The organism is Candidatus Trichorickettsia mobilis (assembly GCF_034366785.1).
GTDB classification, from domain to species: domain Bacteria; phylum Pseudomonadota; class Alphaproteobacteria; order Rickettsiales; family Rickettsiaceae; genus Trichorickettsia; species Trichorickettsia mobilis_A.
Genome location: NZ_CP112932.1, coordinates 1,339,771 through 1,397,441 on the forward strand (window position 1 = coordinate 1,339,771; position 57,671 = coordinate 1,397,441).

Here is a 57,671-nt window from a genome sequence, read left to right on the forward strand (position 1 = left end):
GCGGTACAGCAGTAGCTCATGATGTGACTAATGATGTTATCATAACCAATGGAGCGATTACGGCATTAAATAACGTAGCCCGTGACGTAACCATTACAGGAGCAGGTACAGTAGTTCAAGCTGGAACGATAGGTGGAAATCTATCTGTAGGTGCTGGTGGAACTGCTGCTTTATATACAGGAGGAGCAGGAGCTGATGTTACTGGTACGGTAACAATCAATACCACAAATGGTGGTATCAACACACTTCATAATGCAGCTAACGCAGTTACGCTTACAGCTGGTAACTTAACCATGAATAATACAACAGGAGCTGGAGTATTGGGTGATGTTACAGTTACAGCTGGTAACTTGATAATGAATGACATTACAGATGCTGGTGCTGATTTACTTGCAAATGGTGGTACAACGACGATAAGAAGAGTGGGTCGGGATGTAGTTGTTAGCAATGGTGCGGCAATAGTTAATGTTGCAACTGTTGGAAGAAGTGTAAATTTTGCAGCTGATGGCGTATTGAATACTACTGGATTAATTCATGGAACAGTGGATTCTACCGCTGGTGTTCCTGCTGGAACGTTGAATTTCGGAGCAGCTGGTGGAGTGACAGGAACAATAGGAGCAACGAGTCTATTAACTGCGATTAATGTGAAGAGTGGAGCTATAACAACTTTACCTAACGCTACAGTTAGAGCCACCACCATTACTATTGGTGAGCTAGCTGGCTCTGGTACATTAATACGTGGTGGAAATGTAAATTTTGAACTTAATCCCGCCGGTGTTAATACAGTATTTGATCATGCTGATTCTATACTGAGATTACAAAGTACAGCTGGTGCCATACAAACAGTTACTGTACAAAATCATGTGAATCCAGGAGCAAATAAAGGAATAATAGAATTGCATACGCACGGTGCTGGTAGTCAGTTAGTAATTACTGGTGGTGTTGCTGGTAAAACTTTAGGTACTGCTATCAATAAGTTAAAAGAATTGAGAGTGACCAGTAGTGGTGCTGCTGATGAATTAGTAACTATTGTTGGTGGAGCTAATGCAGTTAATCTTGCTAACATTGATGTATTAAATATAAAAGCAGGAGCAACACTCTGGGATAAAAGTACTACTGCTGCTGGAGTAACTAATATTGGTGAAGCTGGTGGAGCTAGTAAGTTAATTCTGGATGTCACTGAAGGTAATTCTGCTTTACTTAATGGTACAGCAATTAATTTTGGTCATGCTGACTCGCAGTTAATTCTTGGTCACGATAATGCTGGGGCAAATAGAACTATTACGTTACATGGTAACTTAGTAGGCGGAGCAGACAATAAGGGAATAGTGCTGCTTATGTCCAAGCAAGCAGGTAAACAGTTAATTATTGACTCGGTAGGTGGCACGACAATTGGCCAAGCTGCTGGCAATAGATTTAAAGAATTAGTTGTTAAAGGTCTTGGAGATACTATAATTAATACAAAGGTTTATGCTAAAGCATTAACTTTAGATGGCGGAAATGTTGATTTTACAGCCGGAATTGATCAAGGAACTAATAGTATTATTACAGTGAATAAGAGCACTATAGTGCGTGGTAATATTGGCAATACTGGTGGTGACGTCACTATTACCTTAGGTAAGAACGCCTTAACATATCAGAATGGTATAGCAACTTTCTCTGGTAACATAGTAATTAATACTGACATAGATCAGGGTGTAGGAGTTGGTCATATAGTAATTGATGGCGGTGGTGGAGCGGCTAATCTAAATCTTGCTGGGACAAAAGCAATTACAATTAATGTGGGTGGTACTTCAAATATAGCTGATATCGGTCAATCCTACTCACTTCTAAAAATTGTCAATGCCGGTACAATTACACCACCAGCAGGAGTAGTGCCTGCGTTAAACAACAATGACTTAGCTATACCAAAACCAGCTTGGGCTTATAATGCTGCTACTCGTATGTTATCAAACCATGCTGGTGGTGGTGGTGAAGACGAAAGAGACAATGATGATAATAATGAACCTAAGCCAGATCTGAATCCTAAATCAGAAGATCTTAATCAGGAAGCAATAGCTAATGCCATGAAAATAGCTGAGTTCAATAATAAAACAAATGCTTATGTTGGCTATACAGTTGATGCTAGTGGTAATCTAACAGCAGTGAACAAGATAAAAGAAGGATTAGAGAAAGATTTTGGAGCAAGTAATCCTGGAATAGTAACGGCTTTTGCTGGTATTAACGTCCATGACAATAGTGATGCTAGTGATGTAGTTAATGAGTTAGGCAAGTTAGCTAGAACTGATCCAGAGCGTCAACAAGATGCAGGAAATAGATTAAGTGTAGTAGCGCCTACTGCAGCTGTAGCAACAGTAACTACTGGAGTAGTGCAAGCTGCGCAAAGTGCAATCGGCGTTAGAATGGATAATGTGTCGGTAGGAGCAGGGAATAACTTGAAAGTTTCTGAAGGTTTAGGTGTCGCTGCTGGTGATGAGTTGCAAGCTGATCGTTATGGTATCTGGGGTACTCCATTTTATGCTCAATCTACTCAAAAGAAAAAAGGTAGCACTCCTGGGTATAAAAGTAAGGCTGGTGGTGGCACTATTGGCTTCGATTGTTTAGCTAATGATAATTTAACTTTGGGATTGGCTTTCACTGCTATTAGTACCAAGCTTGATCATAAAAATCAAAAATTAGGTGATACTACAAAAGTTGAAAGCACATTGTTTTCTATATATGGGGCACAGCAATTGCCAAGTAACTTCTTTGTTCAAGGTATTGTTTCATTTGGTTCAAGCAGAGTACGTAATTATGAAAAGCGTATAATAAACCTGACTTTAGACCAGACTGCAATCGGAAAATATAACTCAACTTCATATAGCGGAGAAGTATTAGGTGGTTATAGATACATGCTGCCAGATACATATACTGTGCTTACCCCGATGTTGGGTTTGAGGTATGCTAAATTTAATGATAGTGGTTATACTGAAACTGGAACAACTCGTAGAAATATGAATGTTAGTAAAAAATCAATTGATAAAATTGAAGGAATTATTGGTGGAAGGGTTTCATTTCAGTCTCAGGTAAAAGAGGTGTTATTAATGCCGGAGGTGCATGGTTTTGTCAATTATGATTTTAAAGGTAAAGCACCAAAGGTTGAAGCAAGACTAAATGGTGCATTGGCACCAATGCCGACAAAAGCTTCTAAAACTGAAAAAACCTTTATCAACCTTGGTACAAGCTTAACTATAAAATATCGAATGATGGAATATGGTTTTGGTTATGATGCTAATTTGGCAAAGAAATATGTAGGGCATCAAGGTTCTTTAAAAGTTAGAGTTAATTTTTAAGTTTTGTTACTTTTATTAGACTTCTTTCAAAAACTTCGTTTGGGCTGGTGATTTTGTTGTTGAAACTTATCTTCAGTCCGAAACAAACTCTATGTACGCTGTGGTTCTCGACTGTTTTTCGCCTAAAACCTCTCAACTATTTCTGAGAGAAGTCTATTGCGCATAAAATTTTAACTTACAACACTCACAATTTTAATTGGCTTATTTATATGTTTTTTGTCTGCAAAATAGCAAAATTTCTGACAAACTCTAGAGCATTCAATAAATATTATTATGATATATCCATTTGTATTTGATTATCTCCTAATATACTAAGCATATTCTCTTCATTAATAGCTAAATCAAATGGTGTTTGATTTTGATTGTTTCTTAGGTTTGGATTAGCTCCATTTATCATCAAGCATTCAGCAATTTCTAGTTCGTGGTTTTGAGAAGCATAATGTAAGGCTGTATTACCATCAGCATCTTGTAAATCCAGATTAATCTCTATTCCTTCATTTCGTAGTTCCATTAATAATTCAACTGTTTCTAGTTTACCATCTATTATAGCTTCTATTAATACAGTGCTACCTTCATCATTTTGTATATTTAATAAATCTTTATTTGCTTTTATAAGTACTCGAATTATGTTTATATCTAACTTATCTTCTCTAGCAAATATTAGTGCAGCAGTATCTCCACTAACGTTGTTTTGTAAGCCTATAATGATTGAATTTATTTGGGTGTTGACTATAGATGTACTAGGTATTGCATTATTTTTTGGTATTGCTGCTAATGCTAATTGTTCATCAACTAAATTAGATAAAAAAGCTGGAATTATTAGATCACTATCATCATTAATTAGAGGTTTAGCAAGATAGTTTTTAGAGGTAATTTTTGCAGCTTGCTTATGTGATTCATCTATTAATATTTTTTGTATTACTGAGCCTTCTTTAGCGTAAGTTAAAGCTACATTACCATCATTATTACGAACATATATGTCAGTCTGAGAATAACCCAGCAATAACTGCACCTTTGATTGTAGATTGTTTTGAACAGCAAGTATTAAAGCTGTATTATTGTCATGATTACGGTCATTTATACGAGCGCCTGCACTAATTAAAGCCTTAATTATTTCTGGATTACGAGCTAGCATTAATGGTGTATTACCAAGGCTATTTGGTTCATTTACATCACATGTTGGTATAAGTTTTTCTACTTTTTTAAGACTACCTGCAATTGTAGCATTTATTAGTTCAGTAGAATCAATTTTATTTTTTACTTTCATATTTTCTCTTAAAATAATTGCGTTGTATTTTTGTTAATTCTTCTTAAAAACCTTAAACATAAATACTAAATCATCAGCGGTTTCTTTTAAATAATCAAAACGTCCTGAGGCTCCGACATGTCCTGCTTCCATATTAGTCTTTAACACTATCAGATTATCATCAGTTTTGGTTGCTCTGAGTCTTGCCACCCATTTTGCTGCTTCCCAATAACCAACTCTTGGGTCAGATAAGCCAGCAGTTACCATAATAGTCGGATAATTTTGAGCCTTAATATTATCATATGGAGAATATGATTTTATATAATTGAAATACTCTAACTCTTTTGGGTTACCCCATTCTTTGAATTCGCCAGGAGTTAGTGGTAGACTCTCATCAAGCATAGTATTTAGGACGTCGACAAATGGTACGTGAGCGATTGCTGCTTTGAATAATTCCGGAGCCTGATTTAATACTGCGCCAATTAATAATCCGCCAGCACTGCCACCACAAATTGCAATATTACCCATGCTAGTATATTTTTCTGCAATTAATTTCTTAGTGGAAGCAATAAAGTCATTAAAAGTTCTAGTTTTATTAAGGAATTTTGCTGCTTCATACCAGTCATGTCCAAGTTCATCTCCACCTCGAATATGAGCAATAGCAAATACAAAACCACGATTAACCATTGATACGGCAGCATTACGAAATACTAACGGTACACTATATCCATATGAACCGTAACCATATAGATATAGTGGATTAGAGCCATCTTTCTTGAATAAAGATTTTTTATAGAATAAGGTAATTGGGACTTTAACATTGTCGGTATCAGCAAAAATTCTCTCTACTGTATATTCATCAGGGTTAAAGCCACTAGGAATTTCCTGTACTTTTAATATTGATAACGAATCTTGAAGAAAATCATATTTATAAGTAGTATTTGGTCTTGCTAAAGAAGAATAGGTAACTCTGAGATCATCTTCATCAAAATTAGTAGAACCAGCAGTTGCTGTATATGCTTGGTCAGGAAAATGAATGGTTTTCAGCTGTAATGTATTAAGGTCTTGGATCTTAATTAATGGCAGTCCTAGTATGCTATAATTTAAAATTAGATAATTTTGAGTAATATCAAAATCTGTTAGATATTGCTCTTGCTCTTCAGTGATATAATCTTCCCAGTTGTTATTTGTAAAATCATCAATGGCTATTCGGGCAATCCGAAATTTTTTTGCTTGCTCATTGGTTTTAATATAAAAATAATTACCATGATGCTCTAGATCATAGAATATGCCATCCTGACGTGCTTTAACTAGCATAGGTGTGAAATTTTGATCTGACATTAGTAGTACATAAGCCTCATTACTATCATGTCCTCCAACATCGATTACAATATATTGTCGACTAGCTGATTTTCCTACATTAACATTGTATAGGCTATTTGGTTCATGCAATATTATCTTATCAGTTTGCTTATCACCTAGCATATGAAACATTACAGTATCACAGCGCCAGTTTTCATTTGTTGGAGTATAGAAAAATCCTGGTATATGCTCATGCCAAACAATGTCACCAAGAGTATTATTGATTTCATCAGCTAAATATTTTTTATTGATAAGATCATATACATAGATAGTGTAACGTTCATCACCACTAAAATCTGCAGCATAGGCCATTAATTTGTGGTCAGGAGAAATAGAAAGAGCAGAAATTTTGGTAAATTTCTTATTTGCTGCAAGTTTGTTAACATCCAGCAGCACTTCTTCTGTTGCTTCCATGTTGCCTATTTTGCGACAATAAATAGGATATTCCTTATCAGCTTCAGTTCTGGTATAATAGTAATAATTATCACGCTTTATATAAGGAGATTGATCATCAAGTTTGATTCTGGCTTTTAATTCTTCAAAAATTTGTTCTTTTTGCGACTTAGTATCTGCAAAGAACTGCTCAAAATAGTTATTCTCATTAGTAAGATGCTGTAATATCTTGGGATCTTCAACCATCGGCCAATTTTTATCACGCAACCATTCATATTCATCATTGATTGTTTGATTATGAATAGTGAAGCTATGAACTATTTTTTCTGTTTGCGGTGGGATCATAGTGTTTTCCTTTTGTTGACAGCTTTGTAGCATGATCATACAAATAAAAATTATTAAGTAGGGCATTTTTTAGGTAATATTAAATATTATAATCATACTAATAAGTAAACAGAAAACTATAGCAATTGCTAGTTGTTGGTTATGGATAGTATATGATTTCCTGCAATAGCCAGTGATAAACCATAAAAGGCTGAGATCATTAAGTGTATCATTTTGGTTCTGGTATTTGCTATAGCGTTTTTTTATGTGGCTCAACATTTTTTTTAATAGATTTAACTTTGTGAACTTAATTGGATTACGTGAAGTTTTTAGGAGCAGAGTTGAGATTATCCCTGCTAAAACTATCATAGTTTGTTTGATAATGTCGCTTGTGATTGATGAGGCAGTTGAAAAATAAGTTTTAATAAGCTGAAAGTTAATAAAGAGCATTGTTAGTGTAGGGATGATGATACTAAGAACCTGTAAATTACTAATCTTGATCGACAAAATCTCTTTACTATAAAAATATTCTCTTATTGGTATAGCGATAAATAATATTAGATTAAACATTATTAACGTATAAGCAGTTAAATTTTCTGTGATTGTTGTTGATAAGGTCAATTTCAAGATAAAGCTGGAACTCAAAGGAAAATTGAATACCATTAACATGACGATATTTGTAGTAATAATCCATAGATAGTTCTTGATCCGTTTTAACTCAGAACAATAAACAATATTGGTATTATCAGCAAGAATTGCAATCAATATCGCAAATACAGCATTATAAATGATGTGATTTGCAATATAATATGTTAGCGCTAGTGGTTGGGTATTGCTAGTGGCAATCATGATCACGATAACTCCAAGTTGAGCTATTGCTAAATAACATAATAAACGTTTTAAATTATTTTCTTTACACGCATAAAATGCTCCATAAATGATCATTAATATGCCAAAATATTTTAGTGGAATAAATCCACAAAATAATTTTGTTAAAATTATTATTGAAATTTTAGTAGTGAAAGTGGACAAATAAATAAAGCTTGCATTATCAGCGGCCGGATAGCAATTAACCACCCAACTGGAAAAAGGTACAGCAGCAACATTAATTAAACAACCGATAAGTATAATAACTCCAATGATCATTTCGTAATTATTGCCAGAAAACAGCCCAGTCAAAGGAATTATTTTAGTATCATTGGTAGTGATAATCAAATAGCTGATGGCAATTAGCAATAAGCTGCTACTAGTTAAATGAGTAATGAAATATTGTTTGGTGGCAAGTAATCTATTTTTGTTATTGCTGGCATAAATTAAAATACAAGCAGTGAGCATCATGTATTCAAGAGCGATAAAGAGGCTAATAAAATCATCGGCGTATAAGCAGTAGCAGGCCGCAGCAAAATAAAGACCACCCCAAATGACAGTCCATTGGTGCCGTTGGCTTAAACTATAATAATTAGCTGCTATGGTTACAGTAGCAAATGCGACAGTGATAGTTCTATTTTCAAAGTTAAAGTTCACTCCTAAATTAATATCAAATATTTTAAATAGCTCGGTACCATTATTTTCAGGTAATAATAACAAAATAACTATTGGATAGAGAATCGTTACAAAAGCAAAAATTTTCTTTAATTTAAAACAGGATAATAAAATAATCATTGAAATAATGATTAGTAGAGTAGGATGTTGGTGCATACTTTTTTACCTCTAAGTTTCTCAAGGTTTGATTGATTAAATATACACTAAAAATCTGCCGATTAATTTTTGAATTAAGAAGAAACCAACAACTCCCACAATACAAATAATGATGCTAACCAGCATTGATGATGGTAATTTATTCTCTGAATCATGATTTGTTGTCGCATTAGCTCTATAAATAAATATCAAAATTTTAGTCATATATAAAGCTGATAAAATTGTACTAATTGCTATTATAACCATAATCAGCAATTGTTGTTGTTGTGCTGCGGCCAGCATAATATAAAATTTACTGATAAACCCAGCAAACGGTGGTAGTCCAATTAATGATAAACTGGCAATGAGCATGATCAAGCTGGTTTTTGGCATCACAACCTTAATTCCCAATAAATCCTTGATTTGACTAGTATGGTTTATACTATAGTAATTACCGGCAGCAAAAAATAAACAAATTTTAGTCATGGAATGTGAGACCATATGTAGAATTGCAGCGGCGATAGATTTTTGCGTAAACATAAATGCACTCAAAAGTGCCAGCGCTAGTTGATTGATTGTCGAATAAGCTAAAATCATTTTTATATTATTAGCTTGGAGCCCTTTAATGGCACTATAAAAAATTGTAATTGTCGGTAGTAAAATTATCCAGTTAAATGGAGTAAATAATGAGTGTAAATATTTAAGCCCAAAAACATATATGATTATTTTAAAGATACAAAATAATCCAGCTTTTACTACCACTACGGCATGTAATAATGCACTTACCGGATATGAAGCAATCATTGCTGCTGGCAGCCATCCATGTAGGGGATATTTAGCTGCTTTACTGATACCAAAAATAAACATTAAAAATAAAAAAATTGCTTGAGTATCAGAAAAATTATCTTGAATAAAACCGTCATAAATAAAATTTCCATGATCTACTTTTGCATAAATAATTAAAATAGCTGGAAAGAACAGCAACATAGAGCTGCCCATTAGTATTTTTAAATATTGATAGAGTTTGTCATATATTGCTCCAACTTTAACATGAATAATTAAAGGTATAGTTGTTAGAGTAAGGAGCTCGTAACAGCAAAACATAGTAAATAAATTGGCCGATAATGATAATAATGCTCCCATCAAGATGATGATGTTGAAAAAAAACAGAAATCTTGATGAATTTGCAATATTATTAATTGCCAGGTATTTGGTAGTATATAGTAAGGCGCAAATCCATAAGCTTCCTAATAAATTAAGAAAGATAATACCGACAGCTTCTAGATGTAATCCAAAAGCATAATGATCAAAGGCGAAAAGCATGATATTTGCGCGGATACCATGAAAGAATAGCCAATCAATAATTATAATATTGATTAGAAATATAGTGCTGATTAACAGCAATAATATATTGCGGATATTACTATCTTCTTTAGTAATAAAAGGAGTCAGTAAATTGACGCTACCAATTATTAAGGTAGAAATAATCGAAAAGTTAGCGGTGATAAAATTTTCCAGGATCATAATAATGGTAATATAATAAGCTGTAATATTATGATTAAATAAAAGGCATATAGGTTTGCTTTATGTTCTTCTATATTATTGTGAGATCTAACATTACTAAAAAATAGTAAACTAGCGATTCTATAATGATATAGTAGAGATAATGTGGAACCAATTATAACTATAAAAAACTCAAGCCATTTACCATAATTGATTAATAAATCAAGCATTTTGAGTTTTATAATAAACATTGGACTTATAGGAAGGCCACTACTACAAAATATTATGCCAATGATTGCGGTATATAAAAGTGGTGTTTTTTTTATATTACTGTTTATTTCGGTATAAGCTATAATCAAGAATAAGCCGGCTTTATTCAGACCATCGATAAATAATAATTGGTATAGAATAGGAGATATCTGGTCAGAAGCAATGGTTAATAGTAACATAGCATAGCCTACTCCGGCAGCAGCACCATAGATAACAATCTTTTTTATATTGACTGATATAGTAGCAAACCATGAGACTAGTATTATTGTAACTAATGCTAACGGAGTGATGAAGTTAGCGATAGTCTGTAATTGCTGTTGATCCTCAATAACAAAGTAAATGAATCTAATGCAAATATAACTGCCGACAATAGTTGATATACTGCCAAGGTAAGCTAAGATGCTTGCTGGGGTTGATGAGTATGCGCGCACCATCCAGAAATGCATGGGAAAGAACGCTATTTTTAGCAATACTCCAATTAAAACAAAGCTTATCGCAGCAATTACTATCTTTGAATCATACAAACCAGTTAAACGTTGATGAATATCTAAGATGTTCAGACTACCAGTTTGACTTAAGATAAAACCAATACCAATTAAAATAAGGGTAGCGCCAATAGTACCAAGCATTAAATAATTGAAAGCACCAATAACTGCACGTGGATTACCACCAGTTGCCATCAATACGTAAGTACTTAGTGAAGAAATCTCGATAAATACATAGAGGTTGAATAAATCATTAGTGCTAATAATTCCTATATAGCCTGCATGTGCAAATAATAATATTGCATAAAATAGATGTTGTCTATTATTGGGAATAAATTTAATTATCGATTCTTGGATAAAATAATGACCTGCAGTTAAACAAAATAATAAAATGCAATTAATATAAATAATTATCGGTTGATTGAGATGATCCAGCCGATATTCAATGCCAAACGGCGGTTGCCAATTACCAAAATTGTAAGATATGTTATTTTGTAATATCAATATTCCATAGATACTTATTGCTGAGTTTAATATAAGTGCAAGCACGCTAAGTGCTCTAGCAATGTTAGGTTTACTACTTAGGGCTGCGAGTAGAGCGCTAGAGAATGGAATCAATACTTGTAGAGCAGGGAGGTGTTTTGCTATTAACATTCAGACTCGTCTCTATCAGTTTCTTTTAATAAAATTTCATTTTCAGAAATAGTATTATATTGTTGGTATATTCGATAAATCAAAGCTAACCCAACCGCAAAAGTTGCAAAACCGACTACAATAGCCGTAAGCATTAGTATGTGCGCCAGTGGGTTGGAATATGTATATAGGCATGAATTAGAATCCGCAACACACCGGTCAATTGGTGGTATACCATTTTTAATTTTTGCAAGCGCAATATAAAAAATTAATACAGCGCTTTGAAAAATGCCTAATCCAATAATTTTACGTAGATAATTATCACTAGCTAGCATAATGAATAACCCACTAGTCATTATTATTACTGCGCAACAATAAATCCAATAATGCATATAAAATATACCTATTTTGGTAGTCAAGTCACCGAGTAACTCTAAATAAATCTCAAAACATAAAACTACACTTAAAAAATTTATAGAGCAAGAAGTCTGATACATTCATGGTTTTTTTGTATACATCTTAATTTAGTAGGCTTTTGTTCAAAAAAACTCTAGACCATTGTCTAAAGATTTGCTATATAAGTTACTACTTCAAGCGGAATTAATATTATTAATTTATTCTGTTTTTGTTAAAAACTAAGTTTACGTCAAAGTATCTAAGCAATTTTTGTTCTTTTTATTTCTTAATCCTCGGTAGCTCAGTGGTAGAGCAAACGGCTGTTAACCGTTCGGTCGCTGGTTCGAATCCGGCCCGGGGAGCCAACAATTAAGTTGTCTCATAAACTTCTATAAAATTTGAAAGAGATGACAGCATGTTTATGGAGAGTGTTCAATTTTAAATCTGTTCACTAGACCGTCTTCGTAAGCTCAATTTCTGATGGTAATTTTGCTCACTCAAAACGCAGGCGAAGTTCTTCATATATGTCCACATACGCTCCGGTACTCACCTTCGTTTTTGTCTTAGAAATTCCTAATCATAAATAGGTTTACGAAGAGGTCTACTGAAGCAATTCAGTTACTGGTTTTACTAAATTGTCAAATGTGCAACCTTAATTACAGCAACCACCACCACCGCCTGATTCAGCGCTGCTTCCATTGTTTGTGTCTGCTGGATATGTTTTATTAATTTTGTTAGCATTGCATGCTGAGAACATTATGCAGAGTATAAAATAGAACAAAAGAGACTTTTTCATTTTTTACCAAACCTTGACTTATTGTATTAAGTTATATCTATTTGAATTTCATCATTGAAATTCAAATAGACATCATAAATTGATTTGGTAAGAAATCTATAATAATATAGTTTCTCTAGTTGAGTTCTTACAATATTATTATAGTTGTAAAATAATTAAGATTTATATACAATGTTTTGCCTTTAGCTAAGTGAGCCTTTAGCTAAGTAAGATAGTTACTTAAAAAAATTATGCTATATGCTATGATAAACTTTAATTTAATTAAAGTGAAGTTATTTCTAAATCTATCATTTAGTCATTGAGAATCTTTAGAAATTTTTACCTGCATTTCCTATAAGATAATCGCCTCCTTGTATTTTTAATTACTATTTAATTAAGCAATAAAGTTATATAAATGATTACTATTATTAATCTTGCCATGCAATATGGGCCTAAATTATTATTTTTGGATGTGAATCTTAACCTCAATACTGGTAACCGATACGGATTAGTTGGAGCAAATGGTGCTGGTAAGTCTACATTCTTTAAGATTATTACTAAAGAGGAAGAACCAAGTGGTGGTACTATCAATATTGTTAAAAATTCTCGTATTGGTTGTCTAAAACAAGATCAATTTCTATTTGAAAATACTTCAGTAATTAATAGCGTGATAGCTGGAAGAAAAGAACTATGGCAAGCATTGCAAGAAAAAGAAAAGTTGCTTGCACTAGATATTTGCGATGAGGAAACTGGTTATAGACTCGGAGAATTAGAACAAATTATTTATGATAATGATGGCTATACTGCAGAAATTTTTGCAGCCGATTTACTAGTTGGGCTTGGTATAAAAGAAGAATACCACTATCAGCCACTTGGTTGTTTATCTGGAGGTTATAAACTTCGAGTGTTGCTGGCACAAAGCTTATTTAATAATCCTGATATTTTATTACTTGATGAACCAACTAATCACCTTGATATAATTTCAATTTATTGGTTAGAAAATTATCTTAAACAAAAATTTAAGGGAGTATTAGTATTTATCTCGCATGATATGATGTTTCTTAATAATGTAGCCACCAGTATTTTAGATATAGATTATGGTGAAATAAGACAATATACTGGTAATTATAATAAATTTATTATTGAGAAACAGTTAATTAGCGAACAAAAGCTTAATGAAGCCAATTATCTTGAGAAAAAGATAGCTGGTATGCAAATGTTTGTTGATAAGTTTCGTGCTGGAACTAGGTCAAGACAAGCACAGTCGCGTGAGAAGCAAATTGAGAAGATAGAGTTACCAGATATACAAAAAAGTTCACGTATTAGTCCATATTTTCATTTTAAGCAAAAGAGACCTTCTGGAAAATTAGTATTAAAAGTCGAGCAAATAGCCAAGAATTATGCTGAACAAAAAGTACTTAGTAAGGTAAATTTTACTATTCAGCGTGAAGACAAAGTAATTATTATTGGACCGAATGGAATTGGTAAATCTACTTTACTTAAAATTATTTTAGGAAAAATAGCAGTGGATATTGGTAGTTATGAATGGGGATATGAAGCACAAATCTCCTACTTCGCTCAAGATCATCATGAATTATTGAATGAGAATATTAGTGTTATTGATTGGTTATCAAAACAAGTGGAAGATAAGTTAATTAACAGTTTGCGTAATGTTCTTGGACAAGTACTGTTTCGTCAAGATGAAGCTAATAAAAATATTTTAAATTTAAGTGGCGGTGAAGGTGCTCGTTTATTGCTAGCAAAAATTATTCTTGAAGAAGGTAATATACTAGTATTAGATGAACCTACTAACCATTTAGATATTGAGGCTAAAGAAACATTAAAAAAAGCCTTGGTAAATTATCCGGGCACATTAATATTAGTCACGCATGATAGAGATTTTGCAAGCCATATAGCCAGTAGAGTTATAGCTTTAACTAATAAAGGGATTGTTGATTTTAAAGGTACATATCAAGAATACTTAATTAGATATGGTAATGATTATTTGGATAGTAACTGGGTGTTAGCGAATAAGTAAGCTTTGTAAGTTTAAAATCTGAAAAGAGAAAATTTTAACAAAACTCTATTTTGATAAGTAACGAAGTCGATAAGCATCGTTAGTGATATTCTCCATTAACCATTGATAAACCTTATCTGATAAACCAAAAGGACAATGGTTCCAATTTGTAAATAAATTAGCTCTGATATCTGTGGCATTAATTGAATTTTCTATTGTTGTTAAATCTAAAGACCAGTCAGGAAATAAGTCTAAGTAATATGAAGATTGATCTTTTGCGCAGCCTAGTAAAGTAATCGATGAATTACCGAAATGTTTTCTTGCGGCAGCTTTCACTGCTTCAAGCCATTCTTGATCTTTTTTAAAGTCATTGACAGGCGTAATAAAAACTCGTTTATTTTCTTTTTCAGTCAAACTTATACGAATCATTCGTTCTCTTTCTTGAACAGTAAATGGATTTTTAGAACTAAGAGGAGAGTTGGCTGAACCTAAAATAACAAGAGTTCTTTGACAGTTCTTTAAACCATTTTGTAATATTCTAAGATGTTCTTGATGAAATGGTTGGAAACGGCCAATAAAAATACAGCCAGTTCTAGAATTATGACTACATCCGGTAAGAAATGCAAAAATTCCAACATAGCACAAACATTTAAGATTATTAACGACAGGTAGTTTCATATATTTTTCTTGTATCTCAAGAATATTTAATAACTTTGTTCTTGTCGGTTAAACCAATTTTTTAGATAAGTTTCAGCAATCTGTTCATCTTCAATCAACACTAGATTTTCAGCATTACGCTGATCAGCTGCTTTGCTAAAATTGAAACTTCCAGTAAGTACTTTATGCCTATCAATGACTATTACCTTGTTATGTGCAATGCCAGGCACTTTATCTATTTTGACTTTAATTCCGGCATTTTGTAATTCGGTCATTTTAGAATGACGATCGTCTAAATTGCTACGATCAAGTAATATTTGCACTTTGACCCCACGATTTTTAGCTGCAATTAATTGGTATATTATTGGCTGAGAAGTAAAGCTATAAGCTTGTATGTAAATAGTATCTTTGGCTTTAGCTATTTCCTGAGCAATTAATGAGCCACAACCTGAAGGAGGAGTAAAACAGACATTAAATTTATCTGTTTTAGGATGAAAATTGTGCCAGGTACCTATACCTACCATTTCTTCGTATCCTACTCCTGCAGTAACTCCTAACATAAATATTCCGATTACAGACCCACGTATTCCAGATAATTTTTTAATGGCTAGTTTAGTTTTTCTGTTATTCATGACTCTTATTTTCTCATTTACTAGCGGTATACTACTACTTAGTCCTGCATGCAACTAATGTTATAGTAATGGTTTGTTAATATAACATAAATGGTAAATAATGTTTGGAAAAATCTTTTCAATATTGGGTGGGGCTATAGGTAGTAGTTTTGGTGGGGGAATATTATCGACGATTGGTCGTTTTGCCGGGCAGATGCTTGGAACATATTTTGAGCAATCTCAGCATGAGGTAGAAGAGCATTATCGCTTTAAAAATGTTAAGGATAGTTTTGCTTTATCTAGAGCGATGTATGGGGAGGTGATACCGCTAGTATTTGGTACTGCAAAGGTTGTTGGTAAAATTATTTGGGCCGAGCAGATTAAAGAAGTTCGAAATAATTCTACTGAAAAAAAATATTTCAAGCAATTTCATCAAGTTAAGGAATTATATCATACTACCGAATGTGAGTATTATTTATCATTTGCTGTCAGTATTTGTGAAGGTGAAATTGCTGATGTTATTAGAGTATGGGCTAATGACAGCTTAATTAACCTTAGCGATTATAAATGTCGACTCTATCTTGGTACTGAGGAACAATTACCGGATAGCTTGATTGTTGCTAGTGTTGGCGGTCAAGCCCCAGCATTTCGTGATCTCAGTTATATTATCTTTGAAGAATTACCATTAGCAGATTTTGGTAGTATTGTTCCTAATTTTTCATTTGAGGTCATAAGAAAGGCTAATATCCAAGCACAGCCAACAGTTGAGGATATTGTAAAATCCATAGTGATGATTCCAGGATCCGGAGAATTTGTTTATGACACGGTAATACAACATAAGCGCGTTAATACTGCCAAAAAAATTATTAATTCTCATAATTATAAAAATATTGCTAATAGTGTCTATAGCTTGAATCAACTACAGATAATATGTGAGAATGTAGAATGGGTAGCGCCGGTTGCATGCTGGTTTGGCGATAGTACAGATGCCGGAGATTGTATAATCAGGCCGGCGATTGAATTTAATGATCAATATGTAAAATATTCCGAAGAATGGCAAGTGGGCAGATATTCGCGCTTATCGGCTAAGGAAATATCTAAGGATGAAGCTGGTAATCCTAGATATGGCGGTAGTGTCAATGACGCTAGTATAGTGCGTTATTTGCAGGAGTTAAAAAGACGTAACTTGAAAATAATGTTTTATCCTATGGTGTTTCTCGATATACCGGATAAGCCGTGGCGTGGTCACTTAACCGGCGCTCCTGAAGCAATAGTGGAATTCTTTAATAAAGCTGAAGGCTATAATAATTTTGTCTTACATTATGCAGAATTAGTAAAAGATTATGTTAATGCTTTTGTTATCGGTTCAGAACTTATTGGTCTAACCAAAGTGCAGAATATAGTGAGGCAATATCCGGCGGTAATTGAGCTCATTAAATTAGCAGAGCGAGTTAAAACCATTGTTGGTGGTAACGTGCTAGTAACTTATGCTGCTGATTGGTCAGAATATCATCATACCGCAGGAGGATGGTATAATCTCGATCCTTTATGGGCTTCACCCTATATCGATTTCATTGGCATCGATGCTTACTTTCCGGTAACCAGAACTACTAATTCTAATATTAGTTTTGAAGATATGGTAGTGGGATGGCAAACGGGCGAAGGGTTTAATTATTATACGGATAATGAAATTCGATATGATTTAGCGCCAGAATACGCTTGGAAAAATCTGCGTTACTGGTGGGAAAATCGTCACCAGAATCCTGATGGCATGTTTACCGAGTGGCAGCCTAAGATGAAACAAATCTGGTTTACTGAATTTGGCTTTCCGTCAATAGATAAGGCAACTAATCAACCGAATGTATTTTTTGACCCTAATTGTGTTGATGGTGGTGTACCGAGATATTCTTCAGGAGAGATTGATTTCTCAATTCAACGTAAAGCAATTAAAGCATTTATTGAATATTGGCAGGCACAGGAATATATCGGGCAAATGTTTTTATGGACCTGGGATGCTAGGCCCTATCCGGCGTGGCCACATATGAATATATGGCGCGACGGGTATTTGTGGGAGAAGGGACATTGGGTTAATAATAAATTTGGTGCCACAAGCATTGCAGCAATTATCCTTGAATTATCAGATGCCGGTGGTCTTAATCTTGATAAAATCGATGTGGCGACTTTGGATGATATTGTTGAAGGTGTGGTATTTAACCGACCAATGACGATTATTGATGCTATTAATATTTTAAGAGTTGGTTATTTTTTTGATATTACGGCAAGTACGCAAGATAAAATTAGATTTATTAAACGTGGACAAAATAACTTATGTCCTATGGTTAATCAAATGTTGGTTAAATTATCCGATAATAGTTATGTTGAACAACAGCAGGTAGCAAAAAATGATATAATCAGCAAATTAGAATTATATTTTATCGATCGCATCAAAGAATATAATCATGGTTATTGTCACGTAAATAGTGAACATTTAAGCAATAAGCGTAACGCAGTAGTAAAATTACCGATAGCCTTATCCATTTTTGAAGCTGAAAGATTAGGGCAGTTAATTTTAAAGAATGCTCAGGTCGAGGATAAGATCATAAAATTTATTCTGCCGATGACTAATGGTCTGATATTTGAGCCTGCTGATTTTATTACTTTCTCTCATTTAAATCAACAATATCAGATTAGAATAGTTACGGTTAGCATTAACAGGTTCTCACTAACAATAACCGGTATTGTTGATGATCTTGCTAGCTATTATTTGCCAGTAACGACTAGGTCGTTAGATTTAGCGTATCAGGAGCCGATAGATCATAAATTTTTAGTAGTTGATTTGCCGGTCGGAATAGAATTTCAGCTGAGTGAAGCTTATGTGGCGGTATATTTATATAGTAATACTAAACAATCATTATATGTTTCATTAGCTCTAGCTGACAGTCGACAGCTTGATTATATAAATATTGCTAACAACTTAATGCCTCGTGGCGGTATTGGTGAGTTAGCATCAGTACAAACAACGGCTTCTGCTAATATCTTCTTAATTGACGAGCTATCCAGCTTCACTATATTTTACCGTGCTTTTGAAAAAGATGTTGTTGCTGGTTGGAATTTGGCTTTATGCGGAACAGAGATAATTAAATTTAATCAGTGGTCACAAGTTGCTGAGAATTTATACCAAGTCAGTAAGCTTATTAGAGGGTGTTTTGCCACCGAGAACTATATTCACACTCATCTTGCCGGAGAAAATTTTGTTTTACTGAATAATTATGCATCATTGATTGCCGTATCAAAAACATTGGAACAGAAGACGCTTTCATTTAAATTAGCTAGATTGGAGCTAACACAACAATTAGTTTTTAGCAATAAATCACAAAAATTATTACCTCCTTTTATTGATCATTGCCAATTAACTGTAAGAAATCTTGAAATTGGTTGGCGTCAGCGATCTTGCCATCAGGATGATTGGGTCTCAGCTGATATTAATGAGAAATGTGAATTTACTATTAATGTCACTAATGAAAATCAATCTTATTACTTTACCACTCAGGAAAAAAAATTAATCATAAATTGTGATGAATTGGCTCTTAGTGGTGAGGTCAATATTAGTATAATCGCTCAAGATCATATTGGTCACCGCAAGTCCTCTGCTGCTATTAGGCGAATCTTAGATATTCGGGGATAGAAGAGAATTTGATAAATATTATGATATGGATTCCTGCCTTCGCAGGAATGACATTGATCGCAGGAATGACATTGATCGAAGAAATGACGTCTGGTGTATGAAAACATATTGGGTTTACATTTTGTGTTCTAAACGTAACGGTACTTTGTATGTCGGTGTTACCAGTGATATAGCGCGTCGTATCTATGAACATAAACAAAAATTGCTAGAAGGTTTTACGCATAAATACTCTGTAGATAAGCTAGTATATGTTGAGCTGTTTCAAAATGTTAATGCGGCCATTCATCGCGAGAAATGTATTAAGCGTTGGAAGCGCGTTTGGAAGTTGAAATTAATAAATAACCAGAATCCTGAATGGAAAGATTTGTATGAAACGATATTATAAAATATGGATACTGTTCCGATGTCTTACACAACGGATGTCTCATTCCTACACAACCGATGTCATCGCTACACAACCGATGTCATCTCTGCGTAGGCACAGGGTCTTTCTATTAGCTGGGGAACAAAATCCAGTAAATCTAAAATCAATTTCTCACATATTAAAATAACAAAGGTATCAATGAAAACACATCATTATAATATTGATCTAATGACACCAATGCAAACTGATAAGGAAATATTATTTAATGAGGCGCTATTAAAAATCGATAGTTTTTGTAACAGTACTGTTCGTAATTTTATACAGCAACTTCCTGAAGCTATGATAGTCGGCGATAAATATATATTAGCCTTTGGTGAAAATGAAGGAGACATATGTTATTGTGCTGATTTGGCAAAGGGTTGGCAATTATTAAAAGCTAAAGCTGGAATGATCGTTTTTGTTTGTGAAGAAAATAGTTTTTTTATTTTTGGCTATGATCACAGATGGTCTAAGGTAACTACTGCAGCACAAGCAGCGCGTGAGCATGAAGTTATTGCTGATAATAATTTTATAGGAATAGCTGATCAATTTACACTACCAGCTGCAACAAAATATATATCTTTATATTTAAATGGCAATTGTACGATCCTTTTGGATCAGGTGCAAATTCATAAATTTACTATAATATTGAAACAGAATTATACAACTTCCTATCGCATTACCTGGTCGCAAAATATTCTGTGGCCACAACATCATCCGCATCAGATTACGGTACAAACTAATGCAATGGATATTATTTCTTTTTATCGCATTGTAGAGACACAGAGCTTCGCTGCTGTAGTGGTGGGTCAAGGTTATAGTTGGTAAGGGGGATTTTTATGATTACATTACTTGCTTCAATGGTTGGGTTTATTGGCTCAATAGTACCGGAAATATTAAAGTTTTTTAAAGATCATAATGATAAGAAACATGAATTGCAGATTATGGATCGCCAAATTGCACAGAACAAACACGGTCAGTCACAAATATTAGAAGAAATTCAGATATCTAAAGATATATTAGAACAAGCTTCATTATACTCAACTTATAAATCTGGCATTTGTTGGGTTGATGCCTTAAATGCTACAGTCAGACCAGTGCTTGCTTACAGTTTCTTTCTCATGTACGCTAGTGTGAAATTTATTCAATATTAAGCTATTCTATCAATAGCACCGTTGATAGAATATATTAATATTATTTGGACGTTAGAAGATCAGGCAATTTTCGCCGGCATTATAAGTTTTTATTTTGGCCAGAGAACCTTTAGTAAATTATGGAGAAACAAATAATGCATAGATTTACTAGTAGTGCTGGCATTGCGTTGATTAAGCAATTTGAGGGTTTTAGTAAAGTGCCGTATATTTGCGCAGGAGGATACTATACTATAGGATATGGTCATAAATTGGCGCCAAATGAACAATATGATTCTTTGTCTGAGGAAACTGCAGAACAAATTTTAGTCAGTGATTTATTTAGTGCAGAAAGAGCAGTAGTACGCTATATTGATGTTGAATTATTAGATTATCAGTTTGATGCATTAGTATCTTTTACCTTTAATTGCGGTAGTGGAGCATTGCAACGTTCAACTTTAAGACAAAAGATTAATTATCAACTTTATGATGAAGCTGGTGCAGAGTTTTTGAAATGGATATATGTAGGATCCAGAAGAATTACTGGTTTGGTGTATAGGCGTATTGCTGAAAAGCGTCTTTTTACCGGTATACTAGGTGAAAATTGAGAATTGTGTTGTCGTATTCAAAGATCTGCGTTCCTCACGTAGTACGGAGTATAAATAATATGGGAATTCCTGATCGTATCCAGTTAACTGGAAACGTATATATAAAATATATCGATGAGATTATTAAACCTAAAATAGGAGATATAATGCTCTTATTAAATGATGATGCTATTAGCGGTGTTGTCGGTGATTATGAAAATATGAGTGTAAGTGGTTATATCAAAGCAAAAGTATATGATGGCCGAGTATGGCAAAATGTAAATATAGCTGAATTTTGTACTGCTAGAGAACATAAATTTGCTAAAAAGCAACGTGCTATTGAATCAGCAGAATTATGCCGAGAAATTATTGCTAAACATCGCAATACACTTCTAGAAAAAACATATCGTGGGCATTTTACCATCACGTGGTGAGCAAGTTAATAACTTAAGGTCAGTAAATCTTTATCAATTTTAATAGTTTTAAAGCGTGAGATTATAGACATTCCAAGTAGTGAAATATCTAGATCACCCTTCCCAACACTAGCTTCAACATTTTCAAATAATTTGGGACCAACTTGTAGAGTTCGTAATCTTACTGGAGCAGCTGCACTAGTACCATTAGCAGTAGCATAAGTTTTAGTATAGCGTAACTTAGATAAGTCAAACCTTAAGGCTTGAGCATCTTTTTTAGTTAAAGCAATATCACTTGCACCGGTATCAACCATAAACTTAATTTCAGTTCCATTAATTATGGTGGTAGTATAAAATTGACCATCACTGCTGCGAGCTATAATAATTTCTCCATTACTATTCCAGCTATATGATGGTATTATTACAGCCAACACTCGATCTTTTGCTTCGCCTAGTTCAAATCTGAAAGCATAACCAACAATTCCTAAAAGAAAAATTATATACCAACTTATCAGCATTTTGGCAAAAGTTGCGATTCCATGAGTATTTAGATAACGATAAAAACCACTAAGTACTATAACTATACTAATAACTACCGGAACAATTTGACCTTCAGTCAAGGAAAGAGCTGGAAGGCGGTCAGGCATTATTTTAAATAAAAATAATATTAACAATGCGCCTAAAGCTAATATAACGAAAAGTTTAATTATTTGTTTTTCAATCATGGGATGCGTATATTTACACTTGCAAATTTAAGAAAAATATTACGTTCGAGTAAGAACAAACTATTCTCGTCAGCGACTTTTAAATCTACTATATGCTGTAGTTCTGATAATACTTGTTTCTGAAAACTATTATATGAAGATATGTCTAATTCTTCACTTAAGTTTATTTGAGGAATAATTATAGATTCTATGTTTGCGGTTTTTGGCGGCAGTTTAACTGTAAGAGCATGATCCAATAGCATATGTTTATTCATAATTATTTGATAATTACTGATGCAATAATCCTCCATAAAATGCTCAGCTGAGGTAGATTTATTATAAGTCAGAATATTTTTAATGTTGTTGATAAGTTTATTTTTATTACCAAGGCTTCGCAAGAACATTTCTTTGATTCCTCCCCAGCCAGGGACAAGACCGACACTAACTTCCACCAGGCCGGCATTTAGTTCAGTATGAGCAATTATCATATCAGAATGTAGTAATAATTCACAGCCACCACCAAGCGCAGCACCTTGTGCACAACTTATAATGTTAATGGTTGAATGTTTAAGTCTAGTCATTGTTTGTTGACCAAGTAATAAAAACTCACTTAAAGCATTCTGATTATTGTTTTTAACACAATCAGTAATGAATTTTAAATCAGCCCCAGCTGAGAAATGAGCGGTAGGTGAAAAAAGATAAAGATTCTGTTGGTTCTTTTCAGCGTAATCAATCGCCGCTAATAGTAAATTAAAAACATTATTATTTAAGCAATTCATTTTAGTATTAATTGAAAAAACCAAATTATGCTTATATTCTATCAGCTGCGCTGATTCATTCACCATGATAGTGTTTGTATTATGAAATATAGAAGTGTGAGCAGAAATTTTATGCTTATAGTCAGCTGCTAATTGATTTATTTGAGTCTCTGAGATCGCAAGATTCATTGATTTTGCTTGTCTAAGCAACCAATCTACACCATTATTTATTTGCGTAAATAATAACTCGAACGGACCATACTTCCAACTATAACCTAAACGCATTGCTAGATCAATGTCATGGATACTATTAGCTACTGTCGGTACTAAGTTAATAATATATGTATAAAATTCTGCCAATACTTGATTAAAAAATGTACCATAAACATCATTACTGCCAAGCAGTTCATCAATCTTTGAAAATTCGATATTAGCTTCTGCTATTTGTGCATAGGATAAATCGCTAAAATTTATAACTTCTTTAATCTTTTTATCATTTACAACTGCAAGACGATAAAATCCACCACCTGTTTTACGTCCGATTAATCCGGCTGCTGCCATTTTATCAATAATTATCGTCGGCAAATAAATATTTTGATATTGATCATTCTCAGGTAGATTAGCTAGTAAAGATGTTGATATCAGCTTCATTACATCATGACCGATTAAATCATATAAGCCAAAAATGCCGGTACTTGGTAGTTTGAATAAACTAGAAAATAGTTTATCGATAATAATTGGATTTAAATTATTGATGATTGCTTTACGCACCACTAATTCTAATAAGAAACAGCCAACCCGGTTAGCGATAAAACCAGGTGTATCATTACATTTGATAATCGTTTTACCCAGAAAATTATGGATAAAGTTAGTAGTTCTGTTAATATGATCAATGTTGGTTTCAGAATCTGTAACTAATTCCAGCAATTCCATATATCGTGGCGGGTTAAAGAAATGAAGGATTAGGAACCGTGTTCTGATATTGTGCGGTAACTTGGTTTTTAACTGTGATAGCAATAAAGTAGAAGTGTTTGAAGCTAAGACTGCATTTGTATTGAGATAAGGAATAATTTTATGATATAGTTCCTGCTTACTGGCTATATTTTCAATAATTGCTTCAATTACTAAATCACACTCCTTGATTAAATCCAAATTATCTTCCAGATTGCCGATGGTAATAAATTGAGCTTTGTTAGAGTGAGTTAGAGCAGGGGGTTTTTGATTTTTGATACGTGTTAATGCTTGCTCTAATATGGCGTTACGATTTACTGGATCTGGTGCAGCCATATCTAGTAAAACTACCTGCCGTCCTGAATTGGCTATTAGAGCTGCGATACCTGAACCCATTGCGCCGGCGCCGATTACGCATATTTTGGTTATTTCGTTTTTCATGATATTATTTTATAATGTTTTAATTTACATTTAGTCATCCTGAATGATCTGCCGTCATCCTGAACTTAACCGTCATCCTGAACTTGTTTCAGGATGACTGTTAAGTAATGACAGTCAGCATTCAGGGTAAACTAGTTATGAATTGACATAAACAATAATTCTTCTGCTAATAGCAATTTTTAAAACAATGCTAGCACATACTTAAAGAATGTAAAAGTTTTAAGGTCTAATTAAATGCATAATTATAGTCTTATATTGCCACAATATTTAAATAATACCAGATTAGATAAAGCTTTGCATTTACTGATGGTCGATATCTCAAGGAATCAGATTCAAAAAGCAATTAGAGATAATCGAGTAACAGTAAATAACCAACCGGTTGTTGATATGTCTTGGAAAATTAAAGAGCATGATGTAATCACAATTAATCTCCGGGAAACTATTGACAAATCGCCCCAACCAACTGCTATAGAGCTGGATCTAATATATGAAGATGAAGATCTAATGGTAATTAATAAACCAAGCGGATTGACAGTACACCCAGGTGCAGGCAATCATCAAGATACTTTAGTAAATGCTTTATTGCACTATACTACTTCATTATCGAATGTTGGTGAACCTACCAGGCCAGGTATAGTTCATCGTCTGGATAAGGATACCTCCGGATTAATGGTAGTGGCCAAAAACAATTTTACTCATAATCAGTTGGCAGCTCAAATTGTTGAGCGTTCATTAGTGCGTAAATACAAAGCACTAGTATGGGGCAGATTAAATCCAACAACAGGGGTAATTCATGGCAATATTGCTAGAAGTAGAATGGATAGAATCAAAATGACAATTGTGAAAGCTGGTGGTAAACATGCTACTACTTACTATCATACCGAAAATATATTACTTGATGGTCTGATAAGTATGGTAGAATGTAAATTAGATACTGGTAGAACTCATCAAATCAGAGTGCATCTTAGCCATATTGGACATTCATTGGTTGGCGATCAGCTATATGGTCATAATCAACGCAAAATTGCCGGTTGTCCCCAAGCATTACATGATGAGTTATTGAATTTCAAGCGCCAAGCTTTGCATTCATGGTATATTGAATTTATCCATCCGCGTACTGATCAGTGTCTATCTTTTCAAATTGCTCTTGCAGCTGATATACAACAGCTTATTAATCATCTTAATGTATCTATTCAGGTGTCTGGCAAACCGTAGATGTATGGATATATATACTAGTCTTATTAACGCACTCGATGTCATTCCCAGCAACGGCGGGAATCTAGGAATAAAAGCCTCAAATGCTTAGAGACTGTCAGATCAGTAGATATAAGAGGTAATTTTGCTCACTCAAAACTGAGAGTGTTCAATGAACTGTGTCAATAGTTCATTGAACACTCGCTCAAAACGCAGGCGAAGTTCCGAAACAAACCAAAAGACTGCTTGCGGTACTCGACTTCGTTTTTCCTAAAACTTCCTCTCTTATATCTACTGATCTGACAGGCTCTTTGATGTGTACGCTGGATTCCCGCCGTTGCTGGGAATGACATCGTGGAAGCAGTTTGTTGTCAAACTCACCATCTATATACCTGATACAGTAAAGGTTTGCCGAGGACGTAAATAGTAACATCTTAATTAACTCGAGTTCGCGTTAATTCGTACAGTTTTTCTAAGAGTGTTAAACTGTGTCAAATAGTCATTGCGAGGGCTTAGCCCTTGCAATGACGTGCTTTATTGTTAATTAACACAGTTCATTTAACACTATCATTTTTCTTGTCATTACTTGTCTATATTTTAATTCTAGCTGTCTGTGTTATTTATCCCTGATCATTGAGTTAAAGTAATTTTAATAATAATTAGACTTAATGAATATTAATTAATTTTTTAGTATAATATTATTGAAACAAAAGAATTTATATAGTGTTATATAAAATATAAATTAATAAAGAGAATTATTATGAATTTAAAGACATTACTTAAGCAATTAATCGATATGAATATAAATAGAGATCATCCCTCATATGAGGAGTTAAATCGTATATTAAGCGATATGGAGGCAAATGGTTGTAATTCCTCAAATCAATTGAAATTACGCAAGGAATTAAAAAATATAGAGGTGAATAGAGATAATATCTCAAATATCCTTGAATTAACCAGTGTATTGGTAAAATCATTAATACCTGGAGAAAGTGGAGTAATTAGGGTGGGTGTCCTGGAAAGTGATGAAAGGACAAGACATACTACGCTTAAGCATGAATATACTGGGCATATATTAAAATCGGAAGAATTTTATAAAAACACAGAGAGCTATATAGGCATAAAGAATAAAGAGTTCTATATAAATATGGCAATAAGGGGAACAAAACAAGACAAACTATGTATGAGCGAAATTAAGCATCTCGTAAATGGACTCAACTCTGAAATTGAAATTATTAAAAAATTATTACTCTCAGTACCACTGAATAATGACGATATTAAACAACTGATACAGATATTATTATCAAATTATTTCAATGATGCCAAAGAACTTTTTCTTTCTACTCAATTACCTATAGACATTATAAATCCAAGTGTAGAATGCATGATAGGCATTGGTAATTCAGATTCTTTGGATTTAGTGTACCAAATTATTTCTAATAATCATGAAAGGCTAGATCCAAGGAAAATAGAACACTTAATCTGTCACCCTAGTATTCTCCGTGATCCTAATATTTTTAGTAAATTTCTCAATAAGGTGGCTAAAAGTGATATTCCTTTATCTACAGATATAGGAGATACTATAATAAATTATATTAAAGGTAGAGTACTTATTATTGAAGATAACAGACAACAGGTTTTTGGTATTATTAAAACACTAGTAGAAACCAAAGGGCCAAGTGGTCTTCCTATCTTTAATATAAATTCAGAAAGTTTTAGAACAATGCTTGCTGCTAAAAAATACATAATTGGTCAAGAGTGGCTAACATATTTATATGAGCATGGATTAAATCCTCTTGAAAACACAAAAGTCCCAGTAATAACCACTGATAGGCAATCTGCACATATAGATGAGGTTAGCAACAAAGCTCGAGAGCAACTAGTTAATCTCAGAAAGGAATTTTTAACAAGGGAAGGTACAGATCAAATTTGTTTTCATCAAAATGTTATAAATTGGGCTAATCAAAATTCTGAAAATCTTGAAAGTCTGGCAAATATGCCTATGGACCTATTGGTTACGTATACATTGTATATACATCAGAAGTTAAATGAGATTAGTTCGTATATTAGTGATCTAATAGAGGATAAAGCCGGTCTTCGTAAACAAAGTATTACTTTTGCTGGTGATAAAGTAGCAATAGGAGTAAGAATTGGAGAAGGTGCTAATACAGTAACTAAAAGCTTAGATACTGGGAAAGCTTTGGAACTAGTGCAGCAAGCATTTAATTACTTCAATGCTAATTCAACAAAAGATTTGCCCTTTAATGAAGTGTTTTACTTGATGTGGGTGCAAGCTTGTAAACAAGAGATAGACAACCACATGCCGCCATATTATTACCGTAGTGATATACTTAAAGTACTAGCGCAGATAGCCTGTGAATATTATAAAAACGAATCAGGTATAGAATCGGTATGGATGCCAAGTTGTATTGGAGGAAGTTTTAATATATTACTGCTTGATTTCTCAAAGCCACTAACATTAAGTTCAGAAGAACATTATAATGAACTAGTTAAAAAAGAAAAGGAACGAGTTATAAAAGAAGACTTTACTCAATATGTTGTAGAGGAGTTTTTACCTAATTTAAGTCAAGAATTTTTAAAAGTGCTTTTTGAAGGCATAGAACGGCCGTCAATCGATAATTGGCGATATAAGCAGGCGCTAACAGAAATATTAAATCAAGCTCTTCATAATTTTCCACAAATTGAGGATGCTGATATATTAGCTACAAAAAAACTTACTATGATAGAAGAATTATTATTTGATCTGCCTAAAATTTATGTACCTTCATCTGAAGGAATTAGAATTTGTGATTATTTTAAAAACGTATTTAAGCAAGAAATGCATGATGAAAGTACTATTGAGAAGATAAAAGAACAGTTAAATCTTTTAATAAGTAAGTTCTATAATGGCTTTATTAATCCTGGCAAACTTACGAGAGAAGTAGCAGAATATATAACCAAGCAAGGAGTGAATCTTGGTGATTTTGAAAAGCTAGATATCTATGTAGCTAACCAAGTTAAAGAGTTTACGGCAGAACACAATCTTTCAGATGCGCCATCCGGTGTATCACTCTTAATGAATGATGAGGGAGTTCAACTTCTTGCTGAATTGTCTGAAAATAATGAGGTTGTAGGTTAATAATCTGGGAGGTAATAAGTGCAGCGCACGTAAAATCACGATCTTGATATATTTGCACTAAGGGTGAAAGTTGAGCTGCTGACATTAGTTGTTGTTTGACAGTAAGCTGCTTTTATACTAAAATAGTTAATTCTATAAAAGTTATTGAAAATGTTATGAGATTATTTCAATTATCTATCATTAGTCTACTAGCACTTATATTATTTGGTTGTGGCAATCCTAAAGATGATGAAAATACCTTAATAGTGGGGACTTCAGCCGATAATCCTCCTTATGAGTATATGAAGAGTAATCAAATAGTAGGTCTTGATATTGAGGTAATTGAAGAAATTGCAAAACATTTGGGTAAAAAAGTTAAGATTGAAAATCTAGATTTTAATGGTTTGCTAGCGGCGCTATCAAGTGATAGAGTTGATTTAGTGATTGCCGGTTTGTCAGTAACCCCAGAACGTCAGGCAATGGTAGATTTTTCAGATCCCTATACTTCAGGTAGTATAGCTGTGCTGTATAGAGCAAATGATAATTTTAAAGATGTTACTAATCTAGGTAATAAAGTTGTCGGTGCGCAATTGGGTACAATCTGGTCGCAATTTGCTCAATCTGTATCTATAAAACATAATGCTAAAGTTATAACTTTAGCTACTAATATAGCTTTGGTAGAAGAATTAAAATCAAAAGCAGTTGATGCGGTAATTCTAGAGCAACAACAAGCAATAAATTTTATGGAAAATAATTCTGAGTTAGCGAGTTTTGTCATTAAAAGTTTAACTTCTGATTTTGCCATTGCTTTACCAAAACATTCGCCATTAAAAGTTAATATCGATGGTGCCATCAAAGCGCTTAAAGAAGATGGTACTATCGATAAAATTATGGTTAAGTGGTTAAAAGGTGAATTCTAAACAATTTAAAGCATCTATGGGATGTTTGCCTACTGGAATTACTGTAGTTAGCACCAACTATGAAAGGCAATTATTAGGGTTTACTGCCAATTCGTTCACTTCAGTTTCTTTATCTCCGCCACTTATTCTATTCTGTTTAAATAAAAACGCAGGAAGCATTGCTGCTTTCCAAAGTAGCAGTGTTTTTGCTATCAGTATTTTAGCTGCAAATCAGGTGGAGATTTCAAAGCATTTTTCTACAAGTCAGCCAAATAAATTTAGTAGCATTAACTATCAGATAGGAAAAATTACTAGTTGTCCATTAATTATTGACGCAGTTTGTTGGGTTGAATGCAAAAAATACCAGGAATATGAAGGTGGGGATCATTTAATTTTTGTAGGAGAGGTATTGAATACTACGATCAATAATGATCGGCAGCCATTAGTGTATTTTTCAAGAAACTATCGAGAGCTAAAATAAATTATAGATTAAAATGATTAAGATAGGTTTGTGTGGTGCTACTGGTCGTATGGGATTAGCCATAAACCAGATTATAGATAAGTTTGCTGATAAATGTGTAATTGTAGCAGAATTTTCCCGTACTCAGAGAAATATAGAATTAACTGATTTTTGTAATATATCTGATGTCATTATTGATTTCTCAAGTCCAAATTTATTGGAAGAATTATTGGAATGTTCTAAAACATATAATACTAAATTAGTGATTGGTACCACTGGTCTTGAGGAAAATCATTTGCAGCGATTACAACAAGCTGCATTAAATAAAGCGATAATCTATTCAGCAAATATGAGTATAGGAGCGAATGTTATAGCTAAGCTGGCGATGGATGCAGCTAGAATGCTAGATAATGAATATGATATTGAAATTCTGGATATTCATCATCGCCTAAAGAGAGATGCGCCATCGGGTACTGCTTTAATGTATGGTAAGTTATTATCGGCAGTGCGAGGTATAAATTTTGATCAAGATAATTTATATACTGTAAATCGAAATGGAGTGCGAGATTCCGGTACTATTGGTTTTGCTAGTTTAAGAGGTGGAGGATATACTGGAGAGCATGAAATCATTTTTGCCGGTAATGATGAAGTCATAACAATTAAGCATCAAACATTAAATAGAAAAGTATTTGCCGAAGGTGCGATTGCCGCTGCGTGCTGGATAATAGATAAGCAACCTGGTTTGTATTCCATGTTGGATATGTTATGAAGAATAGTCAAATATTATCTATCACACTTATTTTGCTTATATCTTTACTATTGGCTATTTCTCTCCTTTATGCTCGACCATATCTTCGTAGCTGGATATATAAGGCAGCAGATTTTTTGTATAATGACGCCAAATCCATAGAGCTTATTGAACTTATGAGTAGCCCATATGATCAATTAATTCGGCCAGAAAATACTAGATCTGAATATATCCTGACCCTTTATCAAATAATCAAAGATATTCATGATATATTTGATATTGTTGGTATTGAATATTGGGCTGATTTTGGCACGTTACTTGGCGCAGTTAGGCATAAGGGCATTATTCCTTGGGATGATGATGGAGATTTAAGCATCTCTATAAAAGATCAAGCTAAATTAATGAACTGTGTGGTTCCTGTTCTAAAAAAACTTAATTACGGTATATTACTAAAGAATGGGTATATCACAGTGGTAGCCCATGCAGGTTTAATCACCTTGCTTCCTGATGAAAAATATCCAGGTTGTGATATTTTTCTAGCTCAAGAAATAGATGGTAAGTTAGTATTAACAGGATGGCCACATACTATCGAGGTAATAGATTGGAAACCACTAAAAAAATATCATTTTGGCAGCTTTTACATATGGGGTCAGGCAAATCCTATTCCTTATTTAAATAGTTTGTTTGGCAAAAATTGGAAAACTTTGGCAATTCGTGGTGGAGACCATAAAACTGTGGATAGCAGAGAATCTTCTGGTATGCCATTCTTGATAAATGATGCTGACTATCTTCCGGCTAAGCCTCTTGGTCCATTAATTGATCATAGAGACGAGATGAAGAAATTGTTGCAGGAGATAGATAGTGGTTGTTTATAGAAGAGGAGCTAATGAATAATATATTTAAAGGGTTAATCACAGCTATTATTACGCCATTTAAAAATAATCAATTGGATTTGGTAGCGTTGGGTAAAATTCTGGAATATCAAATTGAACATAATGTTGATGGGGTGGTAATAGCGGGAACTACAGGTGAGGGAAGTAGCTTAAGTCATAATGAGTATAAAATATTATTACAATCAGCAATAGCAATAGTACAAAAACGTATGCCAATAATTGCTGGTTGTTGTTCTAGTAATACTATGGTTGCTTTGGATATAGCTTTGATCTGTCAAGAAGTGGGAGTGGATGGCTTAATGTGTACGATTCCACCATATGTAAAACCTACTACAGAAGGTATTTACCAGCATATTAAAACTATTCATGATGCGACAAGCTTACCGATAATGATCTATAACACTCAAAGCAGAACTGGAGTCAATATTTCTGATGAAAACATCTTGCGACTTGCTGACCTACCAAGAGTGATGGCTTTAAAGGATACTGGGACAGATATCGAGCGACCATTAAGGTTGAATCCGTTGCTTAAGCAAATTAAGCAGAACTTTAATTTACTGACTGGTGATGATCCTATAGCTTTAGCTTATAGAGCGCATGGTGGAGTAGGGTGTGTATCTGTGGCTGGTAATATAGTGCCTAAACTGTGTAAAAACTTACAAATTTGCTGTGAACGTAACGATTTTGCTACAGCGTTAACTATTCATCAACAACTATTTCCTCTTTATCAAGCATTATTTGCCGAAACCAACCCAATGCCGGTGAAATATGCAGCATCATATTTAGGACTATGTACCGAAGAATTAAGGCTACCATTGGTAGCAGCGAGTACCGAAACTAGAAAATCAATTGTACAAGCCATGAATACTCTTATCTAACTCCAGCATGGGTGAGGTATCTATTCACTAAATTGTTCAAGCAATAATACACAACTAGCACGTAAATCAAGATCATAGTTTATGGTATTATTAATAAGCTTATGAATGGTTTCAAATTTCTGCAGTAAGTATGTTGGTGTTGACATGCGTAGCCTATTTATAACTTCAATTTCAGCATTGCTTAATTCCAGCTGGACTCCAGCTGATTTTTTAGTAATTCTTACCATAAATTGTAAGATATAATCAGCAATTACTACCCAGTGCTCTCGGTTCTTATCAGAAACTTTTTTAAGTAATTCCAGTTTTTGTACGGAATTATTATTAGCTAATATATTGATGAGCTGGTAATAAGCTTCATCAGTCTCATTTTGTATGGTTGATAGATGATGAATTTTAGCACAACGTGATCTGATAGTAGGTAATATACTTACAGCAGTAGTCGTAATTAAAAAAATATAGCTATTACCCGGGGCTTCTTCTAGTATCTTAAGCGTACAATTAGCTGCATGATGATTCATTAGCTCAGCTCTAGCTATAATCGCTATTTTGTGGGGAAACATAATTGAGGTACGATTAAAGAATTCTTGTAACTCTCTAATTTGTTCTACTGAGATATCTTTATTTTGAGGGTTAGGTTTTTTTTCTACTAGTTTGAAGTCTGGATTATTTTGCAATGAGATTTTATTATCAAATAAGGTTTGGTCAATAAATTTTTGTAGTTCAGTCAGGGTTTGATCAGGATCATTAGTGTTAATTAACCAGCTATTATGCAGTTTATTTAGTTTATAACTAGTTTTTAAAAGCTCTATCATTGGTATACTCGGTTTACTTGAAGAATTGGCGTTGTCGCTGCCTACGATCTGCGGTGCTCACGTAGTGATCTACGCTGCGCTCCTCGACTTGGCGCTCCTAGCTCTTCTCCAAGTAAAACTTCGTCTACCAACTCTTCATTTATAAGGGATGTATATATTTTTTTTAAACGTTCAATACTATGCTCAATCCCAATAATTTCAATAATTTCAAAGATACTAGGAGAATTAGCCAATCCAGTGATTAGAGCTCTGATCGGTTTCATAAGCTCTCCAAGCTTGATTTGATTATCTACAGCTAAATGTTTAAACGAGTCTTGAATCGTTTCTTTATCAGTGGCTTTTATAGTTTTTAGCATGGCTATCACCTGTTCCACATAATTCTTATCACTTTGTTGCAATATCAGTACTGCCTCATCACTATATTCGATAGGGTTTGAGATCAGAAAAATTTTAGCAAGCTCCACCAAGTCTGTAATTAGTTCTGCTCTAATTTTAATGGCATCCATACCTTGTAAGATATATTTACTTTCTTCATCACTAATTTTATAATGTTTTGCCAATTCTGCAACAACTATAGAAGTTAATTCCTGATTATCTTTATTACGTAGATAATGAGCATTTAAATGACGCATTTTAGCAAAATCAAGTCTAGCTGGTGACGCCCCAAGACCTTCGAGATTAAACCAATTTATGGCAGTAGTTTTTGCAATAATTTCATCATCACCATGACTCCAACCAAGTCTAAGTAAATAATTGCACAAAGCTTCAGGCAAATATCCCATTTCTTTATAAGCTTCAACTCCGAGTGCGCCATGGCGCTTTGATAATTTAGCGCCATCAGGACCATGGATTAACGGTATATGTACCATTTCTGGAATTTTCCAGCAAAAAGCTTGATAAAGCTGTATTTGTCTTGCTGCATTAGTTAGATGATCATCGCCTCTGATGATATGAGTAATTTCCATATCATGATCGTCAACTACTACTGCTAGCATATAGGTAGCAGTACCATCGCTGCGAACTAACACCATATCGTCCATGTGAGTATTTTCAATGACTACATCTCCCTGGAGTCGGTCATGAATAATGGTTTGACCTTCTTTGTTAGCTTTTAGTCTGATTACCGGTTTGATATCTTTAGGGTAAGTTTTAGGATCAGCCTCACGCCATGGACTATTAAAGAGAAAATGCTGTTTATTTGCAGCTGCACTATTACGTAACTGTTCAATATCTGTTTGTGGCGTAAAACAATAATAGGCTTTTCCTTGATTTAATAATTGCATAGCAGCTTGATAATGCAGCTCATTGCGTTTTGCTTGATATATTATTTCACCATCCCAATCTAAGCCTAACCATTTAAGGCTGGTTAAAATAGCTGTGGTTGCTTCTGCAGTAGATCTTACCTTATCAGTATCTTCAATTCTGAGTAAGAATTTACCATGATTATGACGAGCAAATAAATAATTAAATAAAGCAGTTCTAGCACTACCAATATGTAAAAATCCGGTTGGTGATGGGGCAAATCTGGTGATTACGGTCATTAATTTACTCTTGATTGTTGGTATTATTTTGCTATGCTATAACTTCATGGTGCTTTGTACCCACCATAATCACACTAGCTTGTTCCGAGCTATTAATGCGGACTCCTTTAGTCGGGAGTCCTGTTACTATACAATAGTGCCTTTGGCATAAAGGTAGCAGGGCATGAGTGTGATCATGGGTATAAGCTCCCGGCATCAAATCTATTGATTTTAAAAAGGAGTCTTAAGTCATGGAACATAATTTTATTACTATCTTTGCCAGTTGTGCTGACTGGATTAAAGCAACTATTATCATCAGCAGTGGACTAACATTAGTTAGCATTTTTTATTTAATCAAACAAACCATTATTGAATCAATAAAATTAACTAAAACTAGTAAATATTGATAATAAATATTATTTATAGCGTTTGAAATATCTTGTGTAACTATAAATAATATTCTATCTAGCTAAAAAATAATCATAAACAAGAAGTTATCTGACTCTCCCGAAGTCATCCTGAACTTGTTTCAGGATCTTATGCAGTTCTGACGAGATCCCGAAACAACCCTGAAACAAGTTCAGGGCATGGTTCGGGATGACGTCGTATATCGGGATGACGTTGTGTGTGTTCGTTCGGGATGACCTCTGTGTTCATGATAACTATTAATGTGTCATTTCCAGCTCATGCCAATCTGGATTAATAGACTCAATTAAATTTATTTTCCAATCACGATGCCAATTTTTTAATTGTTTTTCACGGATGATTGCTTCTCGTGGTATTTGAAACTCTTCAACATATACTAATCGATCAAGATTATATTTTTGGCTAAAACCTTTTATTATTTTTTGTTTATGCTCAAAAATTCTTCTTGCAATGTCATTAGTTACACCAACATATAAAATACCTCGTGGTTTATTAGTAATTATATAGACATAGTTATAGTCTATGGTTCATAATATTTTTAAAATTTCTACTATCTTTTCCTTCAGTACCGGTAATTTACTAGTGTCAATTCCTCCTGCCTGAGCTATGCCAGCTTGGCCACCACCACCATTACCACCAAGGAAAATTGAAATTTCTTTTGCAATATTACCAGCATGCAGCTTAGTGCTAAGCTCTTTGCTAATCGCTACTGTAATTGCAATTTTATCGTCTGTATTACTACTAATATATACTACAACTAAATTTTCTCCCTTGACTATAATTCTCTCTAGAGCTAACCTAATTAATTTGGCATCAACATTCTGTACTAATCTATAAATTAGTCTAATGTCTTTTACTAAAGTAGTTTGTGCCGTTATTTCTTCTTGAGTTAAATCAAGTGCAGAAATTTTGAATTCTAATAACTCTTGTTCTAATTGTTTATGCACAAGATTTAGTGCATTAATTTTAGCGATTAGTTCGGTTTTTGGGGTTTTTAGCTGAGAAGAAATCAGGTTAATTGTATGTTCATTTTGTCTAGCAAGCTCTAAAGCAAACTTACCGCAGACTGCTTCAATTCTTCTGACTCCAGCGGCAATAGCGCTCTCGGCAACAATTTTAAATGCTCCAATGTCACCGGTACGTGCTACATGCAAACCGCCACAGAGCTCAAGAGAATATGCTCTACCTTCATGATTAATATTACCACCCATCGACACTACTCTTACTTCATCGTCGTATTTTTCTCCAAATAATGCCATGGCGCCAGCATTAATCGCCTGGTCAGTGGACATTAATACAGTGTTAACTGTTGAATTTTCGATGATTATTTCATTCACTCGATCTTCTATTTGTTCTATTTGTTCTTGGGTTAGTGCTTTTGGATGACTAATATCAAATCTTAAACGATTGTGAGCTACTAAAGATCCTTTCTGAGTTACATGTTTACCGATTAATTCATGTAATACTGCATGCAGAATATGAGTAGCAGAATGATGAGCACGTAAATTCTTACGATAAATTTTATCTATACTAAGTTTTACTATATCACCAATATTAATTTTACCTTCTTCAAGCACACAAATATGAGCATGAATACTGCCAAGATATTTTACAGTATTTAAGACTTTTACCTTAGCTGTAGCTGATTCTATAAGTCCGATGTCGCCAAGTTGACCTCCGGATTCAGCATAAAATGGTGTTTGATTGGTTAGTAGAATAAATTTTTGATTAGACTCATTAATTGAATCCAGCAATATATTCTCCTGTAATAGCGCAATAATTTTTGCCGAAGCATTGTCAAAAGCATATCCCAGGAATTCAGTACTACCAAATTCAGACTTAAGATCAAACCATATATTATCAATCTTATCTTCACCACTGCCAGACCATGCTGCTCTTGCTCGCTGCTTTTGTTCCTGCATTTTATTATTAAAGCCGGCAAGATCAACAGCAATAGCCTTTTTCTTTAGGATGTCTTCAGTTAAATCTAGTGGAAAGCCATAAGTATCATATAGCTTGAACGCTACCTCACCTGAAAGTGTTCCGCCAGTATTAATTGATAAGGTTTCATCGTCAAGCAGCTTTAAGCCGCGCTCTAGAGTGGCTTTAAAACGTATTTCCTCTTCATATAAAATATCACTGATAAAATTCTCGGCTCGTTTAAGTTCAGGATAAGCTTCACCCATTAAACTTATTAATTTTGGTAATAATTTATATATTAATGGATCAATCGCGCCTAATAAATGTGCATGTCTCATACTTCGACGCATGATCCGCCTGAGTACATATCCTCGACCTTCATTTGACGGCATTACACCGTCAGCAATTAAAAAAGCACAAGAACGTAGATGATCGGCAATAACTCTAAAAGAGAATCGGTCATCACCATGAGCCTTAACTGATACTAGCTGTTCTATTGATTCTATAATTTCTTGAAATAAATCTATATCATAATTATCGTGTACATTTTGCAAGACAGCGGCAATTCGCTCTAACCCCATGCCAGTATCAATTGATTTTTTTGGTAGTTCAATGCGAGTATTCTGATCAATTTGCTCAAATTGCATAAATACCATATTCCAGATCTCAATATAACGATCTCCATCTGCTTCAGCAGTTCCCGGTAATCCACCTTTTATATGTTCACCATGATCATAAAAAATCTCTGAACATGGACCGCATGGACCAGTGTCGCCCATCGACCAGAAATTGTCCGTAGTGTTAATTCTGATAATACGATCATCATTAAATCCGGATATTTTTTGCCAATAATGTGCAGCTTCATCGTCAGTATGGTAGATAGTGACATATAATTTATCTTTTTTGAGACCAAACTCTTTAGTAAGTAATTGCCAAGCGTAATAGATTGCTTCTTCTTTAAAATAGTCGCCAAAAGAAAAATTGCCGAGCATTTCAAAGAAAGTATGATGTCTGGCAGTATAGCCGACATTATCTAAGTCATTATGTTTTCCTCCAGCTCTAACTGATTTCTGACTGCTGGTTGCGCGTGTATAGCTTCTATTTTCTTGGCCAGTGAAAACATTTTTAAATTGAACCATTCCAGAGTTAACAAACATTAAACTGGGATCGTTATGAGGAATTAATGGACTTGCCGCAACATGGGTGTGATTATTTTTTATAAAATAATCAAGAAATAATTTTCTGATCTCAGCAGTGGTGGGCTTAAACATTGTGTTACAAGTTGTTTATTGGAAATAGATATTTATAGCGTAATTTTGAATTGCGTGCAATTATGAACTCACTGAGAGTTTCTATTACATATAAACTATAGAAATAAATAATCATAAATTAGCAAGTAATGATAAGATAATCTAGTTAATCGACTTAAGTTAGTTATGACTAAATTCAAACAACCAAAAACTCGAGTATTTGCTAATTTATTGCATAATACTTTTTATCGAAAAACGGTAATTATTTTGATTGGCAACAAAGGAATGTTTTTGGGGGCAATTAATAATAATAAAATAATTGATCACCTGTTTATTTCGACGGGAGACCAGGAAGAACTAGAGAAGTATACAAATTTTTTACAAAAATTTAAAGGATATTATATATTTTTTTTGTTAGATAATAATGAATGTGCTTTGCATCATGAATTGGTTCCAGTTTTTCAATCAATAGTTAAAGCTAATCCAGTCGAGGAATTTATCAAGGAACATTTTTCCGAAGAAGATATTGTCGCATATAATGTTTATAGTATTACTACCAAAACTAGTGAAAATTGGGCGGTAGTTCTTGCTTCTCAAACTTACCAACCACCATTAAGTAAAATACTTAGCTATATTCTGGAGAATTCATTAAAATTTGGTGGTATTTATTTTCTGAACTTAGAATTAAAAACTATTATAGATAGGGTTTTAAAAATTACCGGTAATACTGATTGTAATAATAATTTGCAGATTTTTGTTTCAATACTGAATGCTAGTAGTATTAAATGTGTGGTTAAACATCATGGTAATATAATCTCTGTTAAGAGTGTAGATTATCCTGTTGACAAGTCGTGGGAATATGTGCAAGGGATTATCGAGCATGAAGTAAGCGATTGTTTAATTTTACATAAAAATTATATCAATAGTAATGAGCTTAATGCTTGTGTTATTTTTTTAGTGAATAAAGAGCTGCAATTATTATTGCAACAGTCAGCTTTTAATGCTCATCGAATAGTTTGCTTGACTGAGCAGGATATCTTTAAAAACGCAGCAGATAGCACGCTGCTTTTGGATTCGGTTATTGTAAAATTATTTGCCGAACGAAAAAGCTTTTTAGGGTTGAATAGTAAAATCAGAGCAGTAATCCAGCTTGATTTGGTTAATAAATGGATGTTTAAGCCTTTTATTGGTGGAGTAATAACTTTAATATTGTTGTTAATTGGTATAAAAATGGAAACCCAGTTAAATCAGAAGCAGATGACAGTTTTAAATGATAAATATCACAAAATAGCGTGGGAATATAGAACAATCAAACAAAAATATCCTGATATCAAAGATGTTACCAATCTAGCTGATTTGTATAGTTTTGATAAATTATTAAAGATACCTGTATTGACTCCATTTGATTTATTAAAACAATTATTAAATAATTTATCAGATGCAAAAGTACATTTAAATAAAATTAGTTGGCAATTAAATGATTATGATAACATAATTTCACCTAAACAATCTATGCAAGTAGAGATATCAATGAAATTCATTAATAATGATTCTTCGATCATAGAATCATTATCTGCGTTTAACGAATATATATCTAATCTACGGAAAAGGTTTAGTGGTTTTGATATTAGCTATACGCGCTCCACTGATAAAATTACCAATTTGTTTGGTAATATTGTAATGCCTGTAACAATTATAATTTCAGGATCAGATGGATCAAGATAAAACTTTGGAAAGGTTCGTAGTTTATTTAAAAAATATTATTTTTTTTAAATTCATTATGTATTTTTTATCTATAGGTATACTAGTATGGCTGTTACAAATTTTTGAAGATGATCTTATACAATCAGTAGAGTGGCTCAATAAAGCGCGCCGATCTTTATATAATGCTACTGCTAAATTAGCATCTATTATGGATTCTGACGATAAAATATTAGAGGCTTACCATTTATATGAAGATATATTAACAACGTCAGATAAACAACGTTGTGATTCAAGGCTAAAATTAGTGAAAAATTTACGGGATTTAGCGGATAAATATAATTTAGTGGATCCAGTTAACATTAAGATGTCGCAATCATTCCAGAGAAATGTTGATCAATCTATAGGTGATAAAATTAAAGTAAAGAATTATGATTTACAAATCCAGTTTGCTGCTCCTGATTTTAACGTAGTTCTGGCTTTGATCAGCGAAGCATATACTTTATTACCTGATCATAGTATGACTTTATTTTTAGAAGCGCAAGAGCAGGAGGTGTTAACTCCTTCGTTAATAGCTAGGTTAACATCAGAAAGATATCCTGATCTGATCAACACAGTGTTTAATGTTCGTATTCGAGAAGTTACTGTTAAGAAACGATGATTTTATGACTAATATTCAATTAAATATTAATAATACAATACAAATTTTTCAAACATCTATTATTCAACAGTTAGCTAGTAATTTAACTGAGCCGACATGTGCTACTCTTGCGAATATGTTGGCTATGGATTATACCTCAAGGCTAGAGAGTACGATCAATGTACAAGATCATCTTGAGGCTTGTATTAATAAATTAAAAAATTTTCTTGAACAGAAAGTAATAGCTGATGACAGTTTTTCTATGGCACTAACATTGTTTACCGTAGCGATAGCGCCGGAGCAAATAAACTATCAGGATAAAAACAATATATTAGAGCAAGATCAATCGCAGGACGCGGTGGTAGATGTAGTAATTGATTCACATTTTACTGAATTTAATTCTAAAGATATGGGAAAAGTTAAAGCTGCTCTACGTAATTTATTACGAGATAATGGAAAAAAAATATTAGACTATATTAATGCTGAACCACAACTGTTCTTAGTAATAATAAATGGCTCTATTGCTAAACATAAAACTGAAGAAGAGATTAATAAATATATTAGAGCGCAGGTTAATAAGATTTTAGATAAAGCTATTAATTTTAATAAAAGAAGAAATATTTTCAAACAAAAAGCTAGCAGAATTACGACTGCGGTTTGTACTGTTGGTGCAGTGGTTGGTAGCTCTTTAACAGGTGGGGCTGCGATGCCAATGATAGTTATGGCAGCAACTATGGTATCGATGAAATTTGCACCAAAACTCGGTGAAAATATAGGGCAAACAATACTAAATTTTAATAACAGTACTAGGTCTAGCTTTAATGAAATAAGCAGAATAAAAGCAGAATTATTGCAAAATGATCGGCAAAGAATTACTGTCCAGAAAGAACAAGAAGTAGAAATTAAGCAATTTAAAACAACCGAGCCTGATTTAATAAAAAAACATGATCAAAAACTGCAGACAATAAAGGAAACTCTTGCTGAGTACAAGGCTCATGATTCGGAAGTAAAAGAGAAAAATTTTCAGGAGCAACTAAGTGAGAATAAAGAGATAGCTAAGAGTAAAGATAAAGGAGGGATGTCAACTTAAAGGAAGATACCAGATAAAAAATTTAGTAATGTCATTGCGAGGAGCAGTAGCAACAAGCAATCTAGTAAATGAGTAATTATAAACTTGATGGCTTCTAGCATAAATGCTCTCGCAATGACGGCAAGAACTGGCCTTTATGATTTTAATAAAATATTTTAATTAGTAACTCGCGTTAAATAGTAAATCTATATTGTTATTACTTGGATTGTATTTTAATATAATAACAATTACAAAAATATAAAAAATAACAATTTTGCGTTGTTTTTTATATCTTAACTAATTTTTAGTACAATTTTGTTAAGGTATTTAGTCACTAAAATAGAAAGCGCAGTATAACAATTTTATTAATTGTATCTTTTGTTTTTAATAAAAATGATGGATTTTAATTTTAATAAGCATTATAATTCCTATGGTATTTCAAAAAACTTACTTCAATAATGAAATAGAGAAGTTTGGGTAGTATACAACAGTCTAAAGAATGGTGTGCAAAGCATGCAAAGTAGCTAATATTTCGTGGAGAACGTAAAACATGAGATCATCTGATAATCGAGTGACAAGTGAATATATGCATACATCTCAAAAGATTAGTAGTTGTATGGCAGCATTAAGTGTGGAATATATTTTGTCTTATAAAAAATCAGATCAAACTAGAAGTGCTTGGTTTGCTTTTGGTGTTATTAAAGTCTTGTTACAATACGCCGAGATTTTTGATTTTCTGAATCAGCGATATAAAAAAGATTTTATAGATTCATTACGTACTCACTCAGATAAGTACATCAAGTTATTAAAACAAGAAGCAGCTGATTCAGCAACACCGGAAGTGCATTCCATTTTTCAAGAAGAAGTTAATTTTTTAATTGGACAATTAAGCAATAATAAACTCGAACGTACTGGTGATTTGCTTGAGCAAGAACTAGAGGCAATACAAGATGTAGTGAGTAAATTGATTAAGAATTGCCGCACACTTTTTGCTGAACAATCTCATATCGTGGATATGATGGAACAATTGCAGGGTATGGCAATAGCATTAGGAATCACAAATTTTACTCCTGAACAACAAGAAAATTTATTGGCAAAGTTATTGCTCATCAAAGAAATATGGCATCTGGAACCTCTTGTTGCTATAAAAGAAGATAATTTCGGGTTAATGTTCTATTCTAATCCAATACAGTTTTTGAGAAATTTAGCAACTCCTAATATAGATGATACATTTCATAATATTATTAATTTTTTTGTACATGATCATCAAGCGCTGTTGAATATTAGCGATATAAAATTAATAAATCTATACGACAGATTAAAAGATTTAGATAATCAAGATGAGGTGTTTACTAATTTACTACAAAAAATTCATCAAGAAGCTCCATTTCGTTATAATTATAATAGAATTGGTGATTCGGGATATGAATTACTTAAAAGATTTCAAAGTTACGATGCTATCTTTCATCAAATCGAAAATGCGGAATTTCACATTACAGAAGCTTTTTTATTGCGAAATAATAATTTTATACAGGAAACTTTAATGCTCCTGGCAAAGCATGTAGATAATATAAGAGCAGTAGGAGCTTCTAAATCTCCTGTAGTGCATACTGTGCTAAATAAATTAGAAATTGAATTAGAACATAATTACCCTAGTGATTCTAATCATAAAAGTACGATTTCTGCAATTAAAGATAAACTAGCTTTAGGGCTTGATAGTCAAATTATCAATAGATATTCTGAACTAAATAAATTTACTGTCTTTGCCTTAAAAAGTAAGTACCTTACCTTGTTTGAGCAAATTAAACGATTACTTGATGATGACAGTGAAGATGACAAAGGATTTTTAAATCAAATATTAGTTAAAAGATTTGCTCAGGATTATTATATAGCGAATGCATCTAATTCTATTGTTACATTAAGGTCAATTGCGAGTGATCGTAGTGAAATTGTAAGACAGTGTTCTGAAATTGATTTTGTAGAAATTTTTAATCCGGAATGTACAAATAAAATCACTAGTTTAAATTTCAAGAAACAAATAATGGCTTCTAGCATTAAAACTGTTAATGATTATGTTGAGGTTTTGTTAAAATTAGTGACATCATTATGTAGTGCTTCGCAGTTAGACTGCTTGTATCGGCCATTACTATACGGTAATTTGACTAAAACTCAACAAGTTTTAAAGAGAGAATTAAGTAAGCAGATTAAACAACGCACTACTATTGCTAAGATGGTATACTCTGTATTTACTGGTAAGAAAAATGAGTATAATAGGCTTAAAGTAATTAAGGAATCAGCAAGTGTAATACCTAAAAATATGAGTAATGTTCAATCAGGATTAAAGGAAATTGGTGACCTACCTACGCAATTAAAAAAGAATTTACAATCTTTTTCTTCAAAATCATCTCACCATGAAGAAACCGAACATAATGATAATTCAAGAGCTGTTAAAGAAAAAGTAAATTAGAGAGTAATTAGATATGATATATAGAGCATTATTTATGGTTGCGTTCGTTAATTCAGAATATTCTAAAAGATTATGGAAATTTTTAGCTGTTGGTATAACATTATATATCATTTTATGTAAGACTGCCTATGGTTATGATGCTTGCGTTACAGGTCAAGCATATCTTGCAAATGATCTTTGTACTGTAGGTGATGGAGATAAATGTGTTTTATGGAAAGCTCAGTGGTGGATAAACACAGCTCCAGGTACGGATCCAGCGTGGAAAAATATGGGTTCATGTGACGGAAAAGCAGGTGGTGGAGGAGAGCCGGTAGTAGTAGCGCCCAAAGGGCCTTCAATAGAGGAAATGAACATAATAATGGATGCTTTAGTAAGAGAGGCGGAGTCTAAACAAAAAACTACCGATACAGGAGTAGCAAAGTGGTTAACAGAGATCCAATCTCAAATTCCTGCTGCTGATTATACTAGACTTCTTGATGTAGCGTATTATGTCCGTACTCTGCCATTGGATGTAGTAGCAAAGATTAAAGCTGGAAAATCTGATAATCCTGAAAATGTAAAGCGTGTTGAAAAAATTATTTCAGAAAGTACTTGGAATACATTGTTTCCTTTGACTAATAATAGTACAAAAGAAGGTACTCCAGAAGGCATAGGCATCTATACTTATGAAAATTTTCTGAAAGCCGTTGGAGCATTCCCGGCTTTTTGTGGAAATTATGCAAAGCATCCTAAGCTAAAAGGTGTTGATGCTGATCAAATATGCAAAAAATTACTGGCAACAACCTTTGCTCATTTTAATAAAGAGACTAGTGCTAATGCTTCTGCTTGGACTACTAGAGTTGAGAAACAAGGTTTATATTATATTAGAGAAGCTAATTGTATTAATGGTATGACAAATTATTGTAAAACAGATTACTTGCTTGGTGCAGCAGTGTATCCTGCAAGCCTTCAAGAAGGCAATGCATATTTTGGTCGTGGGGCAAAACAATTGTCTCATCCAGTAAATTACGCAACTTTATCTATTCTACTATTTGATAAACCTGATGTTTTATTGAAGTATCCTGATCTAGTTTCAACCACATGGTTAGCTTTAGGTTCAGCAGTTTATTTTGCTTCTACTCCTATTTCATCTAAGCCGGCTATGATTGAAGTTATAGATGGTAATTATCAACCAAATGCCGTGGATCAGTCTCGTAATTTTGTTCCAGGATTTGGGTTAACAACGCATATTATTAATGGTGCTTATGAATGTATACCGTTAGATAAAGACCTTAAAACCGATGATAGTGGCACTCCTTATTGGAAAGTGCGAGCAAATTATTACAAATATTTTGCAGCGACATTAGGTGTATCAGGAACAATAGATGAAAATTCATTAAGTTGTTCAAAGATGAAGAGCAATTTTGATACCACAAGTGCTGCATCAAGACCATACTATTTTGCTCCAGGTGCGTGTAATCCAGTTCAGTGGGAACCGGTGCCAACTTTTATTGCGTATGGGGGAAGCACTACATTGGCATTGTGCAAAGCCACAAAATAACATTTAATAATACTAAGCATTGCGTACAGAATTTTATTGTTTAGTAAGAGCCTGTCAGATCAGTAGATATAAGAAGTAATTTTGCTCACTCAAAACGCAGTCGAAGTTCCAAAACAAACCAAAAGACTGCTTGCGGTACTCGACTTCGTTTTTCCTAAAACTTCCTCTCTTATATCTACTGATCTGACAGGCTCTAAGCATCAGTATAACTTTTTTAGGATAGTGAACTCGTGTTCAGGTCAAGTCTTCTAAGTTTTATAAAATCTAGTTTTTTCTGGATTGCAACACTTGCGTTTGTAATGACGATTTGACATAGTTTATTGGACACATTTCAGAAAAATTTTATGAAATCAACAAATAATACAGCCCCACAAAATTTTTGGCTTATAGTAGGGCGTGCATTGTTTGGGTTTTGTCCAAGCTGTGGCAAGGGACGTTTATTCTCTGCTTATTTAAAACAGGTAGAGCATTGTATATCATGCAATGAGTGCTTTGGACGAATTAAAGCTGATGATGGACCAGCATGGTTGACCATATTTATGGTTGGACATATTCTTATTCCAATTTTACTTGCTGTGGCGCCAAGAATAACCTGGCCAGATTGGGTTTCTATGATAGTATGGCCTGGATTAGCGTTAATCCTTGCTATTATTATCTTGCCACGTGCTAAAGGATTATTCATAGCCATAATCTGGCGTACTAATGTTAAAGCCAACAAATGAATTAAACAGATATCTCTTGAAAAGGTGATGTAAGCTTTTTTTACTTTTTAAGGGTAGGTCTGTTGAATTGACCTGATATTAGACCTCTTGCATAACCTATTCTGGTTGGTAATTTTGTCTGAAAAATTCCGTAACCTTCTAGGTTATGCAAGAAGTCTATTCATGTTAGTCTCTGTGTTGCATAAGTATTATTAGTTGATATTTAATAGTTAATATGTTATTAAATATTATAAATTGATATCTAATTTTTATCAAGATCAGATCTTAAAATAACATGAGCACCCGTACTAAATTTTTATTGATTATTATTACGGATGCTGGGGTTAAAATACTTAACAACCTCAATTTTTGAAGTGTAGCTAATATACATGAAAAACTATAATCAATATTATTCAGGCTCTGTATCTGATCACTTTAATGGCAAGCGTTTTTTTAATCCTGGGGTCTTACCATCAAATAAATTTCCTAATTTTTTAAAATGGAGACTTACAAGAACAGCAGAAGCTTGGCCAAAAGAAATAGTTAATAAATTTACAGATATGCCACCTAGGCAAGTTTCTAACGGGGAGTTAAGAGTATCTTGGGTTGGACATCTTACTTTCTTATTACAAACCACTAAGCTAAACATCCTAACTGATCCTGTTTGGTCAGAGAGAGCTAGTCCATTCAATTGGGTCGGCCCTAAGCGTGTATGTGCGCCGGGCATTCGACTTGAGCACGTACCACCAATAGATATTATATTAATTACTCATAATCATTATGATCATTTAGATCTTAAAACCTTAGGTGATTTATGGATAAGAGATAAACCAAAAATCATTGTTCCACTCGGTAATGATACTATAATAAAAAATTATAATAGAAATATCCAAGTAACAGCTAGAGACTGGTTCGAGTCGGTAAAAATAAATAAGGATATTGAGATTATTTTAGATCCAGCCCAACATTGGTCTGCGCGTGGAATGAATGATACAAATAGAGCGTTATGGGCTTCTTTTATTATCAAAACAAGTTCAGGGAATATCTATTTTGCTGGTGATACTGGTTATGCTGGTGGAAAATATTTTAAAAATTCTTTAGCAACACATGGCAGTTTTCGTTTAGCGTTACTACCAATAGGAGCATTTAAACCTAAATGGTTTATGAGTTATAGTCACATGGATCCTGAGGAAGCGATTCTAGCTTTCAAGGATCTTAATATGCCTTATGCAGTTCCTTCTCATCATTCAACTTTTCCTTTGGCAGATGATGGTTATGATGAAGCTTTATTAACATTTTTTGAATATGCAAAGAAGCACGATATTGACTTAAAAATTTTTAAGCCTCTTGACATAGGTGAACATTGGTTTGTTCCCAGAATCTAATATGACAATTATAAAATAAAATCTATGACCATACAAATCGGCAATATTACATTGCCACATTCGGTAATATTAGCTCCTATGTCAGGAGTTACCGATCTTCCTTTTCGTAAGTTAGTTAAAAAATTAGGAGCTGGTTTGGTAGTATCAGAAATGGTAGCTAGCCGTGCAATGATTATGGAGACTAGACAATCTTTAAAGAAGAGCGCAATTATCCATGATGATGATACTGGTTCCTGTGTACAATTAGCAGGTTGTGAACCAGATGTAATTGCTGAATCAGCAAAAATGAATGAAGATATGGGAGCTAAAATTATTGATTTAAATTTTGGTTGTCCAGCAAAAAAAGTAGTTGGAGGGTATGCAGGATCTGCATTAATGCGAGATGAGGAGCTTGCTACTAAAATTTTAGCAGCTACTGTTAAGGCAGTAAAAATTCCCGTTACTTTAAAAATGCGTATGGGTTGGGATGATCACAGTAAAAATGCGCCACAATTAGCAAAAATTGCTGAAAATGCTGGGATTCAGATGATCACAATTCATGGCAGAACCAGATGTCAATTTTATAGTGGTAATGCAGATTGGGAATTTATCAGGCAGGTGAAAGAAGCGGTAAAAATACCAGTAATTGCTAATGGTGACATAACCTCACTTGTAAAAGCCAAAGATTGTTTATCTGCGTCTAATGCTGATGGTATTATGATTGGTCGTGGCACTTATGGTAAACCATGGTTTATTGCTGCTGTTGTTCATTATTTAAAAACTGGCGAAGAAATTCCGCCGCCAGCACTTAGTGTCCAACTTGAGATAATCTTAGAGCATTATGAAGCTATGCTAAATTATTATGGTTACGATATCGGTATGAAATTAGCTCGTAAACATATAGGTTGGTATAGTGGGGGGCTAGCCAATTCTAGTGAATTTCGAGGAGCTGTAAATTGTTCAAATGATTATATACAAGTGCAACAAAAGATTATTGAATTTTATAGCAATTTGATGCAAAAACCAGATGCTATAATGGATTAACTTTGTCTCAAACTATTTTAGAGGTCGGAGTTTAAGAGGGCTAATGCCAAAAATTATTATTATTATCATATCCATACTATGTTATTATAGCTCTACTCAAGCTAATATTACACACACCATACAGGCAGAGATTAACAAAGTTGCTCCACATCTCAATATCGGAATAAAAATTAAGAATCTTAAGACCAATAAAATAGTATATGCTCAAAATGTTGAGCGATATTATACCTTTGCCAGCAGTTTAAAGTTAATTACTATTCTAACATTACAACAATATTTTGGAATTGATCATAATTTTGTCAGTAGAATTATTAAAGATAATAATGATTATTATCTTGATATCCAAGATCCAGATTTTTCAATTAATGATCTAGATTTTTTAATATCCAGGATTAAAGAAGCTAGTGTTCATGAGATTCAAGGCAATTTTTATATTATCAATCATACATTCACTATTCCTGCCGTTACTGTAAATAAAATGGTGATAGATGGTGTTTATTGTTATGGTGCACCGGTGACAAAAGTACATGTGAATAAGAATTGTACAAGACTAGTAGCAAATGCAGCTGATACCCAAGGTAACTTAATAAAGCTGACAGAACAGGAGTTGATTCCATATAATTTAATTAATAAAGCAGTTACAGTTTTAGACCAACATAAAGCAAAGGTTAATATTAATATTGTTCAAGATCAGCTTATAGTTGATGGTACACTTAATAAGGCTAGTGGAAAAATTACTATAGGAGCGGTAGTTAACGATAATTTAGCTCATGTAAAGTTGATGCTAGCTAAAATGTTAAATCAATATAATATCACTATAACTGGTAAAATTTTATCTGGTTACGTTCCGGCTACTGGCCAAGAGCTAGTAAAGCGTAATAAAAGTTTCACTCAAATAGCAAGCAGTGCACTGAAAAATTCTGATAATTATATAACAGATTATTTATTTGCAGAATATGCCACTGACTTTGGTAAAGATGATTGGCGAGATACTGGAGCCTTATTAAAACAATTAGTGTTTGATAAATTTAAAGTTGATTTAAAGAACTCGGTAATAGTAGATGGCTCAGGACTTTCTCGTTATAATATGTTAACAGTTACCCAATTTGATAGTTTTTTAACAGCGCTTTATCATCAGAATAATTTTAAATCATTAATAATGATGTTGGCGAGAGCAGGTGAGGAGGGTTCGCTAATTAATAGGTTTAAGGGAGTGCAAATTTTTGCAAAAACTGGGGGTATGTCTGGAGTTTCTTCTTTAGCTGGCTATGTATTTGATCGTGATAATACTCCTTATAGTTTTGTAATAGTATCTAATAATTATATTGAATCCAAGAAAAGAATTCTCGATCTTGAGGAAGCAATAATTAGAGCAGTAATTAAGAGCCTGTCTTAAAAGTGTATCTAAGAGATAAATATTTTGTTCATATTGACTTCAATATTTATTATATCCGATTTTTAACTTACAACGCTCACGTTCATTGAACACTCTTTGAAATCTAGGTGTTTTTATTTTTTTTCTTAGAGGCTGTCAGATCAGTAGATATAAGAGAGGAATTTTTAGAAAAAACGAAGACGAGCACCGCAAGCAGTCTCTTGTTTGTTGCGGAGCTTCGCTTGCGTTTTGAGTGAGCAAAATTACCACTTAGATCTACTGATCTGACAACCTTTAAGACCGTACCATATTTTTTCAAATATTATTGGAAATAGGCCATTGCCAAATACGTTGGCAGTTGTGCAAAATGGGTCGAATAATATATACATCATTAAAATAATACCACTCATTTCTGGAGTAAATTGTAAACTAGACTCAAGTACAGGGATCATTACTATAATAGTACCTCCTGGCACTCCAGCAGCAGCAAATTTTGCAAGCACGTAGCTAATAGCAAAAGCAAAATATGCAGAAAACTCTGGTAGGTTATGATACTCTACTATATATAATGACAGCGCCATCAGTGGTATACCTAATGCATCACCCAACATATGGGTATTAATTATTGATGGTATAATTGTTTGTGTTAATTCTTGATCTTTAACATTTTTAGCTGCTCCAGCAGTAAGAACTGGTAATGCTGCAGCGCTTGACATTGTACTAAACCCAACAATAGCTGCTGGCACTATATTACGGATTGCTGCTGCCATGCGTGTTACATTAAAATTCATCGTTATTAAATATGCGGTGCCGATATATAAACAGTGCAACGTTACTAACACTAATAATAATGGTAAAAAGTTTTTAAATAAAATATTTAAAGCTCCGGTATGTTGAAGCTTTAGTATAAATCCTAAAATGAATAATGGTAAAACTGGAATGAAAATATGGTGCAAGAATTTATTTGCGGTATCTGCAAATTTTTTAGCTGTTTGTCGTAAGCTATTGTTTTTTTTAGTGCTAGTATAAATACCGAGTAATATCCCGAATAAAAGCCCGGCAGCATTATCACATAATTTAGGTAAAGTTAGTTCAAACAGTGGATTAAGAGTTATTTCTGATACAACATCGTCATTTATTACTGTTGCAATCATATTTTGTGATAGCATTCCTACATAATATGAGCATAGTACAGCGAATAAATTTGATATACACATCATACTTAATAGTAAGATAGTAAATATCATCAAGCCATTTTTTAGTTGAGCAAAACTATAAAATGCAAAAGAAAATATAATAAGAGGAAGTATGAATAGTAATATACTTTTTATAGATAGACTAATTGAGAGAAAAAAGGCTTTTAATGTTTCTGGAATAAAATTGCCAAAGATAAGACAACTTAAAATAACAATAGTTAACTTGACAGGTAAGCTAAAAAGAACTTTTTTATAATTTGTGAATATAATAATCCTTATAGTTGATTTGTGACGGCGTATTATACTGGAATTAATGATTAGAATCAACAAGTTTTTATTATGAATTTAAAATCATAACATCATATGCATTATTTGCTTGCAAAAATATGCTCAATTTAGTTTAAGATATAGCTAGTCTTGAATTTCGGGACAAAGTTTAACTTCTGTGTATGCTTATAGTTATACATAGAAGTCACATTTAATTTAAGAGCATTATTCAATTCATAATATTATGGACAATACCAGGTTAGTAAAAAATTATGCTGTAAGTTTATTTAGTAGCGCTGTCACTGTCGGAGTACAAGACAAAATTATGAGTGAACTGCAAGCAATTGAAAAGATTTTCACTACAAACATGGAGTGTAAGTCATTGTTATGCACTCCTGTTGTAAGTAAGACTCATAAATTACGATTAGTTAATATTATTAGCCAATATTTGTTGGTAGATTCTATGGTCACAAAGTTTTTAGCTATAGTAGTCAATAATGCGCGATTTAATCTCTTTTCTGATATTGTGCTTTTTTATTATAAATTATTAAATGATAGCAAAAATATTAAACTTGCAACAGTTACTTCTTCTGGTTCTTTACAATTAAATATTCAGGATCAGGTTAAGAATTATCTGGAGTCATTATTACAGTTACAATTGGAAATAAAATTTTATTTTGATCCTGAAATTGTGGGTGGTTTAGTTATAGAATATGATCATTGTTTATTGGATTGTTCGATTGCTGGTGTTTTGAACAAAATAGAAAAAATTACAAATAAATTAGGTAGTTGATAAATATGAGTAACAATAAGCAGTTGAATGCTGTCGAATTTTCTGAAATTTTAAAACGAGAAATAGCTGATATTGGTTTAAATGATGTTCAGGAAATAGGAGAGGTTATTGTAGTTGGTGATGGAGTTGCCAGAGTTTATGGTATTGAGAATGTGCAAGCCGGTGAGATGGTGGAGTTTGCTTCTGGAGTAAAAGGATTAGCTTTAAACCTTGAGAACGATGCTGTTGGTGTTGTAATAATGGGCGATGATAGTTTGGTAAAACAAGGAGATCGCGTTATTAGAACCAAAGAAATTTTACAGGTACCAGTTGGTAAGGCGCTACTTGGTAGGGTTGTAGATGGTATGGCAAATCCTATTGATGGTAAAGGCGCAATCGTTACTGAATTATATAATAGAGTTGAAGTGCAGGCTCCTAATATTATTCAACGGCAGAGTGTACATGAGCCGGTACAAACGGGAATCAAGGCAATAGATGCTTTAATTCCAATCGGTAGAGGGCAGCGTGAATTAATTATAGGAGATCGCCAGACCGGTAAGACTGCAATTGCTATTGATACTATTATTAATCAAAAACATGGACATTTAACTGATAATGAACACAATAAGATTTACTGTATCTACGTAGCTATAGGCCAAAAACGTTCTACGGTAGCAATGGTTGTTGATAAGCTGACCAAAGCTGGAGCGATGCATTATACGGTAGTAGTGGCTGCTACAGCTTCTGATCCAGCGCCTCTACAGTTTTTAGCGCCATATATAGCATGTAGTATTGGTGAATATTTTCGCGATAATGGCATGCATGCGCTGATTGTCTACGATGATTTAACTAAGCATGCGGTGGCATATCGACAAATTTCTTTATTGTTGCGTAGACCCCCGGGGCGAGAGGCTTATCCCGGTGATGTATTTTATTTACATTCAAGGTTGTTGGAGCGAGCGGCTAAAATGTCAGATAAGTTTGGAGCAGGATCTTTGACTGCGTTACCGATAATTGAGACTCAGTCCGGCGATGTTTCAGCTTATATACCGACAAATGTTATTTCAATTACCGATGGACAAATATTTTTGGAAAGTGAATTATTTTATAAAGGAATTCGGCCGGCGGTAAATGTTGGTATTAGCGTTAGTAGAGTAGGGTCTGCTGCTCAAATAAAAGCGATGAAACAGGTGGCAGGATCAATCAAACTTGACTTAGCTCAATTCAGAGAAATGGCAGCTTTCGCACAATTTGGATCAGATTTGGATGAATCTACGCAAGCATTAATCGCACGTGGACTTAGGTTAACAGAAATATTAAAGCAACCTCAATATGCGCCGTTAGTAGTGGAAGAGCAGGTTATCAGTTTATATGCTGGCGTCAAAGGTTATTTAGATGAGATTCCAGTTGCTCAAGTTAAAGAATTTGAATGCAAACTTCTTGAAGAAATAAGGTTTAAGTCTGTTGATATTTTAACCTCTATTAAAGCTGAACAAAAACTTACTGAGAGCACAGAACAGCAATTAAGGTTGGTGTTAGAAAAATTTGTTCATGAGTTTTTAGTAAAATAGAGTTGTAGCTCATTTTTTTGTATGCAATGCCTACAATTGTATAGCGTCGGTCAGTGAGCTAGTTACTCTCAAATTTCGCGTGCTTCACCTGTGCTCACGTATACAATACGCTGCGCAGGCTCCACTAAAATTAAAAGTAACTAGCTCACTGACTCTAGCTATAGAGCCTAGAAAACTGGGAGTGTTCAATGACGTTCATATCGTCTTTTTTTCTTAACTTGACGCATATGACTCATTGAATACTCTCAGAAAACTTATCATTTCATAGGAGTATATGCCAGGTTTAAAGCAATTGCGTACCCGTATAAAAAGTATAAAATCGACGCAGAAAATTACTAAGGCAATGCAGCTTGTTGCAGCTGCTAAGCTTAAAAGAGCGAGGGCTCATATCATTGAAGCTGATCATTATTTAGAATTAATAGTGAGTACAGTGCAAAATATAGCTAGTAATGTGGATTTATTGGAATCGTTAAAAGAAGAAAAAATCTTTTTTGATACAACAGATTCTGAAAAACCAAATTTATTAGTGCTAATTACTTCTGAGCGTGGTTTGTGCGGTGCTTTTAATAGTACGGTAATTAAACAGGTAAAACAGGAAATTATCAATTTAGAACGTCATAATCAACAAATAAAACTAATCATTGTGGGTAAGAAGGGGTATGAAGCTTTAAAAAATCGGTATCCTAAATATATAGATAGCTATCTCAATATTTCAAAAAATAATGCCGAATTAATGCAATATCAGTTACAACAAAAAATCATGAATTTTATAAGAAGTAATGCTGCTGGTAATTGTTATTTATTTTTTAATAAATTTCAAAATGCTATGTGTTATAAGATTATCAAATCTCAGATATTTCCAATAGTTAGTGGTTCTTATCAACCAGGTGATAAATTAACTTATGAGTATGAAGGAGATAAATGTATTAGTAGTGCTATTAATTTATATGTTACAGGACAACTAACTTATGCATTGGTTCATAGCAAGGCAAGTGAAGAAGGAGCCAGAATGACGGCTATGGATGGAGCAACCAAGAATGCCAATAAAATTGTGAATGAATTAACATTAAAGTTTAATCGAACCAGGCAAGGAATTATTACCAAGGAGTTAATAGAAATTATTTCTGGAGCAGAGGTGGTATAATATTATTCTGCTTGAAAGCGTTCAATGAACTGTGTCAAGTGAGAAAAAAAGAGATAATAATGGAACCGTCATTGCGAAGAGCTTTAGCTTTGAAGCAATCCAGTAAAGGAGTAACTATAACTGGATTGTTTCGACCATAAGTGGTTTTAGCTCAGACAGTTCGTATCTTCTTTTTTCCTTAACTTGACACATATTAATTAAATGCTCTATTCAACTTGGCGCAAAAGATGTTCAAATAACTAGATAAAATTTAACTAGTATATAACAAGTATTTTTTATATTAAGGTATATAAATGTCAAATAATATTGGAAAAATTACACAAATTATTTCAGCAATAGTGGATGTAAAATTTGAAGAAGGTAATAGGTTGCCGCAAATTCTAAATGCCTTAGAGTGTAATAATAATGGCAATAAATTAATTTTAGAGGTTGCACAGCATGTGGGTGATAATGTGGTACGCTGTATTGCTATGGGAGTTACTGAAGGATTAGTGCGAGGAACATTGGTTACAGATACTGGTAGTCCAATTCAGGTACCGGTAGGTATCGAAACTCTTGGTAGAATAGTGAACATAATCGGAGAACCTATTGACGGTTTAGGGAATATTAATGCTAAGCAAACTCTAGCCATTCACAGGCAAGCGCCGCCATTCATCGATCAATCGACAGAAAAACGAGTTTTAGTTACCGGTATTAAAGTTATTGATTTGTTAGCTCCATATGCCAAAGGTGGTAAGATTGGTTTATTCGGTGGTGCCGGTGTTGGTAAGACTGTATTAATTATGGAATTAATTAATAATATCGCTAAAGCGCATGGTGGTTTTACAGTGTTTGCTGGAGTTGGTGAAAGAACCAGAGAGGGTAACGATCTATATCATGAGATGATTGATTCTGGAGTAATTAATTTAGAAGAACAATCTAAGTCAAAAGTTAGTTTAGTATATGGTCAAATGAACGAACCGCCTGGGGCAAGAGCAAGAGTTGCATTAACAGGTCTTACGATGGCTGAATATTTTCGTGATTTAGACGGTGGTCAGGATGTATTGTTTTTTGTTGATAATATCTTTAGATTTACTCAAGCCGGTGCAGAAGTATCAGCAACCTTAGGTAGGATACCATCTGCAGTTGGTTATCAACCGACTCTGGCAACAGATATGGGAGCTTTACAAGAGCGTATTACCTCGACCAAAAGCGGTTCTATTACTTCTGTGCAAGCGGTATATGTTCCGGCTGATGATTTGACTGATCCAGCTCCTGCAGCTTCTTTTACGCATTTAGATGCTACTACAGTATTAAGTAGAAATATTGCAGAACTTGGAATTTATCCGGCAGTAGATCCACTTGATAGTAATTCACAAATGTTGGATCCGGATGTTGTAGGAGAAGAGCATTATTCAGTGGCAAGATCAGTACAGCAAATATTACAAAATTATAAATCATTACAAGATATTATTGCTATTCTTGGTATGGATGAACTTTCTGAAGAAGATAAATTAGTGGTAGCACGAGCTAGAAAGATTCAGCGATTTTTATCTCAACCTTTTACTGTTGCTGAAGTATTTACTGGCGCTAAAGGGAAATTTGTTGAGTTAAAAGATACTATAATTGGGTTTAAAGGTTTGATTGAAGGGAAATATGATCATTTACCGGAAGCGGCTTTTTACATGACCGGTACCATTGATGAAGTGATCACAAAAGCAGAAAAGCTTAAGCAAGGTGCAAATAAGAAATAGGTTTGACTGGTATGGATAATAAGGCAACAATTCTAGTTAATATTGTTACTCCCACTAGTTTGCTAGTAAGTTGTCCAGCATCAATGGTAGTAATGCCTGGAGAAGAAGGAGAATTTGGCGTATTGCCAAGACATGTATTGTTAATTTCAAATTTATCTGCAGGAATTGTTAAAATTACTAAAAATGGCGATATTTTACGATATTTTGTCGATGGGG

Annotated in this window: 44 protein-coding genes, 1 tRNA gene and 1 pseudogene (1 of these 46 running past the window's edge); 31 read left to right on the forward strand and 15 right to left on the reverse strand. The window is 33.5% G+C overall.

Features of this window, described 5'->3' with window-relative positions; all coding sequences use genetic code 11:
- On the forward strand, positions 1–3,332 hold a 3,332-nt coding region (locus Trichorick_RS06180), incomplete at its 5' end, for an autotransporter outer membrane beta-barrel domain-containing protein (protein WP_323738129.1).
- A 271-nt stretch (positions 3,333–3,603) separates the two neighbouring features.
- On the opposite strand, the gene Trichorick_RS06185 is transcribed toward Trichorick_RS06180, so the two are convergent.
- The 6 genes from Trichorick_RS06185 to Trichorick_RS06210 form a co-directional block, all read right to left on the reverse strand.
- On the reverse strand, positions 3,604–4,599 hold the full coding sequence (locus Trichorick_RS06185; RefSeq protein WP_323738130.1) for an ankyrin repeat domain-containing protein: 996 nt from the start codon (positions 4,597–4,599) through the stop codon (positions 3,604–3,606).
- A 33-nt stretch (positions 4,600–4,632) separates the two neighbouring features.
- A complete protein-coding gene (locus Trichorick_RS06190) occupies positions 4,633–6,678 on the reverse strand; it encodes a S9 family peptidase (protein WP_323738131.1) in 2,046 nt (681 codons plus the stop codon).
- Between the two features lie 69 nt (positions 6,679–6,747).
- Positions 6,748–8,355, reverse strand: a complete 1,608-nt coding sequence (locus tag Trichorick_RS06195) for a proton-conducting transporter transmembrane domain-containing protein (RefSeq protein ID WP_323738132.1) — start codon at positions 8,353–8,355, stop codon at positions 6,748–6,750.
- Between the two features lie 36 nt (positions 8,356–8,391).
- Positions 8,392–9,855: a proton-conducting transporter transmembrane domain-containing protein gene (locus Trichorick_RS06200; protein ID WP_410250269.1), complete on the reverse strand. Its 1,464-nt coding sequence runs from the start codon at positions 9,853–9,855 to the stop codon at positions 8,392–8,394.
- The gene (locus Trichorick_RS06205) at positions 9,855–11,246 is read right to left on the reverse strand and encodes a proton-conducting transporter transmembrane domain-containing protein (protein WP_323738134.1); all 1,392 of its coding nucleotides are present in this window, start codon (positions 11,244–11,246) and stop codon (positions 9,855–9,857) included. Before Trichorick_RS06205 ends, Trichorick_RS06200 begins: the two co-directional genes overlap by 1 nt.
- Complete coding sequence (locus Trichorick_RS06210) at positions 11,240–11,617, reverse strand: cation:proton antiporter subunit C (RefSeq protein WP_323738135.1); 378 nt, start codon at positions 11,615–11,617, stop codon at positions 11,240–11,242. The genes Trichorick_RS06205 and Trichorick_RS06210 overlap by 7 nt, the downstream gene beginning before the upstream one ends.
- A 294-nt stretch (positions 11,618–11,911) precedes the next feature.
- On the opposite strand from Trichorick_RS06210, the gene Trichorick_RS06215 reads away from it, so the two are divergent.
- Positions 11,912–11,986, forward strand: a tRNA-Asn gene (locus tag Trichorick_RS06215).
- A gap of 825 nt (positions 11,987–12,811) precedes the next feature.
- Entirely contained in the window at positions 12,812–14,434 is a 1,623-nt protein-coding gene (locus tag Trichorick_RS06220) for an ABC-F family ATP-binding cassette domain-containing protein (RefSeq protein ID WP_323738136.1), read from the forward strand.
- A gap of 45 nt (positions 14,435–14,479) precedes the next feature.
- On the opposite strand, the gene Trichorick_RS06225 is transcribed toward Trichorick_RS06220, so the two are convergent.
- Positions 14,480–15,091, reverse strand: coding sequence for an adenylyltransferase/cytidyltransferase family protein (locus tag Trichorick_RS06225; protein WP_323738137.1), 612 nt, complete (start codon positions 15,089–15,091; stop codon positions 14,480–14,482).
- A 26-nt stretch (positions 15,092–15,117) separates the two neighbouring features.
- Positions 15,118–15,702, reverse strand: a complete 585-nt coding sequence (locus Trichorick_RS06230; protein WP_410250245.1) for a phospholipase D family nuclease — start codon at positions 15,700–15,702, stop codon at positions 15,118–15,120.
- Positions 15,703–15,802: 100 nt separating this feature from the next.
- On the opposite strand from Trichorick_RS06230, the gene Trichorick_RS06235 reads away from it, so the two are divergent.
- From Trichorick_RS06235 to Trichorick_RS06260, 6 genes are all read left to right on the forward strand, one after another.
- Complete coding sequence (locus Trichorick_RS06235; protein ID WP_323738138.1) at positions 15,803–19,366, forward strand: glycoside hydrolase/phage tail family protein; 3,564 nt, start codon at positions 15,803–15,805, stop codon at positions 19,364–19,366.
- Positions 19,367–19,463: 97 nt separating this feature from the next.
- Positions 19,464–19,751: a GIY-YIG nuclease family protein gene (locus Trichorick_RS06240; RefSeq protein WP_323738139.1), complete on the forward strand. Its 288-nt coding sequence runs from the start codon at positions 19,464–19,466 to the stop codon at positions 19,749–19,751.
- A 177-nt stretch (positions 19,752–19,928) separates the two neighbouring features.
- On the forward strand, positions 19,929–20,597 hold the full coding sequence (locus tag Trichorick_RS06245) for a hypothetical protein (protein ID WP_323738140.1): 669 nt from the start codon (positions 19,929–19,931) through the stop codon (positions 20,595–20,597).
- Between the two features lie 11 nt (positions 20,598–20,608).
- The gene (locus Trichorick_RS06250) at positions 20,609–20,923 is read left to right on the forward strand and encodes a hypothetical protein (protein ID WP_323738141.1); all 315 of its coding nucleotides are present in this window, start codon (positions 20,609–20,611) and stop codon (positions 20,921–20,923) included.
- Between the two features lie 119 nt (positions 20,924–21,042).
- Complete coding sequence (locus Trichorick_RS06255; protein WP_323738142.1) at positions 21,043–21,507, forward strand: lysozyme; 465 nt, start codon at positions 21,043–21,045, stop codon at positions 21,505–21,507.
- 59 nt (positions 21,508–21,566) lie between these two features.
- On the forward strand, positions 21,567–21,920 hold the full coding sequence (locus Trichorick_RS06260) for a hypothetical protein (protein ID WP_323738143.1): 354 nt from the start codon (positions 21,567–21,569) through the stop codon (positions 21,918–21,920).
- Between the two features lie 5 nt (positions 21,921–21,925).
- Here Trichorick_RS06260 and Trichorick_RS06265 read toward each other — a convergent pair whose 3' ends face one another.
- Together Trichorick_RS06265 and Trichorick_RS06270 are read right to left on the reverse strand one after the other, a co-directional pair.
- Entirely contained in the window at positions 21,926–22,624 is a 699-nt protein-coding gene (locus Trichorick_RS06265) for a retropepsin-like aspartic protease family protein (RefSeq protein ID WP_410250246.1), read from the reverse strand.
- Positions 22,621–24,753, reverse strand: coding sequence for a 3-hydroxyacyl-CoA dehydrogenase/enoyl-CoA hydratase family protein (locus Trichorick_RS06270; protein ID WP_323738144.1), 2,133 nt, complete (start codon positions 24,751–24,753; stop codon positions 22,621–22,623). The genes Trichorick_RS06265 and Trichorick_RS06270 overlap by 4 nt, the downstream gene beginning before the upstream one ends.
- A gap of 234 nt (positions 24,754–24,987) precedes the next feature.
- On the opposite strand from Trichorick_RS06270, the gene Trichorick_RS06275 reads away from it, so the two are divergent.
- The 7 genes from Trichorick_RS06275 (at position 24,988) to dapA (ending at position 32,943) form a co-directional block, all read left to right on the forward strand.
- Positions 24,988–25,968 (forward strand): RluA family pseudouridine synthase, encoded by a 981-nt coding sequence (locus tag Trichorick_RS06275; RefSeq protein ID WP_323738145.1) that lies wholly within the window; start codon positions 24,988–24,990, stop codon positions 25,966–25,968.
- Positions 25,969–26,707: 739 nt separating this feature from the next.
- Positions 26,708–29,086 (forward strand): hypothetical protein, encoded by a 2,379-nt coding sequence (locus tag Trichorick_RS06280; protein WP_323738146.1) that lies wholly within the window; start codon positions 26,708–26,710, stop codon positions 29,084–29,086.
- 155 nt (positions 29,087–29,241) lie between these two features.
- Positions 29,242–29,985, forward strand: a complete 744-nt coding sequence (locus Trichorick_RS06285) for an ABC transporter substrate-binding protein (protein ID WP_323738147.1) — start codon at positions 29,242–29,244, stop codon at positions 29,983–29,985.
- A 16-nt stretch (positions 29,986–30,001) separates the two neighbouring features.
- Positions 30,002–30,445 (forward strand): flavin reductase family protein, encoded by a 444-nt coding sequence (locus tag Trichorick_RS06290; RefSeq protein ID WP_323738891.1) that lies wholly within the window; start codon positions 30,002–30,004, stop codon positions 30,443–30,445.
- A gap of 13 nt (positions 30,446–30,458) precedes the next feature.
- Positions 30,459–31,193 (forward strand): 4-hydroxy-tetrahydrodipicolinate reductase, encoded by a 735-nt coding sequence (gene dapB / locus Trichorick_RS06295; protein WP_323738148.1) that lies wholly within the window; start codon positions 30,459–30,461, stop codon positions 31,191–31,193.
- Positions 31,190–32,047, forward strand: coding sequence for a LicD family protein (locus Trichorick_RS06300; RefSeq protein ID WP_323738149.1), 858 nt, complete (start codon positions 31,190–31,192; stop codon positions 32,045–32,047). The genes dapB and Trichorick_RS06300 overlap by 4 nt, the downstream gene beginning before the upstream one ends.
- 11 nt (positions 32,048–32,058) lie before the next feature.
- Positions 32,059–32,943, forward strand: a complete 885-nt coding sequence (gene dapA / locus Trichorick_RS06305; protein ID WP_323738150.1) for a 4-hydroxy-tetrahydrodipicolinate synthase — start codon at positions 32,059–32,061, stop codon at positions 32,941–32,943.
- A 20-nt stretch (positions 32,944–32,963) separates the two neighbouring features.
- On the opposite strand, the gene Trichorick_RS06310 is transcribed toward dapA, so the two are convergent.
- Both Trichorick_RS06310 and gltX read right to left on the reverse strand, forming a co-directional pair.
- Positions 32,964–33,755 carry a DNA polymerase III subunit delta' gene (locus Trichorick_RS06310; protein ID WP_323738151.1) on the reverse strand — a complete coding sequence of 264 codons (792 nt, stop codon included), beginning with the start codon at positions 33,753–33,755 and terminating at the stop codon, positions 32,964–32,966.
- A 155-nt stretch (positions 33,756–33,910) separates the two neighbouring features.
- Positions 33,911–35,296: pseudogene (gene gltX, locus Trichorick_RS06315) on the reverse strand (glutamate--tRNA ligase); the annotation flags it as partial.
- Positions 35,297–35,526: 230 nt separating this feature from the next.
- Between gltX and Trichorick_RS06320 the strand changes: the two are divergent.
- The gene (locus tag Trichorick_RS06320; protein ID WP_323738152.1) at positions 35,527–35,682 is read left to right on the forward strand and encodes a hypothetical protein; all 156 of its coding nucleotides are present in this window, start codon (positions 35,527–35,529) and stop codon (positions 35,680–35,682) included.
- Positions 35,683–35,940: 258 nt separating this feature from the next.
- Here Trichorick_RS06320 and Trichorick_RS06325 read toward each other — a convergent pair whose 3' ends face one another.
- Positions 35,941–36,225 carry a GIY-YIG nuclease family protein gene (locus Trichorick_RS06325; RefSeq protein ID WP_323738892.1) on the reverse strand — a complete coding sequence of 95 codons (285 nt, stop codon included), beginning with the start codon at positions 36,223–36,225 and terminating at the stop codon, positions 35,941–35,943.
- A gap of 3 nt (positions 36,226–36,228) precedes the next feature.
- Positions 36,229–38,892: an alanine--tRNA ligase gene (alaS, locus tag Trichorick_RS06330; RefSeq protein WP_323738153.1), complete on the reverse strand. Its 2,664-nt coding sequence runs from the start codon at positions 38,890–38,892 to the stop codon at positions 36,229–36,231.
- A 165-nt stretch (positions 38,893–39,057) separates the two neighbouring features.
- On the opposite strand from alaS, the gene Trichorick_RS06335 reads away from it, so the two are divergent.
- From Trichorick_RS06335 to dacB, 9 genes are all read left to right on the forward strand, one after another.
- On the forward strand, positions 39,058–40,596 hold the full coding sequence (locus Trichorick_RS06335) for a hypothetical protein (RefSeq protein ID WP_323738154.1): 1,539 nt from the start codon (positions 39,058–39,060) through the stop codon (positions 40,594–40,596).
- Positions 40,583–41,233: a hypothetical protein gene (locus Trichorick_RS06340; RefSeq protein ID WP_323738155.1), complete on the forward strand. Its 651-nt coding sequence runs from the start codon at positions 40,583–40,585 to the stop codon at positions 41,231–41,233. The genes Trichorick_RS06335 and Trichorick_RS06340 overlap by 14 nt, the downstream gene beginning before the upstream one ends.
- A 4-nt stretch (positions 41,234–41,237) precedes the next feature.
- Positions 41,238–42,302 carry an RP853 family protein gene (locus Trichorick_RS06345; RefSeq protein WP_323738156.1) on the forward strand — a complete coding sequence of 355 codons (1,065 nt, stop codon included), beginning with the start codon at positions 41,238–41,240 and terminating at the stop codon, positions 42,300–42,302.
- A gap of 529 nt (positions 42,303–42,831) precedes the next feature.
- Positions 42,832–44,748: a hypothetical protein gene (locus Trichorick_RS06350; protein WP_323738157.1), complete on the forward strand. Its 1,917-nt coding sequence runs from the start codon at positions 42,832–42,834 to the stop codon at positions 44,746–44,748.
- Positions 44,749–44,761: 13 nt separating this feature from the next.
- Entirely contained in the window at positions 44,762–46,288 is a 1,527-nt protein-coding gene (locus Trichorick_RS06355; protein ID WP_323738158.1) for a glycoside hydrolase family 19 protein, read from the forward strand.
- A 344-nt stretch (positions 46,289–46,632) separates the two neighbouring features.
- Positions 46,633–47,010: a DUF983 domain-containing protein gene (locus Trichorick_RS06360; RefSeq protein ID WP_323738159.1), complete on the forward strand. Its 378-nt coding sequence runs from the start codon at positions 46,633–46,635 to the stop codon at positions 47,008–47,010.
- 368 nt (positions 47,011–47,378) lie between these two features.
- A complete protein-coding gene (locus Trichorick_RS06365) occupies positions 47,379–48,374 on the forward strand; it encodes an MBL fold metallo-hydrolase (RefSeq protein ID WP_323738160.1) in 996 nt (331 codons plus the stop codon).
- A gap of 24 nt (positions 48,375–48,398) precedes the next feature.
- Positions 48,399–49,397, forward strand: a complete 999-nt coding sequence (gene dusB, locus Trichorick_RS06370; protein WP_323738161.1) for a tRNA dihydrouridine synthase DusB — start codon at positions 48,399–48,401, stop codon at positions 49,395–49,397.
- Positions 49,398–49,440: 43 nt separating this feature from the next.
- Positions 49,441–50,793 carry a D-alanyl-D-alanine carboxypeptidase/D-alanyl-D-alanine endopeptidase gene (dacB, locus tag Trichorick_RS06375; protein ID WP_323738162.1) on the forward strand — a complete coding sequence of 451 codons (1,353 nt, stop codon included), beginning with the start codon at positions 49,441–49,443 and terminating at the stop codon, positions 50,791–50,793.
- Positions 50,794–51,035: 242 nt separating this feature from the next.
- Here the strand turns inward: dacB and Trichorick_RS06380 are convergent, their stop codons facing one another.
- Positions 51,036–52,298, reverse strand: a complete 1,263-nt coding sequence (locus tag Trichorick_RS06380) for a cation:dicarboxylate symporter family transporter (RefSeq protein WP_323738163.1) — start codon at positions 52,296–52,298, stop codon at positions 51,036–51,038.
- Positions 52,299–52,479: 181 nt separating this feature from the next.
- Between Trichorick_RS06380 and atpH the strand changes: the two genes are divergently transcribed.
- The 5 genes from atpH to atpC form a co-directional block, all read left to right on the forward strand.
- A complete protein-coding gene (gene atpH / locus Trichorick_RS06385) occupies positions 52,480–53,028 on the forward strand; it encodes an ATP synthase F1 subunit delta (protein WP_323738164.1) in 549 nt (182 codons plus the stop codon).
- A gap of 5 nt (positions 53,029–53,033) precedes the next feature.
- On the forward strand, positions 53,034–54,578 hold the full coding sequence (gene atpA / locus Trichorick_RS06390) for a F0F1 ATP synthase subunit alpha (RefSeq protein WP_323738165.1): 1,545 nt from the start codon (positions 53,034–53,036) through the stop codon (positions 54,576–54,578).
- A 274-nt stretch (positions 54,579–54,852) separates the two neighbouring features.
- Positions 54,853–55,722, forward strand: coding sequence for an ATP synthase F1 subunit gamma (gene atpG, locus Trichorick_RS06395; RefSeq protein WP_323738166.1), 870 nt, complete (start codon positions 54,853–54,855; stop codon positions 55,720–55,722).
- Between the two features lie 293 nt (positions 55,723–56,015).
- Positions 56,016–57,455 (forward strand): F0F1 ATP synthase subunit beta, encoded by a 1,440-nt coding sequence (atpD, locus tag Trichorick_RS06400; RefSeq protein ID WP_323738167.1) that lies wholly within the window; start codon positions 56,016–56,018, stop codon positions 57,453–57,455.
- An 11-nt stretch (positions 57,456–57,466) separates the two neighbouring features.
- Positions 57,467–57,671: the 5' portion of an ATP synthase F1 subunit epsilon gene (gene atpC / locus Trichorick_RS06405; protein ID WP_323738168.1), read on the forward strand. It continues 203 nt past the right edge of the window; the window shows 205 of its 408 coding nt (coding positions 1–205); the start codon lies at positions 57,467–57,469; the stop codon falls past the right edge of the window.

Coding starts and splice junctions, on each gene's coding strand:
- Trichorick_RS06255 (WP_323738142.1), top strand. CDS start 21,043: ATGGAGAAACAAATAATGCATAGATTTACTAGTAGTGCTGGCATTGCG.
- alaS (WP_323738153.1), bottom strand. CDS start 38,892: ATGTTTAAGCCCACCACTGCTGAGATCAGAAAATTATTTCTTGATTAT.
- Trichorick_RS06335 (WP_323738154.1), top strand. CDS start 39,058: ATGACTAAATTCAAACAACCAAAAACTCGAGTATTTGCTAATTTATTG.
- atpG (WP_323738166.1), top strand. CDS start 54,853: ATGCCAGGTTTAAAGCAATTGCGTACCCGTATAAAAAGTATAAAATCG.
- Trichorick_RS06250 (WP_323738141.1), top strand. CDS start 20,609: ATGATTACATTACTTGCTTCAATGGTTGGGTTTATTGGCTCAATAGTA.
- Trichorick_RS06190 (WP_323738131.1), bottom strand. CDS start 6,678: ATGATCCCACCGCAAACAGAAAAAATAGTTCATAGCTTCACTATTCAT.
- Trichorick_RS06285 (WP_323738147.1), top strand. CDS start 29,242: ATGAGATTATTTCAATTATCTATCATTAGTCTACTAGCACTTATATTA.
- Trichorick_RS06355 (WP_323738158.1), top strand. CDS start 44,762: ATGATATATAGAGCATTATTTATGGTTGCGTTCGTTAATTCAGAATAT.
- Trichorick_RS06345 (WP_323738156.1), top strand. CDS start 41,238: ATGACTAATATTCAATTAAATATTAATAATACAATACAAATTTTTCAA.
- Trichorick_RS06340 (WP_323738155.1), top strand. CDS start 40,583: ATGGATCAAGATAAAACTTTGGAAAGGTTCGTAGTTTATTTAAAAAAT.
- Trichorick_RS06205 (WP_323738134.1), bottom strand. CDS start 11,246: ATGTTAATAGCAAAACACCTCCCTGCTCTACAAGTATTGATTCCATTC.
- Trichorick_RS06365 (WP_323738160.1), top strand. CDS start 47,379: ATGAAAAACTATAATCAATATTATTCAGGCTCTGTATCTGATCACTTT.
- Trichorick_RS06310 (WP_323738151.1), bottom strand. CDS start 33,755: ATGATAGAGCTTTTAAAAACTAGTTATAAACTAAATAAACTGCATAAT.
- Trichorick_RS06320 (WP_323738152.1), top strand. CDS start 35,527: ATGGAACATAATTTTATTACTATCTTTGCCAGTTGTGCTGACTGGATT.
- Trichorick_RS06350 (WP_323738157.1), top strand. CDS start 42,832: ATGAGATCATCTGATAATCGAGTGACAAGTGAATATATGCATACATCT.
- Trichorick_RS06270 (WP_323738144.1), bottom strand. CDS start 24,753: ATGAAAAACGAAATAACCAAAATATGCGTAATCGGCGCCGGCGCAATG.
- Trichorick_RS06280 (WP_323738146.1), top strand. CDS start 26,708: ATGAATTTAAAGACATTACTTAAGCAATTAATCGATATGAATATAAAT.
- Trichorick_RS06300 (WP_323738149.1), top strand. CDS start 31,190: ATGAAGAATAGTCAAATATTATCTATCACACTTATTTTGCTTATATCT.
- Trichorick_RS06185 (WP_323738130.1), bottom strand. CDS start 4,599: ATGAAAGTAAAAAATAAAATTGATTCTACTGAACTAATAAATGCTACA.
- Trichorick_RS06265 (WP_410250246.1), bottom strand. CDS start 22,624: ATGATTGAAAAACAAATAATTAAACTTTTCGTTATATTAGCTTTAGGC.
- Trichorick_RS06210 (WP_323738135.1), bottom strand. CDS start 11,617: ATGCATTATTGGATTTATTGTTGCGCAGTAATAATAATGACTAGTGGG.
- Trichorick_RS06225 (WP_323738137.1), bottom strand. CDS start 15,091: ATGAAACTACCTGTCGTTAATAATCTTAAATGTTTGTGCTATGTTGGA.
- atpA (WP_323738165.1), top strand. CDS start 53,034: ATGAGTAACAATAAGCAGTTGAATGCTGTCGAATTTTCTGAAATTTTA.
- Trichorick_RS06235 (WP_323738138.1), top strand. CDS start 15,803: ATGTTTGGAAAAATCTTTTCAATATTGGGTGGGGCTATAGGTAGTAGT.
- Trichorick_RS06220 (WP_323738136.1), top strand. CDS start 12,812: ATGATTACTATTATTAATCTTGCCATGCAATATGGGCCTAAATTATTA.
- dapA (WP_323738150.1), top strand. CDS start 32,059: ATGAATAATATATTTAAAGGGTTAATCACAGCTATTATTACGCCATTT.
- Trichorick_RS06240 (WP_323738139.1), top strand. CDS start 19,464: ATGAAAACATATTGGGTTTACATTTTGTGTTCTAAACGTAACGGTACT.
- dacB (WP_323738162.1), top strand. CDS start 49,441: ATGCCAAAAATTATTATTATTATCATATCCATACTATGTTATTATAGC.
- dusB (WP_323738161.1), top strand. CDS start 48,399: ATGACCATACAAATCGGCAATATTACATTGCCACATTCGGTAATATTA.
- Trichorick_RS06245 (WP_323738140.1), top strand. CDS start 19,929: ATGAAAACACATCATTATAATATTGATCTAATGACACCAATGCAAACT.
- atpD (WP_323738167.1), top strand. CDS start 56,016: ATGTCAAATAATATTGGAAAAATTACACAAATTATTTCAGCAATAGTG.
- Trichorick_RS06275 (WP_323738145.1), top strand. CDS start 24,988: ATGCATAATTATAGTCTTATATTGCCACAATATTTAAATAATACCAGA.
- atpH (WP_323738164.1), top strand. CDS start 52,480: ATGGACAATACCAGGTTAGTAAAAAATTATGCTGTAAGTTTATTTAGT.
- Trichorick_RS06260 (WP_323738143.1), top strand. CDS start 21,567: ATGGGAATTCCTGATCGTATCCAGTTAACTGGAAACGTATATATAAAA.
- Trichorick_RS06290 (WP_323738891.1), top strand. CDS start 30,002: ATGGGATGTTTGCCTACTGGAATTACTGTAGTTAGCACCAACTATGAA.
- Trichorick_RS06230 (WP_410250245.1), bottom strand. CDS start 15,702: ATGAATAACAGAAAAACTAAACTAGCCATTAAAAAATTATCTGGAATA.
- Trichorick_RS06195 (WP_323738132.1), bottom strand. CDS start 8,355: ATGCACCAACATCCTACTCTACTAATCATTATTTCAATGATTATTTTA.
- dapB (WP_323738148.1), top strand. CDS start 30,459: ATGATTAAGATAGGTTTGTGTGGTGCTACTGGTCGTATGGGATTAGCC.
- Trichorick_RS06360 (WP_323738159.1), top strand. CDS start 46,633: ATGAAATCAACAAATAATACAGCCCCACAAAATTTTTGGCTTATAGTA.